The sequence below is a fragment of the Jiangella sp. DSM 45060 genome (genome assembly GCF_900105175.1).
Taxonomy (GTDB): Bacteria; Actinomycetota; Actinomycetes; order Jiangellales; family Jiangellaceae; genus Jiangella.
The window spans coordinates 5,902,828-5,957,897 of the sequence record NZ_LT629771.1; the positions used below are offsets into that span (position 1 = coordinate 5,902,828).

Here is a 55,070-nt window from a genome sequence, read left to right on the forward strand (position 1 = left end):
CGGCTCGGTGGCGGGCGGCTCCTCGACGGTCTCGCCAGCCGCGGCGTCGTCGTCGGAGGAGTTGTCGCCGGTGTCGTCGCCGAAGTACCAGAGCAGCGCCAGCACGACCGCCACGGTGCCGGCGAGCGCGACGAGCGACGGCCAGAGCCGCTGGAGTCGGTCACTCATCGTCACAGGATCAGGAGCGTACGCCACGCGGCGCGACGGATGCGAGACACCGGGGTGTGTCTGCGCCTCTGGCTTCCTTGATCAAGATCAGCGACACTGTCGTATGGACTGCCGCGGCCGCTCATGCCTCCGCAGCGAGCGGGCGTCCCGACCGCGTGCGCAGCCGCCGCGCGCGCTGCCGTCGCAACCGGCGCACCAGCAGGGGGTCGTGCGCCAGCGCCTCGGGACGATCGATGAGCGCGTTCAGCACCTGGTAGTAGCGCGTGGCGGACATTCCGAGCTCGCTGCGCACGGCTTGTTCCTTGGCGCCTGGGTACTTCCACCAGCGGTGCTCGAAGTCGAGGATCCTGCGCTCGTGGTCGTCCATAGCAGCCATCGTAGGCAAGGGCTGTGACAACCATGCATCACAACTCGGTTACCGTTGTCGGCACGAGGAGGCCCCATTTGTCCACGACTGGAACGAGTAGTTTCGTCGTAGTCGCCAATCGGCTGCCGGTCGATCGGGTGACGGCTGCCGATGGCACGACCACCTGGCGCAGGAGCCCCGGAGGACTGGTCACCGCCTTGGCGCCGGTCATGCGCGCCTACGACGGCGCGTGGGTGGGCTGGACCGGCTCACCCGACGACGCGCCGCCGCCGTTCTCGACCGACGACATGGACCTCGTGCCCGTCCCGCTGTCGGGCGAGGAGATCGCCCTCTACTACGAGGGGTTCTCCAACGCCACGCTGTGGCCGCTCTACCACGACGTCATCGTCCAGCCCGAGTACCACCGCGAGTGGTGGGACGCCTACCGCACCGTCAACCAGCGCTTCGCCCGCGCCGCGGCCGAGGTGGCCGCCGAGAACGCGGTCGTGTTCATCCAGGACTACCAGCTGCAGCTGGTGCCGAAGCTGCTGCGCGAGCTGCGGCCCGACCTCAAGATCGGCTTCTTCCTGCACATCCCGTTCCCGCCCACCGAGCTGTTCGCCCAGCTGCCGTGGCGGCGGCAGATCCTCGAAGGGCTGCTCGGCGCCGACCTCGTCGGGTTCCAGCGGGCCGGCGCGGCCAGCAACTTCGAGGCGCTGGCCGAGACGTTCGCGTCGGCGACCCTGGTCGACGAGACCCTCGTGCTCGAGGGCGGCCGTGAGGTGCTGGCCCGCTCGTTCCCCATCTCCATCGAGGTGGAAGAGGTGGCCAGGCTGGCCGACGATCCCGACGTGCGGCAGCGGGCCGCGACCGTCCGCGAGGAGGTCGGCTCGCCGAAGTACATCCTGCTCGGCGTCGACCGCCTCGACTACACGAAGGGCATCGGGCACCGGCTCAAGGCCTTCGGCGAGCTGCTCGCCCAGGGCGCCATCACGCCCGAGGAGGCGGTGCTGGTGCAGGTGGCCACGCCCAGCCGCGAGCGGGTCGAGGCCTACCAGACGCTGCGCGACGACGTCGAGCTGGCGGTCGGGCGCATCAACGGCGACTACGGCCGCATCGGGCACCCCGCGGTGCACTACCTGCACTCGTCCTACGACCGCTCCGAGCTGGTCTCACTGCTGCTGGCCGCCGACGTCATGGTGGTGACGCCGCTGCGCGACGGCATGAACCTCGTCGCGAAGGAGTACGTCAGCGCCCGGTCCGACCTGCGCGGCGCCCTGGTGCTCTCGGAGTTCGCCGGCGCCGCCGACGAGATGGGCGACGGCGCGTTCCTGGTCAACCCGCACGACATCGACGGCCTCAAGCGGACCATGCTGGCCGCCATGCGCATCGCTCCCGACGAGGCCGAGCAGCGGATGAAGCTGCTGCGCGACCACGTCCTCAGTCACGACATCGGCCGCTGGGCCACCGAGATCCTCACCGCGCTGCGGGCGATCTGAACCCCGCGTCAGCGCCGGTCGTCGCCCGGGTCAGGGTCGACCTCGCGGTAGGCCAGCCAGGCCTGCGTGTCCGCGGCGTCGACCGGCTCGGCGACGGACGCCGGCTCGGCCAGCGCGGCCAGCCGCTGCTCGGCCGCCTCGACGTTGCGCAGCTCCAGCTGTGCGACGGCCATGAGGTCGCGCAGGCCCTCGGCGCCGAAGCGATCGCGCACGTTCATCACCGCGGTGGTCACCATGGGGTCGACTTCGGGGGTCTGGGGCTGCAGTCGAGGGTCCATCGAGATCACTCCTGGGAACGTTTGACTGAGAGTCGGGACGTACCGTAACCCGGACCGGCCCCCTGACGAGCGGCACCCCTGGTCCGGAGTGTCACGGCGGGCCGCCGTGACAGGATCGCGCGGCATCGACGATGATGAGGTCTGCACAGGCCAGAGTGACACGGGGGTGACGTCCGGCCTGCCCGGAGTTCACAACGTTACGGTGGTCGATTGCTCCCACGACGGTTCGCCCTCGTCCGCCACGTCGACTACACCGGTGTGTCCGGGGTCGGGGTGGTGGCCTACGGCGTGGTGTTCTCCGACGGCCACGTAGCGCTGCGCTGGGCGTCGGCGCACCCCGCCACCAGCCTGTGGGGATCGATGGACGACCTCGTCGCCGTCCACGGCCACGGCGAGGCCACCAGCATCGAGTGGCTCGACCCCGCCACCGACCCGTTCGCCCAGCCCGCCGCGTCCCGGGGCGCCGGACGGCGGGCGCGGCGGGTGCAGCCCAGCGCCGTCCTCCCGGAGCCGGTGGTCGAGCCCGACGTCACCCGCGAGACGCGCCCGATCGAGTACGAGCCCCACACCGAGCCGTCCGCGCCGGAGCCGTCGCCGCCGGACCCCGAACCGGTGGACGCGCGGCCCGAGCCGGCGGCCCCGGCCCTCGACCCGGCCCCGGCACCCGACCCGGCCCCCGAGCCGCCCGCCGTCCGCCCGGAGCCCGGCCGCCCCGACGGCGTCCGCCCCGGCCTGCTGGGCCCCGGCCTCCCCCACCCCGAGCCGCTGCGGCCCCTGGCCACGCCCGTCCAGCCCGATCCGGCCGCCCCGTCCACGCCGGCCACCCCAACTGACGCCGTCCCGCCGCCACCGCCACCGGGTGACCCCGCGGGCGCCAACGGCGTCCGACCCGGGCACCTGCGGTTACCGGCCCAGCGGGGGGCCGGTCGGCACCGCCGCAGCACACCTCCGACACAATCGAGAGCGACCCTCCACATCGAGAGCGACGGATCATGACCGACGGCGCGGACCGCGACGACACCACCCGCCGCTGGCCGCGCAGCGTCTACGAGGCCGGCAGCGAGCCCGATCCCCGGTTCACGTTCGCCAACGAGCGGACCTTCCTGGCCTGGATCCGCACGGCCCTGGCGCTGCTGGCGGCCGGCATCGCGCTGGAGGCGCTGGAGATCCCCGACCGCACCGCGCTGCGGCTGGTGCTGGTGGTGGCGCTGTCGGTGCTCGGCGCCACCTGCAGTGTCATGGCGTTCTTCCGGTGGGCCCGGGCGGAGCGGGCGCTGCGCGAGTCGCGGCCGCTGCCGTCGCCCGCGCTGGCGCCGGTGCTGGCGTTCGGGCTGGCCGTAGCGGCCATCGTCATCGTCGTCGTGCTCGTCGCTCCCTGACGATGGCCGAGCGGACCTACGACCACGGCGCGCAGAACGAGCGGACGGCGCTGGCGTGGACCCGCACGGCGCTCGCCCTCCTGGTCGGCGTCGTCCTCGCCACGCGGCTGGCGGCCGAGCCGCTCGGCCCGGCCGCGGTGGTGTTCGGGCTGGTGGTGGCGCCGGTCGCGGTGGCCGTCCTGCTGCTGGCGCGGCGGCGCTACCGGCGCTCGCACGAGGCGCTGCACGCCGACCGCGCCCTGCCCGACGGCAAGCTGCCGGCGCTGGTCGCGCTGGTCACGCTGCTGCTGGCGGTCCTGGAGATCGCCTACGCGCTCGGCTGAGGCATCAAGGCGTCGTCAGACGAGGATCACCTGGAGCCCAGCCACGCCGTCGGGGAAGCCTTGGTCCTGGGTCACGATGGGCCATCCATGAGCGATCGCGGTCGCGGCGATCCAGGAGTCGTTCACACCCATCTTGGCGCCTTCACCCTTGAGCCGCTGCCGCAACAATGCCCAGGCCGCTGCCACCTGGTCGTCGATGGCGATCGGCTCGAACCGCTGAGCCGCGTTGAGTGTGTCGAGACGACGCGATCTGGTCTCGTCGTCGGGCGCCATGAGGACGCCCCATCGCAACTCGCCGATCGTCACGGCACTCACGGCGCCCTCGAGCGGGATGCCCCGCGCGTCGATCGGACGGCCGGACTCACGCGCGATGAAGATCGAGGTGTCGAGCAGCCCGACCGTCACGTCTGCCACGGGTCGTCCAGGTCATCGGTCGTCTCGGGCATGGCCGTGTCGAGCTGCCGCCCCAGCGCGCTGTCGGCCTGCGGCAGCGTGGCAAGCAACTCGCGGACGGGCAGGGTGCGGGGCCGGCCCTGCCGGGGAATCAGCAGAGCCACCGGCCGCTCGTTGACCGTGACCTCGAGCGTCTCCCCGGCCTCGACGCGCCGCAAGACCTCACTGACATGGTTGCGGAGGTCGCGGACCGGAATCCTTGCAGGCTCACCCATACGTCGACCGTAGCACAATTGCTACGGCCCGTCGGGCGTCACGGCCGCGCGGACGAAGCCGCCGGCGGCCGCGAGCCGCCGACGGGCCTCGGCGGCGTCGACGCCGGCCAGCAGCATGACCGTCGCCGTCTTGGTCTCGTCGCCGCTGGCGGCCAGCGCGGCCGCCACCGCGTCCTCCGGCTCGCCGGTGGCCTCCTGGACGATGCGCTGGGCGCGTCGGCGCAGCTTGTCGTTCGTGGCCCGCACGTCGATCATGAGGTCGCCGTGGGTGTGCCCGAGCTGCACCATGACCAGCGTCGAGATGGTGTTGAGCACGAGCTTGGCGGCGGTGCCGGCCTTGAGCCGGGTCGACCCGGCGACGACCTCCGGGCCGGTGAGGGCCTCGACGGCGACGTCGCTGGCGGCGGCGATCGGCGACCCGGCGTTGTTGACGACGGCGACGGTGTAGGCGCCGGCCGCGCGGGCGGCGGCCAGCGCGCCGAGCACGTACGGCGTGCGGCCCGACGCGCTCACCGCCACCACGACGTCGTCCGGGCCGGGGCCGAGGGCCTCGAGGTCGGCGCGACCGCCGTCGAGGTCGTCCTCGTCGTGCTCGGCGGCCGAGCGCACGGCGCCGAACCCGCCGGCCATGACGGCGATCACCTGCCGCTCGTCGACGCCGAAGGTGGGCCGGCACTCGGCGACGTCGAGGACGGCGAGCCGGCCGGGTGTGCCGGCGCCGACCTCGATCAGCCGTCCACCGCGGCGCAGCCGGGCCACGGTGGCGTCGATCGCCTCGACCAGCCGGTCGCGGGTCGAGGCGACGGCGTCGACCGCCACCCGGTCCTGCTCGGCCATGAGGTCGACCTGTTCACGCGTGCTGCGCAGATCGAGACCGGCGGCAGCCGGCAACCGGCCCTCGGTGGCCAGCAGGTCCAACTCGGAGTTCGTCACTCGGCCGTCCTCGCCGGTCTGCGGGCCGGCTGCAACTCGACACGGAACTGATAGCGGTCGCCACGGTAGACGGAGCGGACGAACTCGACCACACGGCCCCCGGTGTCGCGGGAGATCCGCTCGAACAGGAACGCCGGCGAGTGCAGCGGAACACCGAGCAACTCGGACTCGAACTCGTCGGTGACCGTCGCCTCGATGGTCTGCACGCCACCGGACAGCTCCAGCCCGTACACGTCGTGCAGCAGCTCGTAGAACGAGCCGTCGGCGAGCATCATGCCGTCCAGCCCGGGTGCGATGCTGCGCGGCACGTGCAGCGTCTCGACGGCCATCGGCGCGGCGTCGGCCAACCGCAGCCGCGTCACCCGCACGACGCTCTCGCCCGGTGAGATCTCCAGCCGCCGGCCCAGCGGCGCGCCGGCCAGCACGTCGTCGACGACCAGGGTGCGGCTGGACGGGACGGCGCCGCGCTGGCGCATGTCCTCGGAGAACGACGTGACCGCCAGGCCCTGCGCGATCTTCGGCCCGGCGACGAACGTCCCGGCGCCCTGACGGCGGACCAGGCGGCCCTCGCGGACCAGCTCCTCGACGGCGCGCCGCAGCGTCATGCGCGAGACGCCGAACCGTGGCGCTAGCGCACGCTCGGGCGGCAGCGCGTCGCCGACGTTCAGTTCCGCGACCAGATCGAGGATCTCGTCGCGGATCGAGTGGTATTTCGCCACGTCCGCACCCCCTGTAGACGTATCGGGCAAAGTCTTCCAGACTTGGGGCCCATATTGGTCTAGTCCAACGAGGAGGACCAGCGTGAGCCGACGTCGTCGCACGCTTCCCGTCATCGTGGCACTCGTCCTCGCCACCGTCGCCGCACCTTCGGCCGTGGCCGATCCGGCGCCGGAGCAGGAACAGTGGCGCGGCTACTGGGTCGACGCCTTCAACGAGGGCATCTACACCCCCGCACAGGTCGAGGAGCTGGTCGGCGACGCCTTGGAGGTCAACGCGAACGCGCTGATCGTCCAGGTGGCCCGCCGCTACGACTGCTTCTGCAACCGTGCCGACTACCCCCGCACCGACGCCGCCATCGCGCCGGCGCCCTACGACCCGCTGGACGAGGTGATCGAGCAGGCGCACGCGGCCGGGCTCGAGGTGCACGCGTGGGTCAACTTCGGCACGCTGTGGAACTCCGCGACGCCGCCGCGCTCCCCCGACCACGTGTTCAACACGAACGGCCCGACCGCCACCGGCCCCGACCGCTGGCTGAACAAGCGCGTCGACGGCGCCGAACGGGTCGGCAACAACAGCTTCCTCGATCCCGCCAACCCGGCCGCCCGCGACTACGTCGTCGGCGCCATCCAGAGCATCGTCCGCGAGTACGACGTCGACGGCATCAACCTCGACTACATCCGCTACCCGGACCACAACTCGACCACCACGCACAGCGACTGGGGCTACAGCGAGACGTCGATCGCGCGGTTCCAGGCCGCCACCGGCCGCACCGACGTGCCGGCGCCGTCCGACGCGCAGTTCACCGAGTGGCGGCGCGAGCAGATCACCAGCATCGTGCGCCGTATCTACCTCGGCATCTTCGAGGTCGACCCGACGGTGCGGCTGAGCAACGACGGCATCACCTACGGCTTCGGCCCGCAGAGCGTCGGCGGCTGGGAGAAGACCCGCACGTATGCCGAGGTGCTGCAGGACTGGCGGGGCTGGCTGGACGAGGGGATCATCGACACCGTCGTCGCGATGAACTACAAGCGCGAGTGGATGCCCGACCAAGCGCAGATGTTCGCCGAGTGGAACGAGGTGCTGGCCGACTGGCAGGGCGACCGCCAGACGGTGTCGGGCCCGGCGCTGTACCTCAACGAGGTCGACGACAGCGTCCAGCAGGTCCGCGACCTGCTGACCCCCACCGTCGCCGGCAACACGGTCGCCGGCTGGAGCGGCTACTCCTACGCCAACGCGTCGCTGACGGCGGCCGCCGGGACGCCCGAGGTGAAGGACGCCGAGCGGGCCGCGCTGGCCGCCGCGCTCACCACCGGCCCGGACGCCCCGTTCGCCGACGACGCCGCCGTCCCGTCCATGCCGTGGAAGGAGGACCCGACGACGGGGAACGTGGCCGGCACGCTGCGGCTGCGCACCGGCGCGGCCCTCGACGGCGTCACCGTCACCCTCGAGCCGGTGGCCGGCGGCGGCGAGACCCGGACGCAGGTCAGCGACGGCTCGGGCTGGTTCGGCTTCGTCGACGTTCCGCCCGGCGTGTACCTGGCCCGCTACGACCTGCCCGACCGCGTGACCGGCGCTCCCATCACCGTCGTGCGAGTGCGGGCGGGTGAGCTGGCCGGCACGCGCACGCCGCCGTTCATCGCGCTGCCGTAGCCTCGGACGATGAGCAGCTTCGGCGTCGTCGGCGCGCGGCTCTACGCCTGGTTCAACCGCCACCCCGAGTCCAACCGGGTGGTGGTCGACCTCGCGGAGCTGCGCGCCGGCGAGCCGGTCCTGGAGGTCGGCTGCGGTCCGGGCGTCGCGCTCGAACTGGCCGCCGCCGTCGCCGGCCCCGAGCACGTCGCCGCGGTCGAGCCGTCCGAGACGTTCGTCGCCATGGCCCGCAAGCGGGTGCCCGGGGCGGACGTCCGCGTGGCCGGCGCCGAGGACGTCCCGTTCGCCGACGGCTCGTTCGCGGCCATCTACACGCTGGCCTCCATGCACCACTGGGACGACCGCGACGCCGGTCTGGCCACACTGTGCGCGAAGCTGCGCCCGGGCGGCCGCCTGGTGCTGGCCGAACGGCTGCTCGACCGGCCCGGCCACGGCATCACCCCGGCCCAGATCGGCGAGGTGACGGGCCGGCTGACCGGCTTCGGCCAGATCGGCGTCCGCACCGAGCAGCGCGACGTCGGCCGCAAGACACTGATCGCCGTCATCTCCGAGCGACCCCGCGCCGCTTGACATGGAACGCCGTTGCACGTGAGGTCGGACCATGACGCCGGAATGGCCGGTCCTGCGCCGGTACGACGCCGACCACTCGCTGCGCATCGCCCTGCCGCTCGGTGGCATCGGGACGGGGACGGTATCGCTCGGCGGCCGCGGCGACCTGCGCGACTGGGAGCTGCGCAACCAGCCGGCCAAGGGTTTCGCGCCGCGCGACAGCTTCTTCGCGATCAGGGCGGGTGACGCCGTCCGGGCGCTGGAGGGGCCGATCGACCCCGTGCTGTACGAGGGCTGGGAGGGCGCCGCGGTGCCCAACCACAGCCTGCCCCGGTTCGCACGCTCGCAGTTCCTGGCCGCGTACCCGCTCGGGCAGGTGCTGCTCGACGACCCCGCCGTCCCCGTGACGGTGCGGCTGCAGGCGTTCAACCCGCTGGTCCCGGCCGACGTCGAAGCGAGCTCGCTGCCTGTCGCGGTGCTGCGCTACGCCGTCACCAACCTCAGCGATGAGGCGCAGCAGATCACGGTCGCCGGCAGCGTCCGCAACCCCGGCGACGACCCCCGCAACGAGCGCCGCGACGACGGCGTCCTGCTCCGGTCCGGCGGCGACGTCGAGGGCGAGCGCTGGGGCTCGATCGCCCTGGCCGTCCTCGACGAGGACGACGTCACCGTCCGCACGACATGGGCCGGGTCCAGCTGGGGCGGCCCGCTGCTGGACTTCTGGGACGACCTCGCCGCCGACGGACGGCTGGACGAGCGGCCCGCCGACGGCGAGCCGGTGGCGTCGGTCGCGGCGCTGCGCACGCTCGGGCCGGGCGAGACGCACGCGTTCACGTTCCTGCTCACCTGGCACTTCCCGAACCGGCTGGACTGGCGCGGCGAGACCGTCATCGGCAACCACTACACGCAGGCGTACGGCGACGCCTGGGACGCCGTCACCGCGATCGCCCCGCGGCTGGCCGGCCTGGAGGAGCGCACCGTCGCCTTCGTCGGCGCCCTGACCGGCAGCGACCTGCCCGCTCCGCTCGTCGAGGCCGCGCTCGCCAACGTCAGCACGCTGCGCTCGCCGACCTGCTTCCGCACCCCGGACGGCCGCTTCTACGGCTGGGAGGGCTGCCACGACGACAGCGGCAGCTGCTACGGCAACTGCACGCACGTCTGGAACTACGAGCACACGACGCCGTACCTGTTCGGCGAGCTGGCGCGGTCGATGCGCGAGCTGGAGTTCCGGCACGCCACCGGCGCCGACGGCCACATGAGCTTCCGGCTGGAGCTGCCGCTGGACCGGTCCCGCGAGCACGGCGTCGCCGCGGCCGACGGGCAGATGGGCTGCCTGGTGAAGCTGCACCGCGAGTGGCGGCTCAGCGGCGACGACGACCTGCTGCGCTCGCTCTGGCCGGCCGCGCGCCGGGCGCTGGAGTTCGCCTGGATCCCCGGCGGCTGGGACGCCGACCGCGACGGCGTCATGGAGGGCTCGCAGCACAACACCATGGACGTCGAGTACTTCGGCCCGAACCCCCAGGTCGGCGGCTGGTACCTCGCGGCGCTGCGGGCGGCGGAGGAGATGGCCCGGCACCTCGGCGACGACGAGTTCGCCGCCACGTGCGCGGACCTGTTCGCCCGCGGCAGCGCCTGGATCGACGACCACCTGTTCAACGGCGAGTACTACCGGCACGAGATCCGCCCGCCGGGCAGCGAGGACGCCATCGCGCCGGGGCTGCGGCTGCCCGGCATCGGCGCCCGCGACCTCACCGCGCCGGAGCTGCAGATCGGCGACGGCTGCCTCACCGACCAGCTGGTCGGCCAGCACGCCGCCCGGCTCACCGGCCTCGGCGATCTGCTCGACGATGCGCACGTGCGCACGACCATGCGCAGCATCGTCCGGCACAACGACCGCACCGCGCCGGGCGCGCCGTTCAACCCCAAGCGCAGCTACGCACTGGCCGGCGAACCGGGACTGCTGGTCGCGTCGTACCCGCACGGCAACCGCCCGCAGCGCCCGTTCCCCTACTTCGCCGAGGTGTGGACCGGGCTGGAGTACACCGCGGCCATCGGGCTGCTGCAGGCCGGGCTCACCGACGCGGCGGTCGGCATCGTCGAGGCGGTCCGCAGCCGCTTCGACGGACGCCGCCGCAACCCGTTCGACGAGGCCGAGTGCGGCCACCACTACGTCCGCGCCATGGCCGCCTGGGGCACCATCCCCGCCCTGACCGGGTTCGGGTACGACGGCGTCAGCGGCACGCTGCGCTTCGCGGCCGCGGACCTCGCCGCCGGCCCGGTCACGTGGTTCTGGGCCTCCGGCGACGCGTGGGGCACGGCCACCCAGGCCGCGTCCGGCGACGGCGTGCGCGTGCGCGTGACGGTGGGCGGCGGCCGGCTGCGGCTGGACACGCTCGCGATCGACGGCGTCGGCGCCACGGCGGGGGCCGGCCGCGTACTCTCGACCGGTGAGTCCGCCGATGCAACCATGGGCGGTCGACGAATGTCATAACCAAGGTGAGCACCCGCGTCGAGATCGATCTGCTCGGCCCGATGCGCCTGCGGGCGGACGGGCGGACCCTCGACGTCACCACCGGCCGGCTCCGCGCGCTCATCGCCGTCCTGGCGCTGTCGGCCGGCCGCACCGTCACCGTGGCCCAGCTGATCGAGGCGCTGTGGGCCGAGCAGCTCCCGGCCAGCCCGCGGCGCAGCGTCCAGACCTACGTCACACGGCTGCGCACGCTGTTCGGCGCTGACCTCATCGCCACCAGCGCCACCGGCTACGTGCTGCACATCGACCCCGACGCCGTCGACGTGCTGCGGTTCCAGCGGCTGCTCGAGCGCGCCGACGGCAGCGCCGACCCCGTGCGGCAACGGGCGCACCTCACCGAGGCGCTGGCGCTGTGGCGTGGGCGTCCGTTCGACGACGTCGAGTCCGACTGGCTGGCCGGCACCGAGGCGCCGCGGCTGGCCGAGCGGTACCTCGGCGCGCAGGAGCGGCGCATCGCCCTCGACCTCGAGCTGGGTCGCCCGGCCGACCTCGTCCCGGAGCTGCGCGAGCTGACCGCCGCCCACCCGCTCCGCGAGCCGGCGTGGGCGCTGCTGCTGGAGGCGCTGGAGCGGTCCGAGCGGCGGGCCGAGGCGCTGGTGCAGTATGAGCGGGTGCGGGCCCGGCTCTCCACCGACCTCGGCGTCGAGCCCGGCCCGCGGCTGCAGGCGGTGTACGCGCGGCTGCTCGCGCACACCCCGGCGCGGCGGACGGCGCCCACGGTGCGCCGGGTACCCCGTCAGCTGCCCGCCGACGTCCCCGACTTCGTCGGCCGGGGCGACGCGCTGGCGCTGCTGGACCACGCGGCCGCCACCTCGCCCGTCGCGACCGTGTCGGGCACCGCCGGCGTCGGCAAGACGACGTTGGCCGTGCACTGGGCGCACCGCGTCTCCGACCGGTTCCCCGACGGCCAGCTCTACGTCGACCTGCGCGGCTTCGACCCCGACCGACCACCGGTCGACCCCACCGACGCGATCCGCGGCTTCCTCGACGCGCTGCGGGTGCCGCACGAGCTGATCCCGGCCGACGCCGACGGTCAGGCCGCGCTCTACCGCAGCGTGCTGGCCGGGCGCCGGCTGCTGGTGCTGCTCGACAACGCCCGCGACGCGCGTCAGGCCCGCCCGCTGCTGCCCGGCTCGGCCGACTGCCTGACGCTCGTGACCAGCCGCGACCAGCTGATCGGCCTGACGGCCACGGCCGGCGCGCGCGCCGTCACACTGGACCTCCCGCCGGTCACCGACGCCCGCGAGCTGCTGGTGCGGCGCATCGGCGTGCGCGCCGCGGCCGCGCCCCACGTCGTCGACGAGCTGGTCGCGCTGTGCGCCCGGCTGCCGCTGGCGCTCGCCGTGGCCGCTGCCCGGGTGGCGGAGCAGCCCGAATCGCTGGAGTACCGCGTGGCGGAGCTGCGGGCGGCCAGCGGCGGGCTCGAGGCGTTCGCCGCCGACGACGCCACCATCGACCTGCGCTCGGTGTTCTCGTGGTCCTACGACGGCCTGAGCGACCCCGCCGCCCGGCTGTTCCGGCTGGCCGGCTCCGCGCCCGGGCCCGACATCGGCGTCGCCGCCGCGGCCGCGCTCGCCGGGCTCGACGCCGACGTCGTCCGCCCGCTGCTGGGCGAGCTGACCCGCGCCCACCTCCTGACCGAGCACCGCCCGGGCCGCTACGGCGCACACGACCTGCTGCGTGCGTACGCCGCCGAGCTGGCCGAGGCCGGCCCGGCCGAGCCCGCGCTGGCGCTCGGCCGGCTGCTCGACCACTACCTCGCCACCGCGCTGGCGGCCAGCCGGCCGCTGCGTTCGGACCGCGAGACGTACGAGCCGGTCCCGCCGCCGACGGCCGGCCCCGAGGTGGCCGAGCGCATCGCCGGCGCCGACGCCGCACGCGCGTGGTTCGCCGCCGAACGGCGCACGCTGCTGGCCGCCGTCGACGCCGCGGCCGACCGCGGTTACGCCGTCCACGCGTGGCAGCTGGCGTGGGCGCTCACCATCGACCTCGACTGGCGCGGACGGTGGCGCGACATCGCGCGGGTGAACAGCTCGGCGCTGCTGGCCGTCCGTCTCCTCGACGACACCGAGCCGACGGCGCACCTGCACCGGCTGCTCGGCCGCGCCTACGGCTACCTCGACCGCTACGACGACGCCGAGGCGCACCTGCAGAGCGCGTTGCGGCTCTACGCCGAGCGCGACGACCTCGTCGGGCAGGCGCGGACGCTGCGGTCGCTGGGCGTGGTGAAGGAGCGCACCGGCCGGCACCAGGAGTCGCTCGACCACGACCTCGACGCGCTGGCGCTGTTCCGGCGCATCGGCCAGCCGGCCGGGCTGGCGGGCGCGCTGAACGCCGTCGGGTGGGGGCAGGCGATGCTCGGCAACTACCAGCGGACGCTGGAGTTCGCCGGCCAGGCGCTGGAGATCCTGCGCGGCCTGGACGACCGTCTCGCCGAGGCGGCGACGCTCGACACCCTGGGGTTCGCGCACCACCACCTGGGCGCCTACGACCGCGCCGTCGACTGCTTCGAGCGCGCGCTGGACCTACTGCGCGAGCTCGACGGCCTCTACTACGAAGTGGTCACATTGCGGAAGCTCGCCGACAGCCACGAAGCGGCCGGCGACACCGTCGCCGCCGCGCAGGTGCGTCGACTGGCCGTGGCCGCCCTGGACGAGCTGGGCGAGCGCGGCACCGAACGGCTGCGGGCGGAGCTGACCGCGTCGGTCACTGCTGAGCGGGACGGGCCTCCGGGTCGGCCGGGGCGGCAGCCGGCGTCTCGGTAGCGGGCTCGGCCGAGGCCGGCTGCGCGGCGCTGGCCTGCGCCGTCGAGGCCTGCGGCTGCGCCGGTGCAGGGTTCACGATGACCGCGTTGGACGCATCGCTGTCGGCCGGCTTGGACATCTCGCTCTTGAAGATCTTCAGCGACTGCCCGATGCCACGAGCCATCTCCGGCATCCGCTTCGCGCCGAAAAGCAGGAAGATGACGATGAGGCCGATGATCAGCTCAGGTGTACCGATGTTAGGCATTGAGTCACTTCTTCCCTGACAGGTACCGGTCCTCCCCATCGTACGCCTGCCCACTTGCGGGTATGGTTGGCGCGGTTCGGGGGATGCCGCTTCAGGAGGTCACAGCCATGTCGGGTCGCCGCTCCGGGGACCACGCGGGCCACCGCGTGCTCCGGAAGCTCTGGGCGCTCCCGGCCATCCTGCTCTCCGGCGCCCTCATGCTGGTCACGTCCGGTCCGCCGGCCGCCGCCGCGCCGTCCGGCCAGCAGCGCGGCTCGTCCGTCGCCGCGGCGGCCGGAGACCACGGGTCCCCCGCGCCGTCCGTCGGCGGCATCGACGACCTCGCCGACCTCACGCTCGTCGCGACGGCCGTCACCGTGAAGCTCGGCTACGCGCCGCCCGTCCCGGCGGGCAGCGTCGTCGGGCCGCTCGACCTGTTCCCGCTGGAGGCCGCGTCCACGCCGGCCGACCGCATCCCGGCCGACGCCGGCTGGACGCCCACCGACCCGCAGCGCGGGCCGCCCGCGTCCCGGTAGGAGACCTCCCCTCAGAACCTCGCCCGACGGCGGGCCCATGCCCGCGCGCCGGGCACGTCCCTTGGAGACCTGCCCGTGGAACGCACGTCCGCGCTCTACCTCGCGATCGCCGTCATCGCGATCATCCTGCCCAGCTACGCGCTGGTCCGCCGGCGCGCCCAGAAGCGCGGCGCCGCCACCGACACCGGGCGGTTCTTCCGCGGCGTCACGGCCGTGCTGATCCTCGTCGGCTCCGGCTTCGTCACGCTCACCGCCAGCCCGAACCTCGGCCTCGATCTCGAGGGCGGCGCGCAGATCGTCCTCGAGACCCAGGACACCGACACCGTCGAGGCCAACGCCGAGTCCACCGACCGCGCCCTCGAGGTGCTCCGCCGCCGCGTCGACGCGCTCGGCGTCTCGGAGCCGTCGCTGAGCCGGTCCGGCGACCGCCGCATCATCGTCGAGCTGCCCGGGGTCTCCGACCCGCGTGAGGCCGCCGACGCGCTCGGCCGGACCGCCCAGCTGACGGTGCACCCCGTCCTGGGCTACGACACCTCCGGCCAGGTCCCGCCCACGGAGACCCCGCCGGCCACGCCGCCCGCGGAGACCCCGCCCGCCACGCCCCCGGCCACCGAGGGCTCCGTCGGCGGCGCCATCGCGCCCGAGACCCAGGACGGCGACACCGGCACCGACGTCGTCGCCGGCTCGACGCCCGCGCCGTCCGAGACCCCCGCGCCGTCCGAGACGCCCGCGCCCGGCGAGACGCCGGCCCCCGAGTCCGGTGAGCAGCTGGTGCTGCCGGACGAGTCCGGCCAGCCGCTGATCCTCGCGCCCACCGCCATGACCGGCGAGGAGATCAACGGCGCCGACGCCATCTACGACGTGCAGCGCGGCGGCTGGCTCGTCACGCTCGACTTCAGCGGCAGCGGCGGCGACACCTGGGCCCAGCTCACCAGCGACGCCGCCTGCCAGCCCGACGGCGACCCGACCCGCCGCATCGCGATCGTCCTCGACGAGACCGTCATCTCCTCGCCGAACGTCACCACCAGCGTCCAGTGCGGCGTCGGCATCCGCGGCGGCCAGACGGAGATCACCGGCGACTTCGACGAGGAGGAGGCCAAGGACCTCGCCGCGCTGGTCGAGGGAGGCGCGCTCCCCGTCGACGTCACCACCATCGAGCAGCGGGTCGTCGGCCCGACGCTGGGTGAGGCCGCCATCGAGGCCAGCGCCTGGGCGGCGATCATCGGCATGGCCCTCACCGCGATCTTCATCGGCGTCGCGTACCGGCTGGTCGGACTCATGGCAGTCATCGCGCTGGTCGGCTACGCCCTCATGTCCTACGCGGCGCTGAGCGCGCTGGGCGCCACGCTGACGCTGCCGGGCCTGGCCGGTTTCGTGCTGGCCATCGGCATGGCGGTCGACGCGAACGTGCTGATCTTCGAGAGAGCCCGCGAGGACTACGTCGACGGCAAGACGAAGAGCCTGCGCGGCGCCGTCCAGAGCGGCTTCAAGAACGCGCTCTCGGCCATCGCCGACTCCAACGTCACCACGCTGCTGGCCGCCGGGCTGTTGTTCTTCCTCGCCTCCGGCCCGGTCCGCGGCTTCGGCGTCACCCTGACCATCGGTGTGCTCGCGTCGCTGCTGTCGGCGCTGGTGCTCAGCCGGGTCCTGGTCGAGTGGCTGGTCGACCGCCGCTGGCTGAACCGTCACCCCGACGCCAGCGGCCTGGCGCACCACGGCCGGGTCCGGCTCTGGCTGCGCCGGCGCAACCCGCAGCTCATGGCACGGCCGCTGCGGTGGCTCCTCATCTCCAGCGTCGCGGTCGTCCTGGCCCTCGGCGGCATCCTCCTCCGCGGCCTGGAGTTCGGCATCGAGTTCACCGGCGGCCGCCTCATCGAGGTGTCGCCCACCGAGGTCATCGACGTCGACGACGCCCGCACCGTGGTCGCCGACGCAGGCTTCCCGACGGCGATCGTCCAGGAATCCGGCGACGACGACATCACGGTCCGCGCCAGCGACATGTCCGACGACGACGCTGCCACCGTCATCGCCGCGCTCGACGACGCCGGCGGCGGCGCCGAACTCATCCGCGACGAGCTCATCGGACCCAGCCTCGGCGACGAACTGCAGCGCAACGCGCTCATCGCGCTGGGCGTGGCGCTGGCGGCGCAGCTGGCGTACCTCGCCATCCGGTTCCGCTGGACGTTCGGCACCGGCGCCGTCGTGGCCCTGTTCCAGAACGTCGTGATCACCGTCGGCATCTTCGCCTGGATCGGCAAACCGCTCGACGGCATGTTCCTCGCCGCCCTGCTGACGATCATCGGCTACAGCGTCAACGACACCGTCGTCGTGTTCGACCGCGTCCGAGAGACGTGGACCCGCAAGGACGGCGAGAGGTTCCGCGACGTCGCCAACACGGCGATCCTCAACACGCTGCCGCGGTCGGTGAACACCGGTGCCAGCACCCTGTTCATCCTCATCGCCCTGCTCGTCCTCGGCGGCGACTCGCTGTCCGACTTCGCGCTCGCGCTGGTCCTGGGCATCCTGGTCGGCACGTACTCGTCGAACTTCACGGCGGTGCCGCTGACGATCATGCTCGAGGACAAGAAGCCGGCCCCGCCGCCGGCGCCGAAGAAGGTCGACAAGCGCAGCCGCGAAGACCCCAACTACGGCGCCGTCGTCTGACGCCCGGTCGTCCGACGCAGTGGAGGGGACGGTGCCCGCTCGGGTACCGTTTCCCCTCTGCCCGAATAGCTCAGCTGGTCAGAGCAACCGCCTTGTAAGCGGTAGGTCGTCGGTTCGAATCCGACTTCGGGCTCCATTCACCACGTTCGAGGTCGCGAGGCCACGTAGCCCGCGATCCATGGATGACGGGTACCGGGTGTTCCGGCCGCGTCGGGACGACGTCTACGACTGGGCCGGGCGTCAGCTCCACCCGGACATCCGACGTCTGGTGGGCGTGGGGCGACGCCGTGATCGAGTTCGATCGTGCCGACGTGACGGAGATCCCGCTCGACCGGCCCGAGAATGCGGCGTTGGCGCCGGAGACGACGTATACCGGGACCGGCCGGTACGTCACCGGCTGGCTCGACCCGCAGTGATCGACCAGCTCACACCACGCGGCTGAGCAGCACGCCCATCGGCTGGTAGCCGAGGTCGCGGTACAACCGGAGGGCGCCGTCGTTCGCGTGGTGCGCGTCGAGTTGCAGGCGCACGGCGCCGAGTGCGGCGGCCGTCGTCGCGGCCGCTTCCAGGAGAGCGCGGCCGATGCCCCGGCCGCGGTGGTCCGGCAGCACCGCGACGTCGAGGGAGGCGGCCGGGACGTCGACGATCATGCTGGCCGGGCCGGGCGGCGCCAGCATGGTCACCGACGCGGAGCCGACGACGTCGCCGTCGAGGCGGGCGACCAGGATCCGCGCACGGTCCGGTCGCCGCTCGCGGTAGCGCCGGGCGACGGCGTCGAGCGGCGGGACGCGGTAGCGGTGCGGGTCGAGGCCGACGTGGTGGGCGGCGCCGGCGACGTAGACGCGGGCCAGCGCGTCGGCGTCGACGGGGAGACGGGCCTCGGCGATGGCGACGGTCATGCCGCCGATGCTGCCCGATCCTCCGGCTCCGGCGCCTCCCGGCCGATCGGCGGGACGTGCCGCAGGGTCGTCGCGACCAGGACGGCGATGCCGGCCACGGCGACCGCGCTGAGCGTCGTCACGGTGGTGAGACCGGCGAGGAAGGCCTCGCGAGCGGCGCCGAGCAGCGCCTCGGCCACCGGTGCGGGAAGGTCGGGTGCGACAGCGAACGCGCCGGCGAAGCTGTCGCGGACGGTGTCGGCCGCGGCGCCCGTGACCCCGCTGGGCAGCTCGTCGGCGATGCGGCCGCTGTAGATGGCGGCGCCGAGGCTGCCGCCCACCGCGATGCCCATGGCCGCGCCGAACTCGTTGCTGGTCTCGGAGACGGCCGACGCCGAGCCGACCCGCTCCGGCGGCGCCGAGCTGACGACGATGTCCGTCCCGAGCGTGCCCAGCGCGTTGACGCCGAGGCTGACCAGCACCCCGCCCACGATCAGCAGCGTCAGCCCGGAGCCCGGCTCCAGCCGGCTGATCAGCCCGAACCCGGCCGCCGCGACGACAAGCCCGGCGACGATCACCGTCGCGGGACGGAACCGGCCGGCCAGCACCGGCGCCGCGAGCGATGCGACGACGGTGGCGGCGCCGAGCGGCAGGAACCACAGCCCGGCCTCGGACGGCGACAGTCCCTCGACCAGCTGGAGGTGCTGGGTGAAGTAGAACCCGAACGCGTACATCACCGGCATGGTCAGCATCAACGCCACCGTCGCGGCGGTGAACCGGCGCCGGGCGAACAGCGCGAGGTCGAGCAGTGGGTCCGGCAACCGGAGCTGACGGCGGACGAAGACCACGCCGATCAGGACGCCCGCGGCGATCAGCGCCAGCGGCAGCGCGCCGGCGCCGTCCCGTGCGGTCTCCTTGAGCCCGTAGACCACGGACAGGACGGCGGCCAGCGACAGCGCGACGCTGGTGAGGTCGACGCGGCCGGGGTCGGGGTCGCGCGCCTCCGGCAGCAGCACCGGCCCGGTGAGCAGCAGGAGCACCATCACAGGAACCGCGAGCAGGAACACCGAGCCCCACCAGAAGTGCTCCAGCAGCACCCCGCCGATGGCCGGGCCGGTGACACCGCCGACGGAGAACGCGATCAGCCAGACGCCGATCGCGAGCGACCGCTGCCGGGGCTGCGCGAACATGGTGCGCAGCAGCGACAGCGTCGACGGCATCAGCGTCGCCCCGGCGATGCCGAGCAGCACCCGTGCGCCGATCAGCATCGTGGCGCTGGTCGAGTACGCCGCGACCACCGAGGCCGCCGCGAACCCCGTCGCGCCGATCAGCAGCAGCCGACGCCGCCCGATCCGGTCGCCGACCGTGCCCATCGTGATCAGCAGCCCCGCGACCATGAACCCGTAGACGTCGGTCATCCACAGCAGCTGCGTGCTGTCGGCGCCCAGTTCGGCGCCCAGGTGCGGGAGCGCCATGTAGAGCACCGTCAGGTCCAGCCCGAGCATCAGCGTCGGGAGGACGAGCACCGCCAGCCCGAGCCATGCCCGCGCCCCGGCGCGTTCCGTTCCGCCGTCCATCGACCCGCCTTCCGCCCGGATTATGTTTCGATACGGTACACAACGAAATTGTCCTCGTCGACACCGTTCCGATCCGGATCGCAATACGATGAGGGGCATGCCGGACGCCCGCGACCACCCCGCCCGCCGAGATGGCGTCCGCCGTGCGGAGGGTGCCCGCCGTTCAGGGGGCGAGGGCCGTCCGGAGGACGACCGTCGTCCGGAGGGCGGCGCCGACCGCGCCGAGGCCGCCGGGCGCTCGGAGGGCGCGCGCCGACCGGAGGGCGCGGGCCGACCGGAGGGCGCCGGGCGTCCGCGCGATCCGTCCATCGACGCCGCGGTGCTGACGGCCACGCTGATCGCGCTGACCGAGCACGGCTACACCCACCTCAGTCTCGAGGACGTCGCCCGGCGGGCCGGGACGACCAAGCCCGCGATCCGGCGACGCTGGGCCGGACGGCAGCAGCTGGTGCTCGCCGCACTCGGCAGCCGGCTGGGCGCGGTCGAGGGCCCGGACTCCGGCTGCACGCTGTGCGACCTGGACGAGTCGCTGAAGGTCTTCGTGGCCGCGTTCCAGCGGCTCCCGCCGGACGTGCTCGCGCCGTTGCTGGCCGATTGCGCGTCCGACGACGCCCTGCGCGAGCAGTTCATGACGACCCTGTTCGACCCGCCGCGGCAGGCGGTGGCGCGCACGCTGGAGCGCGCGCGGGCCCGCGGCGACCTGCGTCCCGACGCCGACCTCGGCCTCGTCCTCGACCTGCTCGGCGCGCTGATCCACTACCGCGTGCTGTTCGGCCACGCCCGCACCGGCGACCTCGAGCTGGAGCGGGCGGTCGAGACGCTGCTGCAGGGCATCGCGGCGGACTACCCGGCGCTGCTGGAGCACAGCGCGTCGGTCACCGGCGCCGCGACGCTGCACGGCCTGCACACCTGAGCCGTGCGACGATCGGTGGCATGACCCGGGAGCTGCGCACGATCTTCGACGAGGACGCGGCGCTCTACGCGCGGGTCCGGCCGGGCTACCCGGAGGCGGTCTTCGCCGCGCTCGGTGAGCTGGCGGGTCTGGGTCCGGAGGCGCGGGTGGTCGAGATCGGCCCCGGCACCGGCCAGGCGACGGTCGGCCTGGCGGCGAGCGGCGCGCGCGTCGTCGCCGTCGAGCTGGGCGCGAACCTGGCGGCGGCGCTGCGCTCGCGGACGGCCGGACTGCCCGTCGAGGTGGTGGAGGCGGCGTTCGAGCGGTGGCCGGCGCCGCCCGCGTCGGCCGACCTCGTGACATCGTTCACCGCCTGGCACTGGGTCGATCGCGCCGTGCGGGCCCAGCGGGTGGCGGACGTGCTGCGCCCGGGCGGCGCCCTGGCCACGGTGACGACGGAGCACGTGCTCGGCGGCACGGCCGCCTTCTTCGCCGACGTGCAGGACTGCTACGAGCGCTGGGACCCGGCGACCCCGCCCGGACTGCGGCTCCGGCCGGCCGACGCCATCGCGCCGTTCACCGACGAGATCGACGACTCGCCGCTGTTCCAGCCCGCGGTGCGGCGCCGCTTCCGCGCCGACGTCACGTACGACACCCGGGGCTACCTCGACCTGCTGTCGACGTACTCCGGCCACCGGGCGCTCCGCGCGGACCTGCGGCGCGGGCTGCTCGACTGCGTCGGCGGCCTGATCGAGCGCCGCTACGGCGGCAGCGTCACCAAGGCGTACCTCTACGAACTGCGCGTCGCCCGCACGTGGCCGAGCAGCCCCTGACCGGCGGCCCGCGCCCACCGCGACCGGTTCACGGCCGTCGCCGACGACGGCGGGCGGCGATGACGTCGCGGAGGGGTGGGACGACGACGCCGGTCTCGGCCATGCGACGACGGGCCAGGCGGCGCGACCGCAGGATGCCGATCAGCCCGATCGTCCACATCACGTACTGCACGCACATCGCCACCCGGAAGTCGCCGAGCTCGTAGGCGGTCGCGGACGCGCCGCCGCTGCGCGCGTCCAGCACCAACCCGATGGCCAGGATGGTGAGCAGCGACGCCACGAACCCGCCGACGTTGACGATGCCGGTTGCGGTGCCGAGGCGGTTCGGCGGGTTGAACGTGCGGGCGAAGTCGAACCCGATCATCGAGCCGGGGCCGCTCAGCGCCATCGACAGCACCAGCAGTACCAGCAGCCAGCCCGGCGCCCGCCCGGGCAGCAGCAGGACAGCGGTCCAGGCGGCCGCGTTCGCGAACACGATCCCGAGCACCAGCCACGACCGCCGCAGCGGGTGCCGCTGCACCATGACGCCGATGACGGGACCGGCCACCACGCCGGCCACCACCGTCAACGTCAGCAGCGCGCCGGCACCGGCCTCCGAGACGCCCTCGCCGGAGACGAGGAACGGGAACCCCCACATCAGCGCGAACACGGTGCCGGAGAACTGGGTGGTGAAGTGCGTCCAGAGTCCCAGCCGGGTGCCCGGGTGCCGCCACGCCGTGACGAGGTCCGCGCCGACGTGGCGCATGTCGCCGCCGGCCACCGGCTGCGCCCGTGTCGACGGGGTGTCGCGCAGCGCCGCGGCGGCCAGCACGCACACCAGCACGCCGGTCGCGGCCGCCGAGCCGAACGCCGCGCTCCACCCGTAGGCGTGCAGGACGGCGACGAACGGCACGGCCGACAGTACCTGCCCCGACTGGCCGACCAGGCCGGTGAGCTGCGTCATCACCGGCACCCGGCCGGGCGGGAACCAGGCCGAGACGATGCGCAGGACGCTCACGAAGGTCAGCGCGTCGCCCATGCCGACGAGCACCCGGCCGGTCGCGGCCAGCGGCACCGACGCGGCGACGGCGAGGACGGCCTGCCCCGCGGCCATGAGCAGCGCGCCGGCGATGACCAGCCGCCGTCCGCCGACGCGGTCGAGCAGCACGCCGATCGGGATCTGCAGCCCCGCGTAGACCACCAGCTGCAGCACGACGAACGAGGCGAGCACGCTGGCCGACACGTCGAACCGTCCGGCCGCGTCGAGTCCCGCCACCCCGAACGTGGTGCGGTGCATGACCGCGACGATGTAAGCGGATACGCCGACGCCCCAGATGGTCCAGGCACGGCGCGGAGTCGGCATCAGGGTTCCATTGTCCCCCGTCGCCGGCGGAGTCGGTCGCGAAGGACCCGGCACCCCAGGAGGGAGCACCGGGCCCTCCGTCTTCGGTCACGAGGGCATGTGACCATTCCGACTGCGGGTTTGATTTCAGGCGGTCCCCACAATCGGAAAGCGGTGGTTCGGAAACCACCACGTCCGATAACTGCGCGGCTGCTCACAACGCGTGACAATCGCGCAGAATTCGACCGGGCAAAGACTTTCAGAGATCGACTTGTCGTGCATGTCGACGCGCCCGGACCTGGGAACACGCTGACCGGTTTGCCGGTAAACGTCAGGAAAGATCGACCGATCGGTGGAGGGCCGAATGGGTCCTACGAACGGCGCCGCCGGAATGTCAGGTGGCGGCGGTGCGAATGTAGGTCGAGAGGGAGTCGCGCTCGACCTCGAGCTCGGTGATGCGGATCTTCACGACGTCACCGATGCTGACGATGCCGTCGAGGCCGCCCGCGTCGGAGATCACCGGCATGTGCCGGAACCGGCCCAGCGTCATGGCCTCGGCCAGCTCGTCGATGTGCTGGTGCGGTGCGCAGGTCTGGACGTCGGCGGTCATGATCGCGGAGACCGGCTCGGAGAGCACGCTGGCGCCACGGGCGGCCAGCGCCCGGACGATGTCGCGCTCGGAGACGATGCCGCTGATGGTCTCGCCGTCGGGCGACACGACGACGGCGCCGATGCGGTTCTCGGCCAGGACGGTGAGTAGAGTGCGGACGTCGGTGTCGGGGGGCACCGTCACGACGCCCTTGCCCTTGGACCGGATGATGTCGGAGATGCGCATCGGGGCCTCCTCGCCGCTCGGAGTACTCCTGGTGCCTTTGAACCGTACGGCGTTCGCGTCGATCCGGAAAGGCTTCTGAACAGTCGAGAGTGGTTTACCCCGGATTGTCCGCCCCAGTCGGGGCCGGTCCCGTCGAGCCCCGCACCACCAGCTCGGGCGTGAACAGCAGTTCCGAGCGGTCGGCGGGCCGGCCGGCGATCTGCTCCAGCAGCGCCTGGACGGCCGCGGCGGCCATCGCCGGGACGGCCTGCCGGACGGTGGTCAGCGGCGGGTCGGTGAACGGGATGAGCGGGGAGTCGTCGTAGCCGATGACGGAGACGTCGCCGGGCACCGTCAGCCCGCGCTGCCGGACCGCCCGCACCGCGCCCAGGGCCATGAGGTCCGAGCCGCACACGATCGCCGTGCAGCCGGCGTCCAGCAGCCGCGAGGCGCAGGCCCGGCCGCCCTCGACGGTGAAGAACGACGTCACGACCAAGCCGTCCGGGTCGGGCGCGCCCGGCACCGCCCGCAGCGCCCGGGCGAACCCCTCGATCTTGCGGGCGGCCGGGACGAACCGGCGCGGCCCGATGGCCAGCCCGATGCGACGGTGCCCGAGCGACGCCAGGTGCTGCACGGCCAGCTCGGCCGCGGCGACGTCGTCGGTGGACACGAACGGCACGTCCAGCCCCGGGACGAACCCGTTGACCAGCACGATCGGCAGCCCCAGCTCGCGCAGACGGTGGTAGCGGGCCGTTCCGGCGGTGCTGTCGGCGTGCAGCCCCGACACGAACACGATGCCGGCGACGCCGCGGTCGACCAGCATCTCGACGTACTCGTCCTCGGTGACGCCGCCGGGCGTCTGGGTGCACAGCAGCGGCGTGTACTCTCGCTGCGCCAGAATCGTCTCGATGACCTGCACGAACGCCGGGAAGACGGGGTTCTCCAGCTCGGGCACGATCAGCCCGATGAGCCCGGCGCTGGTCGAGCGCAGCCGGCTCGGCCGCTCGTAGCCCAGGACGTCGAGCGCCGCCAGCACCGCCTGCCGGGTCTGCGCGGCGACACCGGGCTTGGCGTTGAGCACCCGGCTGACCGTCGCCTCGCTGACCCCGGCATGCAGGGCGACGTCGCTGAGCCGCACCGTCATGGACGGACGGTACCGCGCGGCCCGTGCCGCCCGGTGCCGGCGCGGCGCCGGGCGTGACCTAGCTCACGCGCGGGTGACGGATCGAGGTCCGGCCTATAGTCTCTCGTAACACCCGCAACCTGGCATTCACGTGCGGGACAACTTCATACCCGTCCACTTCACAACGGATCGTCCGGCACGTACCTGCCGGTGAAGGGAAGCAACGATGGCTACGGTCACGTTCGACAAGGCCACCCGCATCTACCCGGGGACCGACAAGCCGGCGGTCGACGCTCTCGAGCTCGCCATCGAGGACGGGGAGTTCCTCGTGCTCGTCGGCCCCTCCGGCTGCGGCAAGTCCACCAGCCTCCGCATGCTGGCCGGCCTCGAAGAGGTCGACGGCGGCGCCATCCGCATCGGCGAGCGCGACGTCACGCACATGCCGCCCAAGGACCGCGACATCGCGATGGTGTTCCAGAACTACGCGCTGTACCCGCACATGACGGTGGCCGACAACATGGGCTTCGCCTTGAAGATCGCAGGCACCCCGAAGGACGAGATCCGCCGCCGGGTCGGCGACGCCGCCAAGCTGCTCGACCTCACCGAGTACCTCGACCGCAAGCCGAAGGCGCTCTCCGGTGGTCAGCGCCAGCGTGTCGCCATGGGCCGGGCCATCGTCCGCGAGCCGCAGGTGTTCCTCATGGACGAGCCGCTGTCGAACCTCGACGCCAAGCTGCGCGTGTCCACCCGTACGCAGATCGCCTCGCTGCAGCGCCGCCTGGGCATCACCACGGTCTACGTCACGCACGACCAGGTCGAGGCCATGACCATGGGCGACCGCGTCGCGGTCCTCAACGCGGGCCTGCTGCAGCAGGTCGACAGCCCGCTGGGGCTGTACGACAAGCCGGCCAACGTGTTCGTCGCCGGGTTCATCGGCTCGCCGGCCATGAACATCGCGACGTTCGACGTCAAGGACGGCCGCGCCACGCTGGGCGCCGCCGACGTCGCCGTCCCGCCGTCCATCTCCTCGAAGGTCGCCGCCGAGGGCTCCGACACCGTCACGCTGGGCTTCCGGCCCGAGGCGCTGATCCCGGCCTCGGCCGAGGAGACGGGCGGCATCCCCGTGCTCGTCGACGTCGTCGAGGAGCTCGGGTCCGACGCGTACGTGTACGGCCGCCCGGCCGGCCCGGCCGCCGACGAGCAGGCCGACCGCCTGCGCAGCGACCAGATCATCGCGCGGGTCGAGCCGCGCAACGCGCCGCAGAAGGGCGAGAAGATCAACTTCACCGTCCGCCCGGGCAGCGAGCACTTCTTCTCGGTCAAGACCGGTGAGCGGCTGGAGCCCTGATCCACCGCTGACCACCAGCTGAACGCCGCGGCGAGGGTCCGCGGCTCCGTGCGGGACAATGTCTCCATGGAGCTTCGGATCCTCGCCGCACCGCGCGAGCAGCAGGCGCTCCTCGACCTGCCCTGGGACATGCCGCTGGAGCAGTGGCCCGAGTGGTACCTGGTCGCGCTCCCCCGCGGCATCTCGCGCCACGTCGTCCGGTTCACCCGGCTCGGCCGCAACGTCTACGCGCTGAAAGAGATCGTCAAGCCGTACGCCGACCGTGAGTACCAGATGCTGCGCGACCTCGCCCGGCTCGACGTCCCCGCGGTCCAGGCGGTCGGCGTCGTCAGCGGCCGCGAGGCCCCCGGCGGCGAGCCGCTCGACTCCGTCCTCGTCACCCGGCACCTGCAGTTCTCGCTGCCGTACCGCGCGCTGTTCGCCCGCATGATGCGCCGCGACACCGTCGACCGCCTCATCGACGCCCTGGTCGTGCTGATCGCCCGGCTGCACCTCACCGGCTTCTACTGGGGCGACTGCTCGCTCTCGAACACGCTGTTCCGCCGCGACGCCGGCGCGTTCGCCGCCTACCTCGTCGACGCCGAGACCGGCGAGCTGCACAACGGGCTCAGCGACGGCCAGCGCGCGCACGACCTCGACACCGCCCGCACGAACATCGCCGGCGAGATGATGGACCTCCTCGCCGCCGGCCAGCTGGACGAGAGCGTCGACCCCATCGCCGTCAGCGACCAGGTGGTCGAGCGGTACACGGCGCTCTGGACCGAGCTGACCGAGTGGGAGGCGTTCGACGTCAACGAGCGCTGGCGCATCGCCCGCCGGGTCGACCGCCTCAACGAGCTGGGCTTCGACGTCGACGAGCTCGACATCGTCACCGACATCGGCGGCCGCACCATCCGCGTCCAGCCGAAGGTCGTCGACCCCGGCCACCACTCGCGCCGGCTGCTGCGTCTCACCGGCATCGACGCGCAGGAGAACCAGGCCCGCCGGCTGCTCAACGACCTCGACACCTACGCCGCCGTCACCGAGCAGCAGGGCGAGGACGAAGAGATCGTCGCCAACGCGTGGGTCGTGGACAGCTACGAGCCGGTGCTGCGGGCCATCCCGCGCGAGCTACGCGGCAAGCTGGAGGGTCCGGAGATCTTCCACGAGGTGCTCGAGCACCGCTGGTACCTGTCCGAGAACCTCGGCCGCGACGTCGGGCTCGAGGAGGCCGCGCGCGACTACGCCGACACCGTCCTGCGGCACAAGCCCGACGAGCTGGCCATCCTGGGCGGCACCAGCGCCGAGGCCGACACCACGCAGCCGTTCCGCATCACGTGGAGCGATCTCCAGTAGCCCGGCCTGTTATGGTGCTCCGCGCGGGCACCTGAACATGGGATCTGGATGAAGCACCACACCATACGCACCCGCACCGTCCTCACCCTCGCGGCCGCCGCTTCCGGCGCCGCTCTCGTGCTCGCCGCGGCGGGCCCGGCGAGCGCCCAGGACCAGCCGCTCACCACCGAGAACCCCCGGCCCAACTCCGCGCCGCTGACCGGCGGCGACGCGGCCTACGAATATGCGCCGACGATCATCGCCGAGAACGGCGTGTACCGCATGTGGTACTGCGCCCAGGACCCCCAGGGTTCCGTGCCCGGCGACGACATCCTGTATGCGGAGTCGCCGAACCTCGACGGCCCGTTCACCGCGCCGGGCGGCGGCGACCCGCTGATCGTCTTCGAGGGCCGCGGCGACGGCGGCTTCGACGGCCAGCACACCTGCGACCCGTCGGTCGTCAAGGTCGACGGCACCTACTACATGTACTACGGCGCGGCCGTGAACGACGGCGCCACCACCGTCGGCGTCGCCCGCAGCTCCGACGGTCTCAGCTGGGAGCGCATGACCGACCAGCCGATCATCGCGCCGGCGAACCAGCAGGACACCGGCAACGACTACGGCGCCGGCCAGCCCAGCGTGACCTACCTCGACGGGCAGTTCTACCTGATCTTCACCGACACCACCGGCGCCGGCGCGCTGCCGACCAACGGCGCCGGGCAGTTCGCGTGGCGCTCGTCCGACCCGACGTTCGCCACCGGCACCGAGGTGTTCACCGCCGACGGCTGGCAGGCGTCGACCCCGGAGAACTCGCGCGCGTTCTCCCTGGCCAACGCGTTCTCGGCCGACTGGCAGTACTCCGACGAGCTCGAGTCGTTCGTCATCGCCCACAACAACGACGCCGGCCGCACGACGCTGACGTTCCTCGGCACCGAGAACCTCGCCGAGCACCCGTGGGCGCCGGTGAACATCGAGGGCCCGTGGGTCGAGGGCCCGGGCGTCGTGTCGACGCCGGACAAGCACGCCGTCGACGACAACGGCGGCGAGTGCGGCCGGGTGCCGGTCGACGTCATGCACGCGAGCCGGGCCGACGGCGTCCCGCCGCAGGACCTCGTGCACAAGGGCATCGACGTCGTCGCGCCGATCGAGTGCGAGACGCCCACGCCCACCCCGACGCCGACCGAGGACCCGACCGACGAGCCCACCGAGGACCCGACGGAGTCGCCCACCGAGGACCCCACCGGCGAGCCGACGGACGAGCCCACGGATGAGCCGTCCGAGAGCCCGACCCCGACGCAGGAGCCGACCGAGGACCCGACGCCGTCGCCGTCGCCGACCTCTGACGACGACCTGCCCGACACCGGCGCCGGCAGCACCGGCGTGCTGGTGGCGCTGGGCGCGGCCCTGGTGGCCGGCGCGGCGCTGCTGTACCGGTACCGCCGCGGCACGGTCGCGTAGCACGCACGACGAGGGGTGGGCGGCCGCGCGGCCGTCCACCCCTCGTCGCGTGGTGCTCAGATGCGGTAGGGCGCGTTGCCGCGGACGGCGTCGGTGATCTCCTCGTTCACCGGCCGGAGCTCGACCACGCCGCCGACACCGCACGGGATGCGCGCCGCGATGGCGGCCGCCTCCTCGGGCGTCTCGCAGTCGACGAGGTAGTAGCCGGCCAGGAGTTCCTTGGCCTCGAGGAACGGGCCGTCGGTGACGGCGGGCGCGCCGCCGCGAGCCCCCGCGCGCACCGTCAGCACACCGGAGCCGTCGCCGAGCGCGGCCGAGCTGAGCACCGTCCCGGCCTCGTTGAGCTCCTTGAACAGGGTGACGTGCCCCTGCAGCCGGGCCTCCGCCTCGGGGTCGGGGCCCGCGCCCGGGTTGTTGTAGATCAGCATCAGGTACTTCACGGGGATCACTCTCTCACGAACTCGATGTGACCCAGGTCACAAAACCTCATGTCGAAATCCGCTCCTCGACCGCGACGTACCGGATGACAGCGCGATCGAAGGACCTGAGAGAGGGATCACCGTGACGACCATCGACACTTCGGCTCCCGTGGAGCGAGCCGGCAAGCGCGAGTGGATCGGCCTGGCCGTGCTGGCCCTGCCCACCCTGTTGCTCGCACTCGACATGAGCGTTCTGCACCTGGCCGTGCCGCACCTGGCGGCCGACCTGCGGCCGAGCAGCAGCCAGCTGCTGTGGATCACCGACATCTACGGCTTCATGGTGGCCGGCTTCCTCATCACCATGGGCACGCTGGGCGACCGGATCGGCCGGCGCAAGCTGCTGATGATCGGCGCCGTCGGCTTCGCCGCCGCCTCGGCGCTGGCCGCGTTCTCGACCAGCGCGGAGATGCTGATCGCGACCCGGACGCTGCTGGGCATCGCCGGCGCGACGCTGATGCCGTCGACGCTCGGCCTGATCAGCAACATGTTCAAGGACCCGCAGCAGCGCGGCGTCGCGATCGCGGTCTGGATGAGCTGCTTCATGGGCGGCATGGCGCTCGGCCCGGCCGTCGGCGGGGTGCTGCTGGAGGCGTTCTCCTGGGGCTCGGTGTTCCTGCTCGGCGTCCCGGTGATGGTGCTGCTGCTCGCGACCGGCCCGTTCCTGCTCCCCGAGTACCGCAACCCCGACGCCGGCCGGCTCGACCTCGTCAGCGTGGGCCTGTCGCTCGGCGCCATCCTGCCGATCATCTACGGCCTCAAGGAGCTGGCGAAGGACGGCGTGAGCACGGTGGCGCTGACCGTCGCCGCTGCCGGTGTGGTCGTCGGCGCGGCGTTCGTCCGCCGGCAGTTGCGGCTGGCCGACCCGCTGCTCGACCTGCGACTGTTCCGGAACAAGCGGTTCAGCTCGGCCCTGGGCATCTTCTCCGTCGGCGGCTTCGCGATGGGCGGCATCTTCCTCTTCCTCAGCCAGTACCTGCAGCTGGTCGAGGGCCTGACGGCGCTGGAGGCCGGCCTGTGGCTGGTCATCCCGGCCGCCGCGATGATCGGGGGCACGATGTACGGCCCGGCGCTGAGCCGCAGGGTCGGCGCCGGTTGGGTCATCGGCGGCGGGATGGCCGTCTCGGCCACCGGGCTGCTGCTCATCACGCAGGCCGGCGCCACCGGCGGCCTCGGCATCGTCATCGTCGGCATGATCATCGCCAACGTGGGCATGGGCCCGGGTGCGGCCCTGACGACGGACATCGTGGTCGGCTCGGCCCCGCCGGAGAAGGCCGGCTCCGCCGCGTCGGTCTCCGAGACCAGCGCCGAGTTCGGCATCGCCCTCGGCATCGCGACGCTGGGCAGCCTGGGCACCGCCGTCTACCGGTCCGACCTGACCCTGCCCGCCGGCACGCCGGCCGAGCTGGCCACCGCCGCCCAGGACTCGCTGCCCGGCGCCACCGTGGCCGCCGCGGACCTGCCCGCCGACGTGGCCGGCCCGCTGCTGGAGTCGGCCCGCGAGGCGTTCATGACCGGTCTCACCACGGTCGCCGGCATCAGCGCCGCCGCCCTGTTCGTCTTCGCGGTGGTCGGCGTGACCCTGTTCCGCCGGTTCCAGCCGGCCGCCCACGCCCCCGAGCCGGAGGCGGAGTCGGCGGACGTGGCCGACGCCGAGCCGGAGCCCGTCGCGGCCTGACCCTTCGAGCGCTGTCCCGGGAGCCGGGACCGGTCCACCAGACCGGTCCCGGCTCTCGCGCGTTCAGCTCCACTCCAGCTCGCGGTGCGACCAGATCCTGCCGCCGGCGGCGTTGCTCATGGCCGGACCGACGAAGCGCGTGACGACCTCTCGGGCAAGGTCGACGGTCGAGTACTCGGCACAGTAGGGCACAGACTTCGCGAGACTCGAATAGACGCGCCCCCACTCCTTCGGAACGACGAAGCGGTCGAGCGCCGCCATACGCCGACGTCGGGCTTCCGCCGAGATCGCGACCCCGAGAGCCGTTCCGTCGACGTCGTGCGTGACGGCGAGAACGACCAGGTCCACGAGATCCTTCTCGCGGCTCGACGGACGATCACCGTAGATCGTCATAGTCGCGCAGACCTTGTCGGCGATCTGGTCGACGACGGGGTACAGCCGATACTCGTGGCTGACCAGTCGGGGCAGCCGAAGGGCGCTGGCTGGCTCCATGGTCGTCACGGGCGCAGTCAGCCCCGCGCCGATGGCGAGATCGACCCCCAGAGAGGACTTCTTCTGAGCGCCGACGTAGACGTCGAAGACGACGCGGCAGCCCTCGGTATAGGGCTGTTCCTCGCCACCGATCGAGGCGCGGTGCGCGGCGTAGACGAACCTGAAATGATCGCCGAGATCAACCCCGGCGAGTCGGCGGAGGTCGGCGAGCGCCTGGTCGAGGGTGAGTCCGTGGCGATACAGGTCGATGTCGCGCGTGGCGCGGCCGGACGGCACCCGTGCCAGCATCCCGGTGCCACCTTTGAGCAGCCACTCCGAGCTAGCACCTTCAGAGAACACTCGACTCAGAAAGCGCCGGAAGTACTCCAGTCGGACCCGCTCGTTGACGCTCAGCGACGGATCTGCCAGTGCCGCCCTGCGGGACGCATCCTTGATCGCCGCATCGACACCTGCTGCGCTGGGGTACGGTTCACCGTCACTCATCGGTGGTGGCCTGCCGCGCGGCGCGGACAGTGGCGATCATCTCGGGGTCAAATACAACGCTCTGGCTGAAGGTCTTCGCCCAGCTTCGGCTGAGTGATAGAACGGCTTCGCTGCTGACGAGTTGCTCCGACAGCCGACGCGCCGAGTCATCGAAACCAGTGGCGTTCAGCAGCGTCGCGAGCGTGGTCCTCGAGGAAGCGTTGAACTGTTCCAGCTGCGGGGCGAGCGCACGAGCGAGCGATGCCCCGATGGAATCGCTGATGGCACGCATGGTCTGCCGCATCTCGGGCGTGCCGAGTAGCTTCTCGACGCCGTCCTCGCCGAGCGCACCGACGTACTTGGCCGCCACGCGGGCGCCCAGCGGCGACGTGGCGATCTCCCGTGCAAGCGAGTCGAGGTCGAGACCGGCGATCTCCAGAAGACGTGCCAGCAGCGCGGCGCCGTCGCCCTTGCGCATGCCTTGCCGTGCGGCAAGTGGCGCGAGCAGAGCCTGCAGTCGGACGACATCGATCCGACGCCTCCCGGATGCATCGCGAAGGGCATCGGCAACGATGCTGAGATCGGTACGCGCCTCCACGAGGTCGGCGATCGTCAGCTCGATCGTCGTCACCGGAAGTCCGGCAACGATCGTGACATCCCTCGCGTCGAGGCTCCGCTGTCGGTAGCGGATCTCAGTGCGTTGGGTCTGCCGCCTGTCCGGCGAACTGAACTCGTGACGATCGGCGGGCAGATCGCCGATCCCATGAAGACGCGCCGATGATGCTCCACTAATGACGACCTCAGCTGCGGGTTCGCCGAGACGTTCCTCAGCGAACCTGCCGGGGTTGGTGCCGAGCCAGGCGGCCCGCAGGTCCTCGAACTCGTCTCCGGGAGCACCGGCATCGCGATAGACGCCATGTGCGAGTCGGGTCAGGTGCCCAGCCTCAGCCAGCCGCGAAAGGTCCAGCCGCGTGAGCCCGAGCCTGCCGGCTTGGGCCGACGTGACCATCCCCCATTGGGAGGACGACAGCTCAGCAAGCACACGCAGGGCATCACCCGACTTCATACTTGGATGGTATCGCTTTGATTGATACTTTCCAAGTACGTGGGCCGTTACGAGCGCTGGCGCAACGCCTCGTAGAGCACGACGGCGCCGGCGGCGGCCGCGTTGAGGGAGCTGGCGCCGCCGGTCATGGGGATGCGGGCGACGACGTCGCAGGCGTCGCGCCAGGCGCGGCTCATGCCGGTGGTCTCGTTGCCGATCACGACGACGGCGGCGCCGGCCAGCGGGGCGCCCGCCAGCTCCACCGTCCCCGTCTCGTCGGTGCCGACGATCGTCGCTGCGGCGGAAGCGGCCCAGGACAGCAGCGGCGCCGGCCCGGGCAGCCGCAGCACCGGGATGGTGAACACCGACCCGGTGCTGGCCCGCACCGACTGCGGGTCCCACGGGTCCGCCGCATGCCCCGCCACCACGACGGCGTGCGCGCCCAGCGCGTCCGCCGACCGCACGAGCGACCCGACATTGCCGGGCGACGACGGCCGGTCGAACACCACGACCAGCGGCGACGCCACCGCGGGCAACCGGGCGAGGGAATCGGAGGGACGGCGGACGACGGCGAGCAGCTCGGGCGCGCCGTCGGAGCGCTCACCCAGCTCGGCCAGCAGCTCCGGCGCCACCCGGACGACCGGCGCCACACCGGACGCCATCAACTCGGCCGCCCACGACGAGGGCCGCGGCCGGCCGTCGAACAGCAGCGACACGAACGGCACCCCGGCCGCGGCGGCCAGCGTGATCGGCCGCACGCCCTGGACCAGCAGTTCGCCGCTGGACTGCCGCTTCGACCGGTTGGTCAGCAGCGCCTGCCACTGCTGGAACGTGGCGTTGCGCCGTTCGACCACCCTCACCCGGACGACCGCAGCTCGCGCGAGATGACCAGCCGCTGGATCTGGTTGGTGCCCTCGAAGATCTGCATGACCTTGGCCTCGCGGAAGTACCGTTCGACCGGGTGGTCGCGGGTGTACCCGGCGCCGCCGAGCACCTGGACGGCATCGGTGGTGACCTGCATGGCGTTGTCGGTCGCGACCAGCTTGGCCACCGACGCCTGGTGCCGGAACGGCATCGACGCGTCGCGGCGGCGGGCCGCGACGACGTACAGCGCCCGGGCCGACTCGACCGCGGCCGCCATGTCGGCGAGCAGGAACCCGAGCCCCTGGTGGTCGATGATCGGCTTGCCGAATTGCTCCCGCTCACGGGCGTACTCGACGGCGGCCTGCAGCGCGGCCTCGGCGAGTCCCGTCGCGACGGCGGTGACGCCGAGCCGGCCGGAGTTCAGCGCCTCGAGCGCGATGCCGAAGCCGTCGCCCTCGCGGCCGATGCGCCGCTCGGCCGGCACCCGGACGCCGTCGAGGTTGACGATGGTGGTGGGCGACGCGGTCAGCCCCATCTTCCTCTCCGGCGCGCCGAAGGACAGCCCGGGAAGGTCGGCCGGCACCAGGAAGCACGAGATGCCGCGCGACCCGTCGTCGGAGGTGCGGGCGAACACGGTGTAGAAGTCGGCGATGCCGCCGTGCGTGATCCACGCCTTCGTGCCGGTCAGCACGTACGTGTCGCCGTCGCGGACCGCGCGCGTGGTCAGCGCGGCCGCGTCGGAGCCGGCCTGCGGCTCGGACAGGCAGTACGCGCCCAGCAGCTCGCCGCCGATGAGGTCGGGCAGCCAGCGCTTGCGCTGCTCGACGGTGCCGTGCGTGGCCAGCGGCCAGCAGGACAGCGTGTGCACGCTGACGGTGAGCGCGACGGTGGCCCACCGCTCCGCCAGCTCCTCCAGGACCTGGAGGTACACCTCGTACGGCTGGGCGGCGCCGCCGTAGGCCTCCTCGTAGGGCAGGCCGAGCAGGCCGATGCGACCCAGCGTGCGGACGAGGTCGCGCGGGTACTCGCCCGCCTCCTCCGCCGCGGCCGCGCGCGGGCGCAGCTCGCGCTCGGCGATATCGCGAACCAGGCCGATCAGGTCGACGGCCTCGGGCGTGGGCAGCATGCGCTCCACGGACACGTCCGGTTACCTCCGCGGGGTCGCGCCGTGACCGAGGATCGCCCGGACGACGGCGGTCGGTGATCGGCCGTAGCCTACCGTGCCTCGCCGACGCTCCTGGCGCGGGTGACCTCGTAGAGCGCGACCCCGGCCGCGACGCCCGCGTTGAGCGATTCGACGCCGCTCACGATGGGGATGCGCACGACCAGGTCGCAGGTCTCGGTGACGATGCGCGACATGCCGGTGCCCTCGGACCCGACCACCAGGCACAGCGGCTGGTCGAGCGCACGGGCGGCGGCGATGTCGGTGTCGCCGGAGCCGTCGAGCCCGACGACGAACAGCCCGGCCTCCTGGTACGCGCGCAGCGCGCGGGCCAGGTTGGTGGCCTTCGCGACGGGCAGCCGGGCGGCCGCGCCGGCGGAGGTCTTCCAGGCGCCGGCCGTCATGCCGGCGCTGCGCCGCTCGGGCACGACGACGCCGTGGGCGCCGAACGCGGCGGCCGAGCGGACGACGGCGCCGAGGTTGCGGGGGTCGGTGACGCCGTCGAGCGCGACGACGAGCGGCACCTCGCCGGCGTCGAACGCGGCGGTGACGAGGTCGGCGGGGTCGGCGTAGTCGTACGGCGGCAGCGTCAGCGCCAGCCCCTGGTGCACGGCGCCGCCGGTGAGGCGGTCGAGCTCGGAGCGAGGCGACTCGAGCAGCGGCAGGCCCCGCTCGGCGGCGAGCTTCAGCACCTCGCGGACGCGGTCGTCGCTGTCGATGCGCTCGGCCACGTAGAGCGCCTTCACCGGCACCTCGGCCCGCAGCGCCTCGACGACGGCGTTGCGCCCGGCGACGGTCTCGGCGGCGCCGGGCCGCCCGGTGCCGCCACGGCGCACAGCGCCGGACTTCTCGGCCGCCTTCCGGGCCGCGGCGGCCTTGCGCGACGCCGGGTGGGCGGGGCGGTCCTCGGCCTTCGGCGTGGGGCCCTTGCCCTTGAGCGCCTTGCGCCGCTGCCCGCCGGAGCCGACGACCATGCCCTTCTTGGTGCCGGTCTTGCGCATGGCGCCGCGGCGCTGGGAGTTGCCGGCCATCAGTCATTGCCTCCGAGGTCGCCTGGCTCGTCGGCGAGTTGCCAGCGAGTGCCGTCGGGGTTGTCCTCGACGACGATGCCGGCCGCCTTGAGCCGGTCACGCAATGCGTCGGCGGTGGCGAAGTCGCGATCCTCGCGGGCCCGCTGACGCTGCTCCAGCACGGTGTGGACGAGGACGTCGACCGCGCCGCGCAGGCGGTCGCCGCCGCTGCCGACCGTACCGAGGCCCAGCCACGGCTCGGCCAGCGGGTCGAGGCCCAGCACGCCGAGCATGGCCCGAACCGACGCGAGATTGGCCCGCAGCTCGACCCGCTCGCCGGACGTCAGCAGCGTGTTGCCCTCGCGAACGGTGTCGAACAGCACCGCCAGCGCCTGCGGCACGGAGAGGTCGTCGTCCATGGCGGCCCGGAACGCCGCGGGGACGTCGGCGGCCGGCTGAACGTCGGTGGTCACCTCGGACGCCCGGACGACGTAGCCCTCGATGCGCCGGAACGCCGCGGCCGCCTCGGCCAGCGCCTCCTCGGAGAACTCGACGTGGCTGCGGTAGTGCGGCGCGGCGAGGTAGTAGCGCAGCTCGATCGGCCGGATGCGCTGCACGACGTCGGCGACCAGCAGCGAGTTGCCGAGCGACTTGCTCATCTTCTCGCCGGCCGTGGTGACCCAGCCGTTGTGCATCCAGGTGCGGGCGAACCCGCGCCCGGCCGCGCGCGACTGGGCCAGCTCGTTCTCGTGGTGCGGGAAGCGCAGGTCGATGCCGCCGCCGTGGATGTCGAACTCGGCGCCGAGATACTTGCCGGCCATGGCCGAGCACTCCAGGTGCCAGCCGGGCCGGCCGCGACCGAACGGCGTGGGCCACGACGCCGTGGGCGGCTCGCCGGGCTTGTGCCCCTTCCACAGCGCGAAGTCGCGGGGGTCGCGCTTGCCCCGCGGGTCGGCGTCGGCGGCCGGCTCCATCTCGTCGATCTTCTGGCCGGACAGCTCGCCGTACGACGGCCACGAGCGCACGTCGAAGTAGACGTCGCCGGAGCCGTCCGCGGACGCGTAGGCGTGGCCGCGCTCGATCAGCTCGTCCATCAGCTCGACCATCTCGGGGATGTGCCCGGTGGCCCGCGGCTGGTAGCTGGCCGGCAGGCAGCCGAGCACCTCGTAGGCGGCGTCGAGCGCGCGCTCGTTCTCGTACGCCCACGCCCACCACGGACGTCCCGCCTCGGCCGACTTGGTGAGGATCTTGTCGTCGATGTCGGTGACGTTGGCCACGATGGTGACCTCGTACCCGTTGTGCTCGAACCAGCGCCGCAGCACGTCGAACACGACTTCCTTGCGGATGTGGCCGATGTGCGGCGGTCCCTGCACGGTCAGCCCACAGTGGTAGATCCCGACCTTGCCCGGCGTCACCGGGACGAAGTCGTGGATCTCACTGCTGGCGGTGTCGTACAGGCGAAGACTCACCGGACAAGGGTAGCGGGGGTGGGCGTCGCCGTTCCCCGATCGCGGCCACGATGGGGAACAATGAACGGTGACCATGGTGACCGACGACGCACAGACGCGAGTGTCCACCCGGCGTGAGTGGCCGTGGTGGGCGCCCTCGGTGGCGGCCGGCCTGGTCAGCGCCGCCCTGCTGGGCCTCATGACGTGGCTGGTGCTCGAGCGCACCTGGTTCATCGGGTGGGACTGGGACTTCCACGTCTACGTCGACGCCCGCCAGCCCGGCGGCTTCACGAAGTCGCTGCTCGACACCGTGGCGCGCTTCGGCGGGCAGCGGCTCTACACGCTGCCGATCATCGCCGCGGTCGGACTGTTCGTGGCGTACAAGCAGCGCAGCATACGGGTGCTCATCGCGATCGCGTCCGGGCTGGCGACGGTGCTGCTCATCGGGTACTGGATCAAGTTCGGCCTGGGCCGCACGCCGCCGGCCAGCGGGCAGGACGTCCTGCACGGCGTCGGGCAGGCGTTCCCGTCCGGGCACACCGCCAACGCCACGCTGACGTGGTTCCTGCTGGTCGTGGTGCTGTTCGGGGCCAACGGCCTGAAGCCCGACCCGGTCCGGTTCCGCCGCTACCTCTGGGTGGCCGGCACGCTGGTGGTGGTCACCGGGTTCCTCATGACCGCGCTCGACTACCACTGGGTCAGCGACATCCCCGGCGGCATGGCGCTGGGGCTGCTGGCGCTGATGATCTCGGTGACGGTGCTCAGGGCGCCGCCACTGCGCCTGCCCCGACGACGGGGATGAGTCCGCGCGCCTCCAGGTCGGCCCACAGCCCGGGTTCTCCAGGTGCGTTCAGCCAGGCGGCGTTCTGGCGCACCTCGGCCGGGCTGCGCATGCCGACGACTGCGGACCGGACCAGCGGGTGGCGCAGCGGGAACTGCAGCGCGGCCTGCGGCAGCACGGCGTCGTGCTCGGCGCAGACGGCGGCGAGGTCGCGGGCGCGGGCCAGCACGGCCGGCGGCGCCGCGCCGTACTCGTACGTGCCGGCGGGGTCCGGTTCCGGCGTGGCGAGCAGGCCGGAGTTGTAGATCCCGGCGGCCACGACGGCGGTCCCGGCGGCGGCACAGGCGGGGAACAGCTCGGTCAGCGCGGGCTGCTCGAGCAGCGTGTAGCGGCCGGCCACCATGACGACGTCGAGCCCGCCGTCGCGGACCAGCCGGGCCAGCGCGGCCGCGTCCTTCGACCCGGCGCCGACGGCGGTGACGGCGCCCTCGTCGCGCAACTCGGCGAGCGCCGGGACCGCGGTGGCCAGCGCTTCGTCCATGCGGTCCTCGGGGTCGTGCAGGTAGAGGATGTCGACGTGGCCCAGACCGAGCCGGGTCAGGCTGTCGTCGAGGCTGCGCCTGATGCCGTCGCGGCTGAGGTCCCAGACCCGGCGGTGGGTGGCCGCGACGGCGAAGCCGCCCTCGTCGTCGGCGCCGCCGCGGTCGTCGGGGACGAGCAGCCGCCCGGCCTTGGTGGACACGACGTACCCGGCCCGTGGCCGGTGCGCCAGGGCGGCGCCCAGCCGCCGCTCGGAGACGCCGAGCCCGTAGTGCGGCGCGGTGTCGAAGTAGCGGACCCCGGCGTCCCAGGCGGCGTCGACGGTGGCGGCCGCGGTGTCCTCGTCGACGGCGGTGTAGAGGCCGGCGATCGGGGCGGCGCCGAAGCCCAGGCGCGACAGCGTCAGCGCCATACGGCGCCATCCGGGAACCGGTGCGCGTCGATCGACGGCACCAGGATCTCGGTGCCGGCGCCCGGCCGTGTCGGCGCCAGGTAGCGGCCGTTCTCGACCCGGACCGGGTCGGCGAAGTGCTCGTGCAGGTGGTCGACGTACTCGATGACGCGGTCCTGCAGGGTGGCGCTGACGGCGACGTAGTCGGCCATCGCGAGGTGCTGGACCGCCTCGCACAGCCCGACGCCGCCGGCGTGCGGGCAGACCGGGACGCCGTACTTCGCGGCGAGCAGCAGGATCGCCAGGTTCTCGTTCACGCCGGCGACGCGGGTGGCGTCGATCTGCACGATCTGCGTCCCGCCGGCCTGCAGCAGTTGCTTGAACACGACGCGGTTGGCGACGTGCTCGCCGGTGGCGACCCGGATCGGGGCGACGCGCTGCGCGATGGCGGCGTGGCCGAGGATGTCGTCGGGGCTGGTCGGCTCCTCGATCCACCACGGGTCGAACGGCGCCAGCTCCTTCATCCAGCGGACCGCCTCGTCGACGTCCCAGCGCTGGTTGGCGTCGATGGCGATGCGGACGTCGGGGCCGCAGATCTCCCGGGCGATGGCCAGGCGGCGGATGTCGTCGTCGAGGTCGCCGCCGACCTTGAGCTTGATCTGCGTGAACCCGGCCGCCAGCGCCTCGCGGGTGAGCCGGGCCAGCTTGGCGTCGTCGTAACCGAGCCAGCCGGGCGTGGTGGTGTACGCCGGGTAGCCCTCGGCCAGCAGCGTCGCCGCGCGCTCGGCCTTCCCCGCCTCGGCGGCCTGCAACAGCTGCAGCGCCTCGGCCGGGTCGAGCACGTCGGTGAGGTACCGGAAGTCGACGAGGCCGACCAACTGCTCCGGCGAGAGGTCGGACAGCAGCCGCCACAGCGGCACGCCGGCCCGCTTGGCCGCGAGGTCCCACAGCGCGTTCACCACCGCGCCGACGGCCATGTGCATGATGCCCTTCTCCGGGCCCAGCCAGCGCAGCTGGGAGTCGTGCACCAGCCGCCGCCAGGCGCCGCCGAGGTCGGACAGCAACGCCTCGACGTCCGTGCCGACCAGCAGCGGGGCGAGCGCGTCGATCGCCGCGACCTGCACGTCGTTGCCCCGGCCGATGGTGAACACGAACCCGTGACCGTCCGGGCCGTCGTCGTCGGTGCGCAGCACGACGTACGCGGCGGAGTAGTCGGGGTCGGGGTTCATCGCGTCCGACCCGTCCAGCATCCGCGAGGTCGGGAAACGCAGGTCGACGGTGTCGAGAGCGGTGATCTGACTCATGGCGGCCCTTCCGATCGATGGCGCGGGGACGCATAACATCCGATGTCTGTTCGCCCAGTCTGCCACGGCACTGGGGCGATGCCGTGGTCTGACCACGGTGTCGTAGGATGTCTCGCGATCGGTCCTCGATGAAACGGGAGCGGACGATGGGTGAACTGGATGGCCTGACCGCGGTGGTCACCGGCGGCGCGTCGGGCATCGGGCTCGCGGCGGCCCGGCTGCTGGCCGCGTCCGGCGCGGCGGTCGGCGTACTCGACCGCTCCGTCGACGTCGCACCGTCCGACCTCTACGCCGTCCGGTGCGACGTCACCGACTCCGACGGCGTCACCGCGGCCGTCGACGCCGTCGCCGAGCGGTTCGGCGGCCTCGACATCGTCGTCAACAACGCCGGCATCGGCGCCGCGGGCACCGTCGAGGACAACGACGACGACGAGTGGCACCGCGTCTACGACGTCAACGTCGTCGGCATGGTCCGCGTCACCCGCGCCGCGCTGCCCCACCTGCGCAAGTCCCGCCACGCCGCCATCGTCAACGTCTGCTCCATCGCCGCCACCGCCGGGCTCCCCCAGCGCGCCCTCTACTCCGCCACCAAGGGCGCAGTGCTGTCGCTCACCCAGGCCATGGCCGCCGACCACCTACCCGACGGCGTCCGCGTCAACGCCGTCAACCCCGGCACCGCCGACACCCCGTGGGTGGCCCGCCTGCTCGACGCCGCCCCCGACCCCGCCGCCGAGCGGGCCGCGCTCGAGGCCCGCCAGCCCACCGGCCGGCTCGTCCCGCCCGAGGACATCGCCGCCGCCATCGCCTACCTCGCCGGGCCGTCCGCCGGCTCCGTCACCGGCACCACCATCGCCGTCGACGGCGGCATGCAGGCCCTGCGGCTGCGCAGGTAGGCCACGCGCCCGGCCCCGGACCCGTAAACTGTCCGGCTGACACGCAGGGGTGATGGCCGAAGCGGAGGACGACGGGTGGAGTTCGGGGTTCTGGGGCCGCTTCGTGCCCTGGCCGACTCCGGCGCCGACGTCACCCCCGCGGCCGCGAAGCAGAGCCTGCTGCTGGCCGTCCTGCTGTGTCACCGCGACGAACCGGTGCCGGCCGACCGGCTGGTCGACCTGCTGTGGGACGACGCGCCCGCGACGCGCACGAACCTGCAGGTACACGTGCACCGGCTGCGTCAGCGGCTCGGCGCCGGCCGCATCGCGTTCGGCCCGGCCGGGTATCAGCTGCGGGTCGGCGACGACGAGGCCGACGACGCGCGGTTCGAGCGTGTGGCCGCTCGCGGGCACGCGGAGCTGGCCGCCGGCGACGCTGCCGCGGCGCACGCCACGCTGACCGAGGCGCTCGACCTGTGGCGCGGCTCGCCGTACGCCGGCCACGAGGAGTCCGAGCCGGTGCGGGTGCAGATCGCGCGACTCACCGAACTGCGGCTGGTCGCGCTGGCCGACCGGCTGCGCGCCGGACTCGCGCTCGGCCGGGCCGCCCAGGTGGTGGGCGAGCTGGTGGCGCTGGTGTCCGAGCATCCGCTCCGGGAGGAGCTGCGCGGGCTGCTCATGCTCGCCCTGCATCGGTCCGGGCGCACCGCGGAGGCGCTGGAGGCCTACGCCGAGGGCCGGCGCCTCGCCGTCGACGAGCTCGGCATCGAGCCCGGCGCGGAGCTGCGCGAGCTCCACCAGTCCATCCTCACCGACGACGGCGGCGGCGCGGCGCCCCGCCCGGCCGAGCCGCGGCCGGCGCCGTCGGAGCTGCCCGCGGCCGAGGCGTCCTTCGTCGGCCGCGAGACGCTGCGCCGCGAGCTGGTCGAGCGGCTGCGCGGCGGCGAGCACGCGGTCGTGGCGATCAGCGGCCCGGGCGGGGTCGGCAAGTCGGCGCTGGCCCGGCAGGCGGCCAACGCGGCGGCCGACGCCTTCCCGGACGGCCAGCTCTACCTCAACCTGCAGGGGTCGACGCCGGGGGCCGAGCCGGTCCCGCCGCGCGAGGCGCTGAGCCGGCTGCTGCGCTCGCTGCGCGTCCCCGACAGCGACATCCCCACGACGACCGACGAGGCGGCCGCCGCGTTCCGGTCGGTCACGGCCGACCGCCGGCTGCTGATCGTGCTGGACAACGCGGCCGACGCCGCCCAGGTGCGGCCGCTGCTGCCCGGCCGCGCGTCCGGGTCGGCCGTGGTGGTGACCAGCCGGGCGGTGCTCGGCGCCCTGGACGTCGCCTGGCACCTGCGGCTGACCGCGCTGAGCGAGCGTGAGGCCGTCGCCCTGCTGGGCCGCCTGGCCGGCGCCGAGCGCGTCACCGCCGACCCGCGCGCCGCGGCCGAGATCGCCGCGATGTGCGACCGGCTGCCGCTCGCCCTGCGCATCGCCGGCGCCCGGCTGGTGGCCCGGCCGGACTGGTCGCTCGACGCGCTGCGCGAGCGGCTGCGCGACAGCGCCGCACGCCTGGACGAGCTCGAGCACGGCGACCTCGCGGTGCGCGCCAGCTGCGCCGTCGGGTTCCTCGCGCTGCCGAAAGAGACCGCGCACACGTTCGTCGCGCTCGGGATGCTGCATCTCGCCGACGCCACTCCGGCGGTCGTCGCGGCGCTGACCGGCCAGCCGGTGGCCGTCGCGACCCGCCAGCTGGATCGACTGGTCGAGGCCGGGCTGCTCGACGCCGCCGGCGCGGACCGGTACGCGCTGCACGACCTGCTGCGGTTCTACGCCCGCGAACGCGCCGCCGAGACGTCCACGCCGGCCGAGCGGCGGGCCGCCCGGCTGCGCGTCGTCCACCACCAGATCGCCACCGCGCGCGCCGCCATGCAGGTCGTGGCGCCGGGGCGCACGTGGCGGCTGCGGACCGGCGTCGCCGGCGACGACCTGACCGAGCCGCCTCTCGCCTTCGCCGATGGTGAGGCCGCCGGCGCCTGGATCCGGTCCGAGGCGGCCGCCCTGGTGGCATCGGCGCGCTATGCCGCGACACTGCCCGACGAGGGCCCGGGCCTGGTGTCCGCGCTGTCAGCGGCTCTCGTCCAGCTGTTCCACACTCAGAACCTCTGGCCGGAGCTGGCCACCGTCCCGGCCATCGCGCTGTCCGTCGCCGAACGGGCCGAGCTGCCGGCATTGACGGCCGCGGCCAGGCACGACCTCGGCATGTCCGCAGCGATCCGTGGCCGGCCCGACGACGCGGGCGTGGACCTGCGGGCGGCGCTGCGGATCTTCGAGCAGCTCGGCGACAGCGCCGGCGAGGCATTGGCGCTGGACTCGCTCGGCAACGCGGCCAGGATGGCCGGCCGGTTCCCGGACGCCGTGACCTATCACCGTCGCGCTCTGACGATCTTCCGGGCCCGCGGCGACGACTACAGCGCGGCTCGTACCCTCAACAACCTGGCCTGGTCCCAGCACGTCCACGGCGACGAGGCGTTGGGCGCCTACCAGGAAGCCCTGCGCGCCTACGACGAGATCGGCGACGAGATCGGTGCCGCCGCCGTCCTGCTCAACCTCAGCCAGCTGCACCTCGACCGGAACCGGCCCGCCGACGCCCTTGCCGCGTCAGAGCAGGCGGCCGCAGTCCTCAGCCAGTACGGGCACCTGCGCCGGCACCTCGTGGCCCTGTGGCGCCGGGGCACCGCCCGGCATCGGCTCGGCGACGTCGACGCCGCCCGGGCGGACTGGCAGCAGGCGCTCGAACTGCTCCGCGACGGCGGCGCCCTGACCGACGCCGAGATCGCCGAGATCATGGCCGCGCCCGTCCCCGAACCCCCATCGGTGCTGCGCGACACCTGACCATCGCCGCCGGCACCCCCTAGATTGGGCCCTACGGAACACTTGGGGGGTGGGCCGTGACCAGCGAGTCGTCGGTGATGCTGACGGTGGTCCTCGCGGTCGCCGTGCTGGCGCCGATCATCGCCGACCAGCTGTCCCGCGTGGTCATGGTGCCGTCGGTCGTCCTGCAGATCGGGCTCGGCATCCTCATCGGGCCGGCGGTGCTGGACTGGGTACGCCCGACCGGGCTCGTCGACGCGCTGTCCGATCTCGGGCTGGCGTTCCTCATGCTGCTCGCCGGTTATGAGCTGAAGTACGCGCGCATCCGCGGTGCGCCGCTCGGGGCGGCGGCATCAGCCTGGCTCGTCTCATTGGCGCTCGGCATCGGGGTGGGGCTGCTGATCGCCGGCGGCGACGGCGGGCTGGTGGTCGGGCTGGCCCTGACGACGACGACGCTCGGCGTCGTCCTGCCGGTGCTGCGTGACCGCGGACTGCTGGACACCGACTTCGGGACCCGGTTCATGGCCGTGGGCGCAACCGGCGAGTTCCTGCCGATCGTCGCGATCGCCTTCGCGCTGAGCGGTGAGCGCCCCGCACACACGACGGCGGTTCTGGTGGTGTTCGCGCTGGTCGCGGCCGGTGCGGCTGCGCTCGCCCGGCGCCCGCGGCATCCGGCCGTGGCCCGGCTGGTCACGATGACGCTCGGGACCAGCGCCCAAGTGGCGGTGCGGTTCTGCGTGTTCGTCTCTGTCGCGATGGTGGCGCTCGCGGAGAGCCTCGACCTCGACCCCGTGTTGGGCGCGTTCGCGTCCGGCGTCGTGATCCACCTCTTCCTGGACACCGGCGTCCCCCGCGAGTCCGATGAGGTGCTGGCGCGGCTCGAGGGCATCGGGTTCGGTTTCCTCATCCCGATCTTCTTCATCGTCAGCGGCGCGCGCTTCGACGTCGACGCCCTGGCAGACCCGTCGACGCTGGCGTTGATGCCGGTGTTCCTCGTGCTCTTCCTGGCGGTGCGCGGTGGCCCGGTGGGTCTACTGCAGGTCCAGACCCTGGGCGCTCGCTCCGCGACGGCGGCGGGGCTGCTGGCGGCGACCGCCCTGCCACTGCTCGTGGTCATCACGCAGATCGCGCAGGACGAGGGGGTCTTGTCGTCCGGCACGTCCAGCGCGCTCGTGGGCGCCGGAATGCTGTCGGTGCTGGTCCTGCCGGCGATCGCGCTGCGACTCGTCAGCCCATCACAGGAGCCGCGGCGCGGCTGAGCTCGAGGGATCAGCCGAGCAGCAGCGCGGTGGCGACGGCGGCCAGGCCCTCGCCGCGGCCGGTGAGGCCGAGGCCGTCGGTGGTGGTGCCGCTGACGCTGACCGGCGCGCCGATGGCGTCGGACAGCACGGCCCCGGCCTCGTCGCGGCGGCTGCCGACGCGCGGGCGGACGCCGATGACCTGGACCGACGCGTTGGCGATGGTGAACGACGCGGCCCGCACCAGCCGGGCGGTCTCGGTCAGCAGCGCGACGCCGGAGGCGCCGGCCCACTCGGGGCGGTCGGTGCCGAAGACGGCGCCGAGGTCGCCCAGGCCGGCGGCGGACAGCAGGGCGTCGCAGACGGCGTGCGCCGCGACGTCGCCGTCGGAGTGGCCGACCGGGCCAGCCGGCTCGTCCGGCCAGTGCAGCCCGGCCACCCAGCACGGACGGCCGGGCTCGATGCGGTGGACGTCGACGCCCAGCCCGACCCGGGTCATACGGTGGCCGCCCGCCGTGCGAGCACCGCCGCGGCGAGCAGGAGGTCCTGCGGCCGGGTCACCTTGAACGCGTCGGCATGCCCCGCGACGACGTGCACGGGCAGCCCGAGACGCTCGACCAGCACGCCGTCGTCGGGCGCGTCGACGTCGCCGCGTTCGACGGCGGCCGCGTGCGCCCGCTCGAGGACGCCGCGGCCGAACCCCTGCGGCGTCTGGACGGCACGCAGCGCGGCGCGGTCGGGCGTCGCCGTGACCAGACCCGCGGCGTCGACCACTTTCAGGGTGTCGACCACCGGCAGGCCCGGGATGACGGCGTTGTGCCCGGCCAGGACGTCGGCGGCGACGGCGTCGAACAGCTCGGGCGGCGCCAGGCAGCGGGCGGCGTCGTGCACCAGCACGGCTTCGGTGTCAGCGGGCAGCGCCGCCAGTCCGTTCGCGACCGAGTGCTGCCGCGTCGACCCGCCCGGGACGACGGCGGCCGCACCGGCCAGCGCGGGGTCGTCCTCCATGCCGTCGGGCGCCACCACGACGACGTGCGTCACTCGCGCGGCGGCGGAGGCGGCCCGCAGCGCATGCCAGACCAGGGGACGTCCGCCGATGTCGACGAACGCCTTCGGGCGACCTTCACCCAGTCGCTCGCCACGACCGGCGGCGACCACGATGCACGCAACGCTCACGACGGGATCATGCCCCGTTCGACGCGCGTGTGTCAGCCTGCAAGGACCTCGTCGAGCAGCGTCTCGGCCTTGTCCTCATTGGTGTTCTCGGCCAGGGCCAGTTCGGAGACGAGCACCTGACGGGCCTTGGCCAGCATGCGCTTCTCGCCCGCGGACAGGCCGCGGTCGCGCTCGCGCCGCCAGAGATCGCGGACGACCTCGGCGACCTTGATGACGTCGCCGGACGCCAGCTTCTCGAGATTCGCCTTGTACCGGCGCGACCAGTTGGTGGGCTCTTCGGTGTGCGGCATGCGCAGCACCTCGAAGACGCGATCGAGCCCTTCCTGGTTGACGACGTCGCGCACGCCGACGAGGTCGACGTTGTCCGCCGGAACGCGAACGGTCAGGTCGCCTTGCGTGACCTTGAGGACGAGGTACTGGCGTTCCTCTCCTTTGATGACGCGGGACTCGATCGCCTCGATGAGCGCGGCCCCGTGATGGGGGTAGACAACCGTTTCGCCGACCTTGAAAGTCATGTGTTCCTGTCCCCTTTCCCCCACCGATGATAGCACGATTTTCACGACCCGGATAAGCGTTTGTGCTGGTCAGCGCCAGTGATGGGGGTTGACAAAAGCCCATTCGGCGTGCTGCGGTCACTCGTCATACGCGGCCGGGAGCCGATCCGGAGTGTCCGTTTAGCCCCTTTCCAAGGTCGTCGATCTTGCCGTCCCACCAGGTAGGAGCGGGTGCCGGTGACCGGCCGCCCGGACGACGCCGGTACTGTGGTCCGCGGTCTGTCCACTGTGAGCGCGCTTTCCGAGGAGCACGTGGTGAAGGTTGCTGTCCGGCGTCTGGTTCTCGTCGCCGCCCCCGTCCTGATGCTGGGCGCGGCCGGCTGCAGCATCCACGAACAGACCCAGCGGTGGTACTCGGCCGACAACGGCATCAACGCCGAGGCCGGCGACATCGGCCTGCGCAACGTCCAGGTCGTCTCCGACGGCGACGGCACGGCCACCGTCATCGCCACCCTCACCAACCGCGGCGACAGCGACGACGAGCTGGCCGAGGTCCTCATCGGCGACGTCCCCGCCGACATCGCCGACGGCCCGCTCGAGCTCCCGGTCAGCGGCGTCGCCGACCTCGGCCCCGACGCCGACCGCGTCGACGGCTTCGACGTCGAGGCCGTCCCCGGCTACACCGTCTCGGTCGAGTTCCGCTTCGAGAACGCGCCGCGCACCACCGTCCAGGCGCTGGTCCGCCCCGCCGAGGGCACCTACGCCGAGGCGCTGCCGGCCGTGCCGACGCCCCAAGTGGAAGAGCCGGCGGAAGAGCCGACGGGCGGGCCCACGGAGACGCCGGGCGACCTGCCGACGGAAGAGCCCACCGGCACCGCGACGCCGTAAGGGCGCCGTCACACCGGGCGCCGGTTCCGCGCACCGGTTTATGCAACGGATCGCTTGCACAAGCGATCCGTTGAACCTAGGCTCGGCGGCATGTCTACCGCCATCGACGACGACCTCGACGCCGCCTTCGCCGCCCTCGGCGACCCCACCCGCCGGGCCATCGTCGCCCGGCTGGCCCGCGGCGAGGCGACGGTCACCGAGCTGGCCGAGCCGTTCGACCTCACCCACCAGGCCGTCTCCCGCCACGTCGGCATCCTGCGGCGCTGCGGACTGATCCAGCAGCGGGTCGACGGGCAGCGGCGGCCGTGCACGCTGCAGGCCGAGCGGCTGCAGGAGCTGGCCGGCTGGATCGCCGAGCAGCAGCGCGAGTGGGCGTCGCGGCTCGACCGGCTCGAGGACCACCTGGCCCGGGTGCGGCAACCGTGACGACGCATGCCCGCCTCGACGGCGACCAGCTGATCGCCACCCGCCACCTCGACGCCGAACCGGCGCTGGTGTGGGCCGCGTTCACCACGCCGGAGCACCTGGCCGCGTTCTGGGGCGGCGACCACGCCACCGTCCCGCCCGGATCGGTCACCGTCGACCTGCGCGCCGGCGGCTGGTTCGAGCTGGAGACCCGCGGCCCCGACGGCTCCGGCCGCCGGCTGCGGTTCCGCTACGACGTCGTCGAGCCGCCGCAGCTGCTGGTGCTGACCGAGCCGCACAGCGGCATCACGACCGAGATCCGTCTCACGCCGTCCGGCGCCGGCACCACCGTCGTCGTGCACCAGCGGCGGCTGCCACCGGAGCTGCGCACCGAGCAGGCCCGCGCCGGGCTGGCCGGCATCCTCGACCGCCTCGCCACCGTCCTGACCCACCCAGGGAGCACCCGATGACCACCCGAGAGCAGCTCGTCCACCGCTACATGGACGGCTTCCGCCGCAGCGACCACGTGTCGATCCTCGCCTGCCTCACCGACGACGTCGTCTGGCACGTGCACGGCTGGCGCACCACGCACGGCAAGGCGGAGTTCGACGACGAGATCGAGAACCCGGCGTTCGAGGGCAGCCCCACGCTGACCGTCGAGCGGACGGTCGACGCCGGCGACGTCGTGGTCGTGACCGGCACCGGCACCGGACGGCACCGCGAGCACGGCCCGTTCCGGTTCGTCTACAGCGATCTCTTCACGTTCCGCGACGACCTGATCGCCCAGGTCGACTCCTACGTCGTGCCCGTGAACTAGGCCTCGAGCTTGTAGCCGAGGCCGCGCACCGTCAGCAGGTAGGTCGGCGCCGCCGGGTCGGGCTCGATCTTCGCCCGCAGCCGCTTCACGTGCACGTCCAGCGTCTTGGTGTCGCCCACGTAGTCGGCGCCCCAGATGCGGTCGATCAGCTGGGCCCGGGTGAGCACCCGCCCGGCGTTGCGCAGCAGCAGCTCGAGCAGTTCGAACTCCTTCAGCGGCAGCCGGACGGAGCTGCCGTTGACGGTGACGACGTGGCGGTCGACGTCCATGCGAACCGGGCCGGCGCCCAGGATCGCCTGGCTGGCCTCGGTGGGCTCGGTGCCGCGGCGCAGCACCGCCCGGATGCGCGCGACCAGCTCGCGCGAGGAGAACGGCTTGGTGACGTAGTCGTCGGCGCCCAGCTCGAGGCCGACGACCTTGTCGACCTCGGAGTCCTTGGCGGTCAGCATGATGACCGGGACGTTCGAGCGCTGCCGCAGCTGGCGGCACACCTCGGTCCCGGACAGGCCCGGCAGCATGAGGTCGAGCAGGACCAGGTCGGCCCCGCCCCGGTCGAACTCGTCGAGGGCGTCGTCGCCGGTCACGGAGACGGCGACCTCGAACCCCTCCTTCCGGAGCATGTACGACAGGGCGTCGCTGAACGAATCCTCATCCTCGACGACGAGCACGCGGGTCACGGCGTCTCCTTACCAACTGGCGTCTCGAACGCGGACGGTTGCCCGGTTCGGTGCGGGTGCAGCGGCAGTCGCAGGGTGAAGGTGGACCCTGCTCCCTGCACGCTCCACACGCCTACCTCGCCGCCGTGGCTGGCGGCGATGTGCTTGACGATGGACAGTCCCAGGCCGGTGCCCCCGGTGGCTCTGGAACGGGCCGGATCGACGCGATAGAACCGCTCGAAGATGCGGTCCAGCTCGCTCTCGGCGATGCCGAACCCCTGGTCGGTGACGCTGACCTCGACGAGGTCGTCGCGGCGGCGGACACCGACCGCGACCCGGGTGTTGGGCGGGCTGTAGTTCACCGCGTTCTCGACCAGGTTGCCCAGCGCGATGACCAGCTGCTCGACGTTGCCCAGCACCTGCAGCCCCGGCGTGCCGCCGGAGGTGAGCCGGATCTTGTTCTTCTCGGCCTCGACCCGGCTCCGGTCGAGGGCCGCCTCGACGACGCTGTCGACGTCGACCGACTGGGGCGACGCGACGGGGTCGTCGTACTGCAGCCGGGAGAGGTCGATGATCTCCTGCACCAGCCGGGTGAGCCGGGCGCCCTCACGCTGCATGCGCTCGGCGAAGCGCTGCACGGCCTCGGGGTCGTCCTTGGCGTCCTCGACCGCCTCGGCGAGCAGCAGCAGCGCGCCGACGGGCGTCTTCAGCTCGTGCGACACGTTGGCGACGAAGTCGCGGCGGACCTCGTCGACCCGGATCTCGTGGGTGCGGTCCTCGACCAGCGCCAGCAGGAGCTTGCTGTTGAGCGGCGCGACGCGCGCCGACACGTACAGCGTCTGGGTGGTGTCGCGCGAGCGCGGGATCTCCAGCTGCACCTCGCGGATCTGGCCGTCGCGGCGGACCCGCTCGGTCAGCTCGACCAGCTCGGGCACGGCCACGCGATCGTGGCGGACCAGCCCGAACGCGTACGCCGACGGGCTGGCCTTCACGACGTCGAGCGCGCTGTCGAGAACGATGGCGCTGGAGCGCAGCACCGACAGCACCTCGTCGACGCCCTCGGGGACGCGGGAGGTACGCGGCGGCTCAGGCGGGTGCTGCGCACGCTCGCTGGCCTTGAACGCCAAACCCGCCGCGAGGCCGACCGCTGCGCCGACACACGCGGCCAGCGCTCCGGCTGTCACGGCATCCACATCCACCGATGGTATGTGCCACAGCGGAGTTCATCTCCACTTCAAGACACTTCACGCCGCAGTTTCGGTCCCTTGTTCACCGAGACTTCGCGGCCCATTCACCTGGCCGCCCTGGGCGTCCACCTCGTGCACCTAGGCTGATCAGACAGGAGCAACCTGCCTACCCACAGGATGACAGGGATGACGAAGCCAATGCGCGAGGCGTACCACGAGCAGCTCGACGAGGTCAACGGCCGGCTGATCGGGATGATCCGCAAGACCGGTGAGCTCATGGGGCTGGCCACCAAGGCGCTGCTCGAGGCCGACCTCGACGCCGCCGAGCAGGCCATGGCGTCCGATTCCAGCATCAACCGCGACCAGCTCGAGATCGACGAACAGGTCCTGGAGCTGATGGCCACCCAGGGCCCGGTCGCGTCCGAGCTGCGCATCGTCACGTCCGCCCTGCGCAGCACGTCCGACGCCGAGCGCATGGGCGACCTCGCCGTCCACGTCGCCAAGGTCGCGCGCATGCGCTACCCCGACCACGCCGTGCCCGAGGAGCTGCGGGCCACCTTCGCCGCCATGGGCAAGGCCGCCTGCGAGATGTCGACCAAGGCCACCGAGGTGCTGCGCACCCGCGACCTCGACGCCGCCGCGGAGCTGGCGCAGGACGACAACGAGATGGACCATCTGCACCGCTCGCTGTTCCACGAGATCCTCGACGACGACTGGAACCGCGGCGTCGAGGCGGCCATCGACATCGCGCTGCTGGGCCGCTACTACGAGCGCTTCGCCGACCACGCCGTGCACATCGCCACGAACGTCCGCTACCTCGTCACCGGCGAGATCGAGTGGGCCGACAGCGGCGCCGGCCACTGACCTCCGGCGTCTAGGAGGTCAGGGCGTCGCGGAGCCACTGCTCGACCCCGGCGACGTGGACGGTGGCCCAGGAGCGGGCGACGTCGGGTTGGCGCGACCGGATGGCCTGGACGATGGCCCGGTGCTCGGCGAGCGTGCGGGCCACCGCGTCCTCCTGGGTCAGGCCACGCCAGACCCGGGCCCGGTGGGTGGGCCCGGACAGGCTCTCGACCAGCGAGCACAGCACCGGGTTGCCGGAGCCCTCGGCGATCAGCCGGTGGAACTCCAGATCGCTCGCGACCAGCTCCTCGACGCCGGTGGCGGGGTCGAGCGGCGCCATGATCTCGTCGAGCTTCGCGATGGCGTCGTCGCTCATGCGCACCGCCGCCATGGCCGCGGCGGCCGGCTCGATGACGCGGCGCACCTCGAGGAAGTGCAGCACGGTGTCGTCGCGGTGGAAGTCGACGACGAACGCCATGGCGTCGAGCAGCAGGTGGGGCGACAGGCTCGTGACGTAGGTGCCGTCGCCCTGCCGCACGTCGAGCACGTGGATCAGCGACAGCGCGCGCACCGCCTCGCGCAGCGAACTGCGCGACAGGCCGAGCCGCTCGGCGAGGTCGGCTTCGCGCGGCAGCCGGTCACCGGGGCTCAGCTCCCCGCTGACGATCATCTGCTTGATCTTCTCGATGGCGACGTCTGTCACTGCCATGCCGACACGTTCCCCCTTGACACCTGGTCGGACTATACGCGGCAGAAGGGCGCCACCAGGACCTGCCTGGTGACGCCCTTCGGACGGGTGGGTGACGGGGTCAGCGGCCCTGGTTCTTGACCGCCTCGATGGCCGCCGCGGCGGCGTCGGGGTCGAGGTACTCGCCGCCCGCGGTGACCGGGCGCAACGACTCGTCCAGGTCGTACACCAGCGGCACGCCGGTGGGGATGTTCAGCCCGGCGATGGCGTCGTCGGAGATGCCGTCGAGGTGCTTGACCAGCGCGCGCAGCGAGTTGCCGTGCGCGACGACGGCGACCGTCTGGCCGCGGCGGAGGTCGGGCACGATGGCGTCGTACCAGTACGGCAGGAACCGCTCGAGCACGTCCTTCAGGCACTCGGTGGCCGGCAGCAGCTCGGGCGGGAGGTCGGCGTAGCGCGGCTCACCGGTCTGCGCGAACTCGTCGCCCGGGTCGATGGCCGGCGGCGGGGTGTCGTAGGAGCGCCGCCAGAGCATGAACTGCTCCTCGCCGAACTCGGCCAGCGTCTGCTTCTTGTCCTTGCCCTGCAGCGCGCCGTAGTGGCGCTCGTTCAGTCGCCAGTGCCGGCGCACCGGGATCCAGTGCCGGTCGGCGACGTCGAGGGTGATGTTGGCGGTGCGGATGGCCCTGCGCAGCACGCTGGTGTGCAGGACGTCGGGCAGGACGTCGCGCGCCTTCAGCAGCTCGCCGCCGCGCCGGGCCTCGGCCTCGCCCTTCGCGGTGAGGTCGACGTCGACCCAGCCGGTGAACAGGTTCTTCGCGTTCCACTCGCTCTCGCCGTGACGGAGCAGCACCAGGCGATACGTCATGGGCGTCAGCTTACGGGGCGGGCCTGAGGTGCTCGAACGCGGCCAGGTTGCGCGTTGACTCGCCGCGCGCCAGCCGCCACTCCCATTCGCGCCGGATGGACGACGCGAAGCCCAGCTCGAGGATGGTGTTGAAGGAGGAGTCGGCGGTGCCGAGCACGATGCCGAGCAGGCGGTCGACCTCGTCGGCGGTGACGGCGTGCAGCGGCAGCCGGCCGACGAGGTACACGTCGCCGGCGTGGTCGACGGCGAACGCGATGCCGGACAGCCGAGCGTTGCGCTCGAGCAGCCAGCGGTAGACGCCCTCGTGGTTCTCGTCGGGCCTGCGGGCGACGAACGCGTTGACGACCAGGCTGTGGTCGCGGACGGCGAGACTGCAGGACGTCTTCAGCTTGCGCTCGCCGGGCAGTTCGACGGCGAACTCGCCGGGCGCGGGCTCGTCCCACGGCTGCCCGGAGTCGCGCAGATAGGCGCGGACGACCGCGGCGGGACCGTCGTCGGTCGTCATGCCGTCATCACCTGCCGGTGCCGCATCGCTCGGGCGTAGACGTCGAGCATACGGGCCGCGGTGGCGTCCCAGCCGAACTCCGCCGCGTGTGCGACGGCGCCGATGCTCATCCGGCGCAGGCGGTCCGGGTCGCCGATCAGCCCGGCGAACGCGTCGGCCCAGTCGGCCGGGTCGTGGCCGTCGACCAGCAGCCCGGACACGTCGTGGGCGACGGCGGTGCGCAGCCCGCCCACCGCGGCCGCGACGACCGGCGTGCCGCAGGCCTGCGCCTCCAGCGCGACCAGCCCGAACGACTCGCTGTAGGACGGGACCGCGGTGACGTCGGCGGCGCGATACCAGTCCGCCAGCTCGCGCTGACCGACCGGCGGCTCGAACCGCACCACGTCGGCGACGTCGAGCCGGTCGGCCAGCCGGGTCAGCGCGTGCGGCTCGGCGAAGCCGGACCCGGACGGCCCGCCCACCACGGCGACGACCAGCCGGTCGCGCAGCGCCGGGTCGCGCGCCACGAGCAGCGACGCGGCCCGCACCAGCACGTCGGGCGCCTTGAGTGGCTGGATCCGTCCGGCGAACAGCAGCACGACGGCGTCGGCGGGCAGCCCCAGCCGGGCCCGGGCGGCGGCCGCCGGGCCGGGCGCGAACACGTCGAGGTCGACGCCCGGCGGGACGGTCGCCACCCGGGCGGGGTCGGCGCCGTACAGCTCGACCAGCTGGGCGACCTCGTCGTCGGTGCTGGCCACCAGCAGGTCGGCGGCCGCGACGACCTGCTCCTCGCCCAGCTCCCGCTCACGCGGCTCCGGCCGCTCGCCCTCGGCCAGCGACAGGTTCTTCACCTTGGACATGGTGTGCATCGAGTGCACCAGCGGGACGCCCCAGCGGCTGGTGGCCAGCCAGCCGACGTGGCCGGACAGCCAGTAGTGCGAGTGGACGAGGTCGTACCAGCCGGGCGGGCGCCGCGCCTCGGCCCGCAGCACGCCGGACGTGAACGCGCACAGCTGGGCGGGCACCTCGGCGATCGGCAGCAGCTCGTACGGCCCGGCCGCGACGTGACGCACCAGCACGCCCGGCTCGGTCTCGACCACCGGCGGCTGGCCGGACGACGTGGCCCGGGTGAAGACCTCGACCTCGACGCCGA

General features: G+C 73.0%; 57 protein-coding genes and 1 tRNA gene (2 of these 58 only partly in view). 27 read left to right on the top strand and 31 right to left on the bottom strand.

Annotated elements, in window-relative coordinates; genetic code table 11:
- Both BLU82_RS26410 and BLU82_RS26415 read right to left on the bottom strand, forming a co-directional pair.
- Positions 1-168 carry the start of a LytR C-terminal domain-containing protein gene (locus tag BLU82_RS26410; protein ID WP_092623925.1) on the bottom strand. The gene continues 378 nt to the left of window position 1, outside the view, so 168 of the gene's 546 nt are visible here — the first part of the coding sequence; the start codon lies at positions 166-168; the stop codon falls past the left edge of the window.
- Between the two features lie 121 nt (positions 169-289).
- On the bottom strand, positions 290-544 hold the full coding sequence (locus BLU82_RS26415) for a DUF3263 domain-containing protein (protein ID WP_092623926.1): 255 nt from the start codon (positions 542-544) through the stop codon (positions 290-292).
- A 23-nt stretch (positions 545-567) separates the two neighbouring features.
- On the opposite strand from BLU82_RS26415, the gene BLU82_RS26420 reads away from it, so the two are divergent.
- The gene (locus tag BLU82_RS26420) at positions 568-2,013 is read left to right on the top strand and encodes a trehalose-6-phosphate synthase (RefSeq protein ID WP_092623927.1); all 1,446 of its coding nucleotides are present in this window, start codon (positions 568-570) and stop codon (positions 2,011-2,013) included.
- A gap of 8 nt (positions 2,014-2,021) precedes the next feature.
- Here BLU82_RS26420 and BLU82_RS26425 read toward each other — a convergent pair whose 3' ends face one another.
- Positions 2,022-2,291, bottom strand: coding sequence for a hypothetical protein (locus BLU82_RS26425; protein WP_157741277.1), 270 nt, complete (start codon positions 2,289-2,291; stop codon positions 2,022-2,024).
- Positions 2,292-2,501: 210 nt separating this feature from the next.
- Between BLU82_RS26425 and BLU82_RS35325 the strand changes: the two genes are divergently transcribed.
- Genes BLU82_RS35325 through BLU82_RS26440 form a run of 3 tightly spaced genes read left to right on the top strand, consistent with a single transcriptional unit; the run spans position 2,502 to position 3,993 of the window.
- Positions 2,502-3,287, top strand: coding sequence for a hypothetical protein (locus tag BLU82_RS35325; protein ID WP_197682492.1), 786 nt, complete (start codon positions 2,502-2,504; stop codon positions 3,285-3,287).
- Complete coding sequence (locus BLU82_RS26435; protein WP_069108876.1) at positions 3,284-3,670, top strand: YidH family protein; 387 nt, start codon at positions 3,284-3,286, stop codon at positions 3,668-3,670. Before BLU82_RS35325 ends, BLU82_RS26435 begins: the two co-directional genes overlap by 4 nt.
- A 2-nt stretch (positions 3,671-3,672) precedes the next feature.
- Positions 3,673-3,993, top strand: a complete 321-nt coding sequence (locus BLU82_RS26440) for a DUF202 domain-containing protein (protein ID WP_092623929.1) — start codon at positions 3,673-3,675, stop codon at positions 3,991-3,993.
- A 15-nt stretch (positions 3,994-4,008) separates the two neighbouring features.
- On the opposite strand, the gene BLU82_RS26445 is transcribed toward BLU82_RS26440, so the two are convergent.
- From BLU82_RS26445 to BLU82_RS26460, 4 genes are read right to left on the bottom strand one after another with little or no spacing between them, the layout of a single operon-like run.
- The gene (locus tag BLU82_RS26445; protein WP_092623930.1) at positions 4,009-4,398 is read right to left on the bottom strand and encodes a type II toxin-antitoxin system VapC family toxin; all 390 of its coding nucleotides are present in this window, start codon (positions 4,396-4,398) and stop codon (positions 4,009-4,011) included.
- Positions 4,395-4,661 (bottom strand): type II toxin-antitoxin system Phd/YefM family antitoxin, encoded by a 267-nt coding sequence (locus BLU82_RS26450; RefSeq protein WP_172885707.1) that lies wholly within the window; start codon positions 4,659-4,661, stop codon positions 4,395-4,397. The genes BLU82_RS26445 and BLU82_RS26450 overlap by 4 nt, the downstream gene beginning before the upstream one ends.
- Positions 4,662-4,682: 21 nt before the next feature.
- Entirely contained in the window at positions 4,683-5,594 is a 912-nt protein-coding gene (locus BLU82_RS26455; protein ID WP_092623931.1) for an N-acetylmuramic acid 6-phosphate etherase, read from the bottom strand.
- On the bottom strand, positions 5,591-6,313 hold the full coding sequence (locus BLU82_RS26460) for a GntR family transcriptional regulator (protein ID WP_069108879.1): 723 nt from the start codon (positions 6,311-6,313) through the stop codon (positions 5,591-5,593). Before BLU82_RS26460 ends, BLU82_RS26455 begins: the two co-directional genes overlap by 4 nt.
- An 82-nt stretch (positions 6,314-6,395) precedes the next feature.
- Between BLU82_RS26460 and BLU82_RS26465 the strand changes: the two genes are divergently transcribed.
- From BLU82_RS26465 to BLU82_RS26480, 4 genes are read left to right on the top strand one after another with little or no spacing between them, the layout of a single operon-like run.
- Positions 6,396-7,964, top strand: coding sequence for a family 10 glycosylhydrolase (locus BLU82_RS26465; RefSeq protein WP_092623933.1), 1,569 nt, complete (start codon positions 6,396-6,398; stop codon positions 7,962-7,964).
- A 9-nt stretch (positions 7,965-7,973) separates the two neighbouring features.
- The gene (locus tag BLU82_RS26470; RefSeq protein ID WP_092623934.1) at positions 7,974-8,534 is read left to right on the top strand and encodes a class I SAM-dependent methyltransferase; all 561 of its coding nucleotides are present in this window, start codon (positions 7,974-7,976) and stop codon (positions 8,532-8,534) included.
- A gap of 31 nt (positions 8,535-8,565) precedes the next feature.
- On the top strand, positions 8,566-11,004 hold the full coding sequence (locus BLU82_RS26475) for a GH116 family glycosyl-hydrolase (RefSeq protein WP_092623935.1): 2,439 nt from the start codon (positions 8,566-8,568) through the stop codon (positions 11,002-11,004).
- Positions 11,005-11,009: 5 nt separating this feature from the next.
- The gene (locus BLU82_RS26480) at positions 11,010-13,808 is read left to right on the top strand and encodes a BTAD domain-containing putative transcriptional regulator (protein WP_092623936.1); all 2,799 of its coding nucleotides are present in this window, start codon (positions 11,010-11,012) and stop codon (positions 13,806-13,808) included.
- Here the strand turns inward: BLU82_RS26480 and BLU82_RS26485 are convergent.
- The gene (locus BLU82_RS26485) at positions 13,750-14,052 is read right to left on the bottom strand and encodes a twin-arginine translocase TatA/TatE family subunit (RefSeq protein ID WP_092623937.1); all 303 of its coding nucleotides are present in this window, start codon (positions 14,050-14,052) and stop codon (positions 13,750-13,752) included. The genes BLU82_RS26480 and BLU82_RS26485 overlap by 59 nt on opposite strands.
- A gap of 107 nt (positions 14,053-14,159) precedes the next feature.
- Here BLU82_RS26485 and BLU82_RS26490 point away from each other — a divergent pair, with 107 nt between their 5' ends.
- From BLU82_RS26490 to BLU82_RS36045, 4 genes are all read left to right on the top strand, one after another.
- Positions 14,160-14,567, top strand: coding sequence for a hypothetical protein (locus BLU82_RS26490; RefSeq protein ID WP_092623938.1), 408 nt, complete (start codon positions 14,160-14,162; stop codon positions 14,565-14,567).
- A 213-nt stretch (positions 14,568-14,780) separates the two neighbouring features.
- A complete protein-coding gene (gene secD / locus BLU82_RS26495; RefSeq protein ID WP_157741454.1) occupies positions 14,781-17,231 on the top strand; it encodes a protein translocase subunit SecD in 2,451 nt (816 codons plus the stop codon).
- A gap of 59 nt (positions 17,232-17,290) precedes the next feature.
- Positions 17,291-17,367, top strand: a tRNA-Thr gene (locus BLU82_RS26500).
- Positions 17,368-17,518: 151 nt separating this feature from the next.
- Complete coding sequence (locus BLU82_RS36045) at positions 17,519-17,647, top strand: hypothetical protein (RefSeq protein ID WP_255367088.1); 129 nt, start codon at positions 17,519-17,521, stop codon at positions 17,645-17,647.
- A gap of 9 nt (positions 17,648-17,656) precedes the next feature.
- On the opposite strand, the gene BLU82_RS26505 is transcribed toward BLU82_RS36045, so the two are convergent.
- Both BLU82_RS26505 and BLU82_RS26510 read right to left on the bottom strand, forming a co-directional pair.
- Positions 17,657-18,130 (bottom strand): GNAT family N-acetyltransferase, encoded by a 474-nt coding sequence (locus tag BLU82_RS26505; RefSeq protein WP_092623939.1) that lies wholly within the window; start codon positions 18,128-18,130, stop codon positions 17,657-17,659.
- Positions 18,127-19,686 (bottom strand): MFS transporter, encoded by a 1,560-nt coding sequence (locus BLU82_RS26510; protein ID WP_092623940.1) that lies wholly within the window; start codon positions 19,684-19,686, stop codon positions 18,127-18,129. The genes BLU82_RS26505 and BLU82_RS26510 overlap by 4 nt, the downstream gene beginning before the upstream one ends.
- Positions 19,687-19,783: 97 nt before the next feature.
- Between BLU82_RS26510 and BLU82_RS26515 the strand changes: the two genes are divergently transcribed.
- Together BLU82_RS26515 and BLU82_RS26520 are read left to right on the top strand one after the other, a co-directional pair.
- Positions 19,784-20,599: a TetR/AcrR family transcriptional regulator gene (locus tag BLU82_RS26515; protein ID WP_092623941.1), complete on the top strand. Its 816-nt coding sequence runs from the start codon at positions 19,784-19,786 to the stop codon at positions 20,597-20,599.
- Positions 20,600-20,619: 20 nt separating this feature from the next.
- Positions 20,620-21,411 (top strand): class I SAM-dependent methyltransferase, encoded by a 792-nt coding sequence (locus BLU82_RS26520; protein WP_092623942.1) that lies wholly within the window; start codon positions 20,620-20,622, stop codon positions 21,409-21,411.
- Positions 21,412-21,439: 28 nt separating this feature from the next.
- Here the strand turns inward: BLU82_RS26520 and BLU82_RS26525 are convergent, their stop codons facing one another.
- The 3 genes from BLU82_RS26525 to BLU82_RS26535 all read right to left on the bottom strand — a co-directional run bounded on the left by BLU82_RS26525 (position 21,440) and on the right by BLU82_RS26535 (position 24,690).
- The gene (locus tag BLU82_RS26525) at positions 21,440-22,753 is read right to left on the bottom strand and encodes a nitrate/nitrite transporter (protein ID WP_092623943.1); all 1,314 of its coding nucleotides are present in this window, start codon (positions 22,751-22,753) and stop codon (positions 21,440-21,442) included.
- 373 nt (positions 22,754-23,126) lie between these two features.
- Positions 23,127-23,567 (bottom strand): CBS domain-containing protein, encoded by a 441-nt coding sequence (locus BLU82_RS26530; protein ID WP_092623944.1) that lies wholly within the window; start codon positions 23,565-23,567, stop codon positions 23,127-23,129.
- 94 nt (positions 23,568-23,661) lie between these two features.
- Positions 23,662-24,690: a LacI family DNA-binding transcriptional regulator gene (locus BLU82_RS26535; protein WP_092623945.1), complete on the bottom strand. Its 1,029-nt coding sequence runs from the start codon at positions 24,688-24,690 to the stop codon at positions 23,662-23,664.
- A 205-nt stretch (positions 24,691-24,895) separates the two neighbouring features.
- Between BLU82_RS26535 and BLU82_RS26540 the strand changes: the two genes are divergently transcribed.
- From BLU82_RS26540 to BLU82_RS26550, 3 genes are all read left to right on the top strand, one after another.
- The gene (locus BLU82_RS26540; RefSeq protein ID WP_092623946.1) at positions 24,896-26,017 is read left to right on the top strand and encodes an ABC transporter ATP-binding protein; all 1,122 of its coding nucleotides are present in this window, start codon (positions 24,896-24,898) and stop codon (positions 26,015-26,017) included.
- Between the two features lie 66 nt (positions 26,018-26,083).
- Complete coding sequence (locus BLU82_RS26545) at positions 26,084-27,352, top strand: DUF4032 domain-containing protein (protein WP_092623947.1); 1,269 nt, start codon at positions 26,084-26,086, stop codon at positions 27,350-27,352.
- A gap of 48 nt (positions 27,353-27,400) precedes the next feature.
- Positions 27,401-28,789: an LPXTG cell wall anchor domain-containing protein gene (locus BLU82_RS26550; protein ID WP_092623948.1), complete on the top strand. Its 1,389-nt coding sequence runs from the start codon at positions 27,401-27,403 to the stop codon at positions 28,787-28,789.
- A gap of 56 nt (positions 28,790-28,845) precedes the next feature.
- Here BLU82_RS26550 and BLU82_RS26555 read toward each other — a convergent pair whose 3' ends face one another.
- Entirely contained in the window at positions 28,846-29,229 is a 384-nt protein-coding gene (locus BLU82_RS26555; RefSeq protein ID WP_197682494.1) for a YciI family protein, read from the bottom strand.
- A gap of 115 nt (positions 29,230-29,344) precedes the next feature.
- On the opposite strand from BLU82_RS26555, the gene BLU82_RS26560 reads away from it, so the two are divergent.
- The gene (locus BLU82_RS26560) at positions 29,345-30,943 is read left to right on the top strand and encodes an MFS transporter (RefSeq protein WP_370246337.1); all 1,599 of its coding nucleotides are present in this window, start codon (positions 29,345-29,347) and stop codon (positions 30,941-30,943) included.
- A gap of 63 nt (positions 30,944-31,006) precedes the next feature.
- Here BLU82_RS26560 and BLU82_RS26565 read toward each other — a convergent pair whose 3' ends face one another.
- The 6 genes from BLU82_RS26565 to cysS all read right to left on the bottom strand — a co-directional run bounded on the left by BLU82_RS26565 (position 31,007) and on the right by cysS (position 37,447).
- Positions 31,007-31,918 (bottom strand): nucleotidyl transferase AbiEii/AbiGii toxin family protein, encoded by a 912-nt coding sequence (locus tag BLU82_RS26565; protein WP_092623950.1) that lies wholly within the window; start codon positions 31,916-31,918, stop codon positions 31,007-31,009.
- A complete protein-coding gene (locus BLU82_RS26570) occupies positions 31,911-32,963 on the bottom strand; it encodes a type IV toxin-antitoxin system AbiEi family antitoxin domain-containing protein (RefSeq protein ID WP_092623951.1) in 1,053 nt (350 codons plus the stop codon). Before BLU82_RS26570 ends, BLU82_RS26565 begins: the two co-directional genes overlap by 8 nt.
- A 47-nt stretch (positions 32,964-33,010) precedes the next feature.
- Positions 33,011-33,802 (bottom strand): RNA methyltransferase, encoded by a 792-nt coding sequence (locus tag BLU82_RS26575; RefSeq protein WP_092623952.1) that lies wholly within the window; start codon positions 33,800-33,802, stop codon positions 33,011-33,013.
- On the bottom strand, positions 33,799-34,947 hold the full coding sequence (locus BLU82_RS26580) for an acyl-CoA dehydrogenase family protein (protein ID WP_092623953.1): 1,149 nt from the start codon (positions 34,945-34,947) through the stop codon (positions 33,799-33,801). Before BLU82_RS26580 ends, BLU82_RS26575 begins: the two co-directional genes overlap by 4 nt.
- 74 nt (positions 34,948-35,021) lie before the next feature.
- The gene (gene rlmB / locus BLU82_RS26585) at positions 35,022-35,999 is read right to left on the bottom strand and encodes a 23S rRNA (guanosine(2251)-2'-O)-methyltransferase RlmB (RefSeq protein ID WP_092623954.1); all 978 of its coding nucleotides are present in this window, start codon (positions 35,997-35,999) and stop codon (positions 35,022-35,024) included.
- Positions 35,999-37,447, bottom strand: coding sequence for a cysteine--tRNA ligase (gene cysS, locus BLU82_RS26590; RefSeq protein ID WP_092623955.1), 1,449 nt, complete (start codon positions 37,445-37,447; stop codon positions 35,999-36,001). The genes rlmB and cysS overlap by 1 nt, the downstream gene beginning before the upstream one ends.
- A gap of 73 nt (positions 37,448-37,520) precedes the next feature.
- Between cysS and BLU82_RS26595 the strand changes: the two genes are divergently transcribed.
- Complete coding sequence (locus BLU82_RS26595) at positions 37,521-38,228, top strand: phosphatase PAP2 family protein (protein WP_092623956.1); 708 nt, start codon at positions 37,521-37,523, stop codon at positions 38,226-38,228.
- Here BLU82_RS26595 and BLU82_RS26600 read toward each other — a convergent pair.
- Together BLU82_RS26600 and BLU82_RS26605 are read right to left on the bottom strand one after the other, a co-directional pair.
- The gene (locus BLU82_RS26600; protein ID WP_092623957.1) at positions 38,188-39,159 is read right to left on the bottom strand and encodes an aldo/keto reductase; all 972 of its coding nucleotides are present in this window, start codon (positions 39,157-39,159) and stop codon (positions 38,188-38,190) included. The two genes, BLU82_RS26595 and BLU82_RS26600, sit on opposite strands and share 41 nt — an antisense overlap.
- Positions 39,150-40,442, bottom strand: a complete 1,293-nt coding sequence (locus BLU82_RS26605; RefSeq protein WP_092623958.1) for an L-fuconate dehydratase — start codon at positions 40,440-40,442, stop codon at positions 39,150-39,152. Before BLU82_RS26605 ends, BLU82_RS26600 begins: the two co-directional genes overlap by 10 nt.
- A 146-nt stretch (positions 40,443-40,588) precedes the next feature.
- Here BLU82_RS26605 and BLU82_RS26610 point away from each other — a divergent pair, with 146 nt between their 5' ends.
- The 3 genes from BLU82_RS26610 to BLU82_RS26620 all read left to right on the top strand — a co-directional run bounded on the left by BLU82_RS26610 (position 40,589) and on the right by BLU82_RS26620 (position 45,432).
- On the top strand, positions 40,589-41,335 hold the full coding sequence (locus BLU82_RS26610; RefSeq protein WP_092623959.1) for an SDR family NAD(P)-dependent oxidoreductase: 747 nt from the start codon (positions 40,589-40,591) through the stop codon (positions 41,333-41,335).
- A gap of 75 nt (positions 41,336-41,410) precedes the next feature.
- Complete coding sequence (locus BLU82_RS26615) at positions 41,411-44,194, top strand: AfsR/SARP family transcriptional regulator (protein ID WP_092623960.1); 2,784 nt, start codon at positions 41,411-41,413, stop codon at positions 44,192-44,194.
- Between the two features lie 56 nt (positions 44,195-44,250).
- Positions 44,251-45,432, top strand: coding sequence for a cation:proton antiporter (locus BLU82_RS26620; RefSeq protein ID WP_197682495.1), 1,182 nt, complete (start codon positions 44,251-44,253; stop codon positions 45,430-45,432).
- Positions 45,433-45,442: 10 nt separating this feature from the next.
- Here BLU82_RS26620 and ispF read toward each other — a convergent pair whose 3' ends face one another.
- The 3 genes from ispF to BLU82_RS26635 are packed head-to-tail and all read right to left on the bottom strand — an operon-like array spanning position 45,443 to position 47,102.
- Positions 45,443-45,910, bottom strand: coding sequence for a 2-C-methyl-D-erythritol 2,4-cyclodiphosphate synthase (gene ispF, locus BLU82_RS26625; RefSeq protein ID WP_092623961.1), 468 nt, complete (start codon positions 45,908-45,910; stop codon positions 45,443-45,445).
- Entirely contained in the window at positions 45,907-46,587 is a 681-nt protein-coding gene (ispD, locus tag BLU82_RS26630) for a 2-C-methyl-D-erythritol 4-phosphate cytidylyltransferase (RefSeq protein WP_197682496.1), read from the bottom strand. Before ispD ends, ispF begins: the two co-directional genes overlap by 4 nt.
- A gap of 32 nt (positions 46,588-46,619) precedes the next feature.
- On the bottom strand, positions 46,620-47,102 hold the full coding sequence (locus BLU82_RS26635) for a CarD family transcriptional regulator (RefSeq protein WP_026877634.1): 483 nt from the start codon (positions 47,100-47,102) through the stop codon (positions 46,620-46,622).
- A gap of 294 nt (positions 47,103-47,396) precedes the next feature.
- Between BLU82_RS26635 and BLU82_RS26640 the strand changes: the two genes are divergently transcribed.
- The 4 genes from BLU82_RS26640 to BLU82_RS26655 all read left to right on the top strand — a co-directional run bounded on the left by BLU82_RS26640 (position 47,397) and on the right by BLU82_RS26655 (position 49,191).
- Positions 47,397-47,969, top strand: coding sequence for a hypothetical protein (locus BLU82_RS26640; RefSeq protein WP_157741280.1), 573 nt, complete (start codon positions 47,397-47,399; stop codon positions 47,967-47,969).
- Between the two features lie 90 nt (positions 47,970-48,059).
- Positions 48,060-48,395, top strand: coding sequence for a helix-turn-helix transcriptional regulator (locus BLU82_RS26645; RefSeq protein ID WP_092623964.1), 336 nt, complete (start codon positions 48,060-48,062; stop codon positions 48,393-48,395).
- Positions 48,392-48,844, top strand: coding sequence for an SRPBCC domain-containing protein (locus BLU82_RS26650; protein ID WP_092623965.1), 453 nt, complete (start codon positions 48,392-48,394; stop codon positions 48,842-48,844). The genes BLU82_RS26645 and BLU82_RS26650 overlap by 4 nt, the downstream gene beginning before the upstream one ends.
- Positions 48,841-49,191, top strand: coding sequence for a nuclear transport factor 2 family protein (locus BLU82_RS26655; protein WP_092623966.1), 351 nt, complete (start codon positions 48,841-48,843; stop codon positions 49,189-49,191). The genes BLU82_RS26650 and BLU82_RS26655 overlap by 4 nt, the downstream gene beginning before the upstream one ends.
- On the opposite strand, the gene BLU82_RS26660 is transcribed toward BLU82_RS26655, so the two are convergent.
- The gene (locus BLU82_RS26660; RefSeq protein ID WP_092623967.1) at positions 49,188-49,868 is read right to left on the bottom strand and encodes a response regulator transcription factor; all 681 of its coding nucleotides are present in this window, start codon (positions 49,866-49,868) and stop codon (positions 49,188-49,190) included. The genes BLU82_RS26655 and BLU82_RS26660 overlap by 4 nt on opposite strands.
- A complete protein-coding gene (locus tag BLU82_RS26665) occupies positions 49,865-51,046 on the bottom strand; it encodes an ATP-binding protein (protein ID WP_069108912.1) in 1,182 nt (393 codons plus the stop codon). The genes BLU82_RS26660 and BLU82_RS26665 overlap by 4 nt, the downstream gene beginning before the upstream one ends.
- Positions 51,047-51,220: 174 nt before the next feature.
- Here BLU82_RS26665 and phoU point away from each other — a divergent pair, with 174 nt between their 5' ends.
- Complete coding sequence (phoU, locus tag BLU82_RS26670) at positions 51,221-51,898, top strand: phosphate signaling complex protein PhoU (RefSeq protein ID WP_231947591.1); 678 nt, start codon at positions 51,221-51,223, stop codon at positions 51,896-51,898.
- A gap of 10 nt (positions 51,899-51,908) precedes the next feature.
- Here the strand turns inward: phoU and BLU82_RS26675 are convergent, their stop codons facing one another.
- The 4 genes from BLU82_RS26675 to mshA all read right to left on the bottom strand — a co-directional run.
- Positions 51,909-52,586, bottom strand: coding sequence for a FadR/GntR family transcriptional regulator (locus BLU82_RS26675; RefSeq protein WP_092623969.1), 678 nt, complete (start codon positions 52,584-52,586; stop codon positions 51,909-51,911).
- Positions 52,587-52,686: 100 nt separating this feature from the next.
- Complete coding sequence (locus tag BLU82_RS26680) at positions 52,687-53,433, bottom strand: phosphoglyceromutase (protein ID WP_092623970.1); 747 nt, start codon at positions 53,431-53,433, stop codon at positions 52,687-52,689.
- 10 nt (positions 53,434-53,443) lie between these two features.
- Positions 53,444-53,938: a YbjN domain-containing protein gene (locus BLU82_RS26685; RefSeq protein ID WP_069108916.1), complete on the bottom strand. Its 495-nt coding sequence runs from the start codon at positions 53,936-53,938 to the stop codon at positions 53,444-53,446.
- Positions 53,935-55,070, bottom strand: partial view of a D-inositol-3-phosphate glycosyltransferase gene (mshA, locus tag BLU82_RS26690; RefSeq protein WP_092623971.1) — the 3' portion only. 133 nt of this gene lie beyond the right edge of the window; the window shows 1,136 of its 1,269 coding nt (coding positions 134-1,269); the start codon falls outside the window, past its right edge — the gene reads right to left on this strand; the stop codon is at positions 53,935-53,937. The genes BLU82_RS26685 and mshA overlap by 4 nt, the downstream gene beginning before the upstream one ends.

Excerpts from the sequence above, each read along its gene's own strand:
- BLU82_RS26415 (WP_092623926.1), bottom strand. The coding sequence starts at position 544 with ATGGCTGCTATGGACGACCACGAGCGCAGGATCCTCGACTTCGAGCAC.
- BLU82_RS26420 (WP_092623927.1), top strand. The coding sequence starts at position 568 with ATGCATCACAACTCGGTTACCGTTGTCGGCACGAGGAGGCCCCATTTG.
- BLU82_RS26425 (WP_157741277.1), bottom strand. The coding sequence starts at position 2,291 with ATGGACCCTCGACTGCAGCCCCAGACCCCCGAAGTCGACCCCATGGTG.
- BLU82_RS26435 (WP_069108876.1), top strand. The coding sequence starts at position 3,284 with ATGACCGACGGCGCGGACCGCGACGACACCACCCGCCGCTGGCCGCGC.
- BLU82_RS26440 (WP_092623929.1), top strand. The coding sequence starts at position 3,673 with ATGGCCGAGCGGACCTACGACCACGGCGCGCAGAACGAGCGGACGGCG.
- BLU82_RS26450 (WP_172885707.1), bottom strand. The coding sequence starts at position 4,661 with ATGGGTGAGCCTGCAAGGATTCCGGTCCGCGACCTCCGCAACCATGTC.
- BLU82_RS26470 (WP_092623934.1), top strand. The coding sequence starts at position 7,974 with ATGAGCAGCTTCGGCGTCGTCGGCGCGCGGCTCTACGCCTGGTTCAAC.
- BLU82_RS26475 (WP_092623935.1), top strand. The coding sequence starts at position 8,566 with ATGACGCCGGAATGGCCGGTCCTGCGCCGGTACGACGCCGACCACTCG.
- BLU82_RS26485 (WP_092623937.1), bottom strand. The coding sequence starts at position 14,052 with ATGCCTAACATCGGTACACCTGAGCTGATCATCGGCCTCATCGTCATC.
- BLU82_RS26490 (WP_092623938.1), top strand. The coding sequence starts at position 14,160 with ATGTCGGGTCGCCGCTCCGGGGACCACGCGGGCCACCGCGTGCTCCGG.
- BLU82_RS26505 (WP_092623939.1), bottom strand. The coding sequence starts at position 18,130 with ATGACCGTCGCCATCGCCGAGGCCCGTCTCCCCGTCGACGCCGACGCG.
- BLU82_RS26510 (WP_092623940.1), bottom strand. The coding sequence starts at position 19,686 with ATGGACGGCGGAACGGAACGCGCCGGGGCGCGGGCATGGCTCGGGCTG.
- BLU82_RS26515 (WP_092623941.1), top strand. The coding sequence starts at position 19,784 with ATGCCGGACGCCCGCGACCACCCCGCCCGCCGAGATGGCGTCCGCCGT.
- BLU82_RS26520 (WP_092623942.1), top strand. The coding sequence starts at position 20,620 with ATGACCCGGGAGCTGCGCACGATCTTCGACGAGGACGCGGCGCTCTAC.
- BLU82_RS26525 (WP_092623943.1), bottom strand. The coding sequence starts at position 22,753 with ATGCCGACTCCGCGCCGTGCCTGGACCATCTGGGGCGTCGGCGTATCC.
- BLU82_RS26530 (WP_092623944.1), bottom strand. The coding sequence starts at position 23,567 with ATGCGCATCTCCGACATCATCCGGTCCAAGGGCAAGGGCGTCGTGACG.
- BLU82_RS26535 (WP_092623945.1), bottom strand. The coding sequence starts at position 24,690 with ATGACGGTGCGGCTCAGCGACGTCGCCCTGCATGCCGGGGTCAGCGAG.
- BLU82_RS26540 (WP_092623946.1), top strand. The coding sequence starts at position 24,896 with ATGGCTACGGTCACGTTCGACAAGGCCACCCGCATCTACCCGGGGACC.
- BLU82_RS26545 (WP_092623947.1), top strand. The coding sequence starts at position 26,084 with ATGGAGCTTCGGATCCTCGCCGCACCGCGCGAGCAGCAGGCGCTCCTC.
- BLU82_RS26550 (WP_092623948.1), top strand. The coding sequence starts at position 27,401 with ATGAAGCACCACACCATACGCACCCGCACCGTCCTCACCCTCGCGGCC.
- BLU82_RS26565 (WP_092623950.1), bottom strand. The coding sequence starts at position 31,918 with ATGAGTGACGGTGAACCGTACCCCAGCGCAGCAGGTGTCGATGCGGCG.
- BLU82_RS26570 (WP_092623951.1), bottom strand. The coding sequence starts at position 32,963 with ATGAAGTCGGGTGATGCCCTGCGTGTGCTTGCTGAGCTGTCGTCCTCC.
- rlmB (WP_092623954.1), bottom strand. The coding sequence starts at position 35,999 with ATGGCCGGCAACTCCCAGCGCCGCGGCGCCATGCGCAAGACCGGCACC.
- BLU82_RS26595 (WP_092623956.1), top strand. The coding sequence starts at position 37,521 with ATGGTGACCGACGACGCACAGACGCGAGTGTCCACCCGGCGTGAGTGG.
- BLU82_RS26600 (WP_092623957.1), bottom strand. The coding sequence starts at position 39,159 with ATGGCGCTGACGCTGTCGCGCCTGGGCTTCGGCGCCGCCCCGATCGCC.
- BLU82_RS26605 (WP_092623958.1), bottom strand. The coding sequence starts at position 40,442 with ATGAGTCAGATCACCGCTCTCGACACCGTCGACCTGCGTTTCCCGACC.
- BLU82_RS26610 (WP_092623959.1), top strand. The coding sequence starts at position 40,589 with ATGGGTGAACTGGATGGCCTGACCGCGGTGGTCACCGGCGGCGCGTCG.
- ispF (WP_092623961.1), bottom strand. The coding sequence starts at position 45,910 with ATGACCCGGGTCGGGCTGGGCGTCGACGTCCACCGCATCGAGCCCGGC.
- BLU82_RS26635 (WP_026877634.1), bottom strand. The coding sequence starts at position 47,102 with ATGACTTTCAAGGTCGGCGAAACGGTTGTCTACCCCCATCACGGGGCC.
- BLU82_RS26645 (WP_092623964.1), top strand. The coding sequence starts at position 48,060 with ATGTCTACCGCCATCGACGACGACCTCGACGCCGCCTTCGCCGCCCTC.
- BLU82_RS26655 (WP_092623966.1), top strand. The coding sequence starts at position 48,841 with ATGACCACCCGAGAGCAGCTCGTCCACCGCTACATGGACGGCTTCCGC.
- phoU (WP_231947591.1), top strand. The coding sequence starts at position 51,221 with ATGACGAAGCCAATGCGCGAGGCGTACCACGAGCAGCTCGACGAGGTC.
- BLU82_RS26675 (WP_092623969.1), bottom strand. The coding sequence starts at position 52,586 with ATGGCAGTGACAGACGTCGCCATCGAGAAGATCAAGCAGATGATCGTC.
- BLU82_RS26680 (WP_092623970.1), bottom strand. The coding sequence starts at position 53,433 with ATGACGTATCGCCTGGTGCTGCTCCGTCACGGCGAGAGCGAGTGGAAC.
- BLU82_RS26685 (WP_069108916.1), bottom strand. The coding sequence starts at position 53,938 with ATGACGACCGACGACGGTCCCGCCGCGGTCGTCCGCGCCTATCTGCGC.